This is a genomic window from Methylotenera versatilis 79 (genome assembly GCF_000384375.1).
Classification (GTDB): Bacteria; Pseudomonadota; Gammaproteobacteria; order Burkholderiales; family Methylophilaceae; genus Methylotenera_A; species Methylotenera_A versatilis_B.
The window spans coordinates 1,612,637-1,669,631 of record NZ_ARVX01000001.1 but is presented as its reverse complement, the minus strand read 5'-3'; the positions used below and the strand labels follow the sequence as shown (position 1 = coordinate 1,669,631).

General features: G+C 42.5%; 64 protein-coding genes (2 of these 64 cut by a window edge). 24 read left to right on the top strand and 40 right to left on the bottom strand.

From position 1 onward, the window contains the following. The 5 genes from METVE_RS0108275 to tadA all read left to right on the top strand — a co-directional run. Window positions 1-46: the 3' end of a phosphate-starvation-inducible PsiE family protein gene (locus METVE_RS0108275; RefSeq protein ID WP_020168003.1), read on the top strand. It extends 410 nt beyond the left edge of the window; 46 of the gene's 456 nt are visible here — the last part of the coding sequence; the start codon falls outside the window, past its left edge; its stop codon occupies window positions 44-46. A 43-nt stretch (window positions 47-89) separates the two neighbouring features. Then, a complete protein-coding gene (locus METVE_RS0108270; RefSeq protein WP_020168002.1) occupies window positions 90-992 on the top strand; it encodes an AAA family ATPase in 903 nt (300 codons plus the stop codon). Window positions 993-1,074: 82 nt separating this feature from the next. Beyond that, window positions 1,075-2,043, top strand: a complete 969-nt coding sequence (locus METVE_RS0108265) for a DUF58 domain-containing protein (RefSeq protein WP_020168001.1) — start codon at window positions 1,075-1,077, stop codon at window positions 2,041-2,043. Window positions 2,044-2,066: 23 nt separating this feature from the next. Further along, entirely contained in the window at window positions 2,067-4,019 is a 1,953-nt protein-coding gene (locus tag METVE_RS0108260) for a transglutaminase TgpA family protein (protein ID WP_020168000.1), read from the top strand. 4 nt (window positions 4,020-4,023) lie between these two features. Then, on the top strand, window positions 4,024-4,506 hold the full coding sequence (gene tadA / locus METVE_RS0108255) for a tRNA adenosine(34) deaminase TadA (protein ID WP_020167999.1): 483 nt from the start codon (window positions 4,024-4,026) through the stop codon (window positions 4,504-4,506). Between the two features lie 87 nt (window positions 4,507-4,593). Here the strand turns inward: tadA and METVE_RS0108250 are convergent, their stop codons facing one another. Beyond that, window positions 4,594-5,292 carry a Bax inhibitor-1 family protein gene (locus tag METVE_RS0108250; RefSeq protein ID WP_020167998.1) on the bottom strand — a complete coding sequence of 233 codons (699 nt, stop codon included), beginning with the start codon at window positions 5,290-5,292 and terminating at the stop codon, window positions 4,594-4,596. Window positions 5,293-5,681: 389 nt separating this feature from the next. Here METVE_RS0108250 and METVE_RS0108245 point away from each other — a divergent pair, with 389 nt between their 5' ends. Then, window positions 5,682-6,305 (top strand): hypothetical protein, encoded by a 624-nt coding sequence (locus tag METVE_RS0108245; RefSeq protein ID WP_020167997.1) that lies wholly within the window; start codon window positions 5,682-5,684, stop codon window positions 6,303-6,305. A gap of 40 nt (window positions 6,306-6,345) precedes the next feature. On the opposite strand, the gene nagZ is transcribed toward METVE_RS0108245, so the two are convergent. From nagZ to METVE_RS0108210, 7 genes are all read right to left on the bottom strand, one after another. Beyond that, window positions 6,346-7,392, bottom strand: a complete 1,047-nt coding sequence (nagZ, locus tag METVE_RS0108240) for a beta-N-acetylhexosaminidase (protein ID WP_020167996.1) — start codon at window positions 7,390-7,392, stop codon at window positions 6,346-6,348. A 43-nt stretch (window positions 7,393-7,435) separates the two neighbouring features. After that, window positions 7,436-8,584, bottom strand: coding sequence for a methyltransferase (locus METVE_RS0108235; protein WP_020167995.1), 1,149 nt, complete (start codon window positions 8,582-8,584; stop codon window positions 7,436-7,438). Between the two features lie 33 nt (window positions 8,585-8,617). Continuing rightward, window positions 8,618-9,310 carry a queuosine precursor transporter gene (locus METVE_RS0108230; RefSeq protein ID WP_026362075.1) on the bottom strand — a complete coding sequence of 231 codons (693 nt, stop codon included), beginning with the start codon at window positions 9,308-9,310 and terminating at the stop codon, window positions 8,618-8,620. Window positions 9,311-9,371: 61 nt separating this feature from the next. Continuing rightward, the gene (locus METVE_RS0108225) at window positions 9,372-10,160 is read right to left on the bottom strand and encodes an ABC transporter permease (RefSeq protein WP_020167993.1); all 789 of its coding nucleotides are present in this window, start codon (window positions 10,158-10,160) and stop codon (window positions 9,372-9,374) included. A gap of 2 nt (window positions 10,161-10,162) precedes the next feature. After that, window positions 10,163-11,074, bottom strand: a complete 912-nt coding sequence (gene nikB, locus METVE_RS0108220) for a nickel ABC transporter permease (RefSeq protein ID WP_020167992.1) — start codon at window positions 11,072-11,074, stop codon at window positions 10,163-10,165. After that, on the bottom strand, window positions 11,067-11,549 hold the full coding sequence (locus tag METVE_RS0108215) for a L,D-transpeptidase (protein ID WP_020167991.1): 483 nt from the start codon (window positions 11,547-11,549) through the stop codon (window positions 11,067-11,069). Before METVE_RS0108215 ends, nikB begins: the two co-directional genes overlap by 8 nt. Further along, complete coding sequence (locus METVE_RS0108210; protein WP_232496478.1) at window positions 11,539-13,032, bottom strand: ABC transporter substrate-binding protein; 1,494 nt, start codon at window positions 13,030-13,032, stop codon at window positions 11,539-11,541. Before METVE_RS0108210 ends, METVE_RS0108215 begins: the two co-directional genes overlap by 11 nt. Window positions 13,033-13,254: 222 nt before the next feature. Here METVE_RS0108210 and METVE_RS0108205 point away from each other — a divergent pair, with 222 nt between their 5' ends. The 3 genes from METVE_RS0108205 to METVE_RS0108195 all read left to right on the top strand — a co-directional run bounded on the left by METVE_RS0108205 (window position 13,255) and on the right by METVE_RS0108195 (window position 15,958). Beyond that, a complete protein-coding gene (locus METVE_RS0108205; protein ID WP_020167989.1) occupies window positions 13,255-14,007 on the top strand; it encodes a hypothetical protein in 753 nt (250 codons plus the stop codon). A 70-nt stretch (window positions 14,008-14,077) separates the two neighbouring features. After that, window positions 14,078-15,583 carry an ammonium transporter gene (locus METVE_RS0108200; protein WP_020167988.1) on the top strand — a complete coding sequence of 502 codons (1,506 nt, stop codon included), beginning with the start codon at window positions 14,078-14,080 and terminating at the stop codon, window positions 15,581-15,583. Then, the gene (locus METVE_RS0108195; RefSeq protein WP_020167987.1) at window positions 15,584-15,958 is read left to right on the top strand and encodes a hypothetical protein; all 375 of its coding nucleotides are present in this window, start codon (window positions 15,584-15,586) and stop codon (window positions 15,956-15,958) included. It begins immediately after the preceding gene. 189 nt (window positions 15,959-16,147) lie between these two features. Here METVE_RS0108195 and rlmD read toward each other — a convergent pair whose 3' ends face one another. The 9 genes from rlmD to METVE_RS0108150 form a co-directional block, all read right to left on the bottom strand. Next, a complete protein-coding gene (gene rlmD, locus METVE_RS0108190) occupies window positions 16,148-17,554 on the bottom strand; it encodes a 23S rRNA (uracil(1939)-C(5))-methyltransferase RlmD (protein WP_026362074.1) in 1,407 nt (468 codons plus the stop codon). Between the two features lie 123 nt (window positions 17,555-17,677). Beyond that, window positions 17,678-18,466 carry a 3'-5' exonuclease gene (locus tag METVE_RS0108185; RefSeq protein WP_020167985.1) on the bottom strand — a complete coding sequence of 263 codons (789 nt, stop codon included), beginning with the start codon at window positions 18,464-18,466 and terminating at the stop codon, window positions 17,678-17,680. A gap of 37 nt (window positions 18,467-18,503) precedes the next feature. Further along, window positions 18,504-18,929, bottom strand: a complete 426-nt coding sequence (locus METVE_RS0108180; RefSeq protein ID WP_020167984.1) for a DUF4124 domain-containing protein — start codon at window positions 18,927-18,929, stop codon at window positions 18,504-18,506. Between the two features lie 50 nt (window positions 18,930-18,979). Next, window positions 18,980-19,399 (bottom strand): YdbL family protein, encoded by a 420-nt coding sequence (locus tag METVE_RS0108175; RefSeq protein WP_020167983.1) that lies wholly within the window; start codon window positions 19,397-19,399, stop codon window positions 18,980-18,982. A gap of 52 nt (window positions 19,400-19,451) precedes the next feature. Then, a complete protein-coding gene (locus tag METVE_RS12590) occupies window positions 19,452-19,646 on the bottom strand; it encodes a hypothetical protein (RefSeq protein WP_020167982.1) in 195 nt (64 codons plus the stop codon). Window positions 19,647-19,760: 114 nt separating this feature from the next. Continuing rightward, window positions 19,761-21,746 (bottom strand): hypothetical protein, encoded by a 1,986-nt coding sequence (locus METVE_RS0108165; protein WP_232496448.1) that lies wholly within the window; start codon window positions 21,744-21,746, stop codon window positions 19,761-19,763. Further along, window positions 21,685-22,587 (bottom strand): cysteine synthase CysM, encoded by a 903-nt coding sequence (cysM, locus tag METVE_RS0108160; RefSeq protein ID WP_020167980.1) that lies wholly within the window; start codon window positions 22,585-22,587, stop codon window positions 21,685-21,687. Before cysM ends, METVE_RS0108165 begins: the two co-directional genes overlap by 62 nt. Window positions 22,588-22,640: 53 nt before the next feature. Further along, complete coding sequence (locus METVE_RS0108155) at window positions 22,641-22,877, bottom strand: hypothetical protein (protein WP_020167979.1); 237 nt, start codon at window positions 22,875-22,877, stop codon at window positions 22,641-22,643. 8 nt (window positions 22,878-22,885) lie between these two features. Beyond that, window positions 22,886-23,395 (bottom strand): disulfide bond formation protein B, encoded by a 510-nt coding sequence (locus METVE_RS0108150; protein ID WP_020167978.1) that lies wholly within the window; start codon window positions 23,393-23,395, stop codon window positions 22,886-22,888. 52 nt (window positions 23,396-23,447) lie between these two features. Between METVE_RS0108150 and xseA the strand changes: the two genes are divergently transcribed. The 4 genes from xseA to dapD all read left to right on the top strand — a co-directional run bounded on the left by xseA (window position 23,448) and on the right by dapD (window position 28,737). Continuing rightward, complete coding sequence (gene xseA, locus METVE_RS0108145; RefSeq protein ID WP_020167977.1) at window positions 23,448-24,728, top strand: exodeoxyribonuclease VII large subunit; 1,281 nt, start codon at window positions 23,448-23,450, stop codon at window positions 24,726-24,728. 89 nt (window positions 24,729-24,817) lie between these two features. Further along, window positions 24,818-26,701: a potassium transporter Kup gene (locus METVE_RS0108140; protein ID WP_020167976.1), complete on the top strand. Its 1,884-nt coding sequence runs from the start codon at window positions 24,818-24,820 to the stop codon at window positions 26,699-26,701. Between the two features lie 190 nt (window positions 26,702-26,891). After that, entirely contained in the window at window positions 26,892-27,710 is an 819-nt protein-coding gene (locus tag METVE_RS0108135) for a M48 family metallopeptidase (protein ID WP_020167975.1), read from the top strand. Between the two features lie 199 nt (window positions 27,711-27,909). Beyond that, a complete protein-coding gene (dapD, locus tag METVE_RS0108130; protein WP_020167974.1) occupies window positions 27,910-28,737 on the top strand; it encodes a 2,3,4,5-tetrahydropyridine-2,6-dicarboxylate N-succinyltransferase in 828 nt (275 codons plus the stop codon). A gap of 112 nt (window positions 28,738-28,849) precedes the next feature. Here dapD and METVE_RS0108125 read toward each other — a convergent pair whose 3' ends face one another. The 14 genes from METVE_RS0108125 to METVE_RS0108055 form a co-directional block, all read right to left on the bottom strand. Further along, complete coding sequence (locus METVE_RS0108125; protein WP_020167973.1) at window positions 28,850-29,392, bottom strand: hypothetical protein; 543 nt, start codon at window positions 29,390-29,392, stop codon at window positions 28,850-28,852. A gap of 83 nt (window positions 29,393-29,475) precedes the next feature. Next, a complete protein-coding gene (locus tag METVE_RS0108120; protein ID WP_020167972.1) occupies window positions 29,476-30,198 on the bottom strand; it encodes a hypothetical protein in 723 nt (240 codons plus the stop codon). 38 nt (window positions 30,199-30,236) lie between these two features. Continuing rightward, on the bottom strand, window positions 30,237-30,602 hold the full coding sequence (locus METVE_RS0108115) for a thioredoxin family protein (protein ID WP_026362073.1): 366 nt from the start codon (window positions 30,600-30,602) through the stop codon (window positions 30,237-30,239). Window positions 30,603-30,787: 185 nt separating this feature from the next. Next, window positions 30,788-31,315 (bottom strand): SRPBCC family protein, encoded by a 528-nt coding sequence (locus METVE_RS0108110; RefSeq protein ID WP_020167970.1) that lies wholly within the window; start codon window positions 31,313-31,315, stop codon window positions 30,788-30,790. Then, complete coding sequence (locus METVE_RS0108105; protein ID WP_020167969.1) at window positions 31,312-32,328, bottom strand: vWA domain-containing protein; 1,017 nt, start codon at window positions 32,326-32,328, stop codon at window positions 31,312-31,314. Before METVE_RS0108105 ends, METVE_RS0108110 begins: the two co-directional genes overlap by 4 nt. Further along, the gene (locus METVE_RS0108100) at window positions 32,325-32,885 is read right to left on the bottom strand and encodes a hypothetical protein (RefSeq protein ID WP_232496447.1); all 561 of its coding nucleotides are present in this window, start codon (window positions 32,883-32,885) and stop codon (window positions 32,325-32,327) included. The genes METVE_RS0108105 and METVE_RS0108100 overlap by 4 nt, the downstream gene beginning before the upstream one ends. Next, a complete protein-coding gene (locus METVE_RS0108095; RefSeq protein ID WP_020167967.1) occupies window positions 32,864-33,886 on the bottom strand; it encodes a vWA domain-containing protein in 1,023 nt (340 codons plus the stop codon). Before METVE_RS0108095 ends, METVE_RS0108100 begins: the two co-directional genes overlap by 22 nt. Beyond that, window positions 33,879-34,859 (bottom strand): hypothetical protein, encoded by a 981-nt coding sequence (locus METVE_RS0108090; RefSeq protein WP_232496446.1) that lies wholly within the window; start codon window positions 34,857-34,859, stop codon window positions 33,879-33,881. The genes METVE_RS0108095 and METVE_RS0108090 overlap by 8 nt, the downstream gene beginning before the upstream one ends. Window positions 34,860-34,892: 33 nt before the next feature. Further along, window positions 34,893-35,771: a DUF58 domain-containing protein gene (locus METVE_RS0108085; protein ID WP_020167965.1), complete on the bottom strand. Its 879-nt coding sequence runs from the start codon at window positions 35,769-35,771 to the stop codon at window positions 34,893-34,895. A 29-nt stretch (window positions 35,772-35,800) separates the two neighbouring features. Next, window positions 35,801-36,826: an AAA family ATPase gene (locus METVE_RS0108080; RefSeq protein WP_020167964.1), complete on the bottom strand. Its 1,026-nt coding sequence runs from the start codon at window positions 36,824-36,826 to the stop codon at window positions 35,801-35,803. Window positions 36,827-36,957: 131 nt separating this feature from the next. After that, entirely contained in the window at window positions 36,958-37,233 is a 276-nt protein-coding gene (locus tag METVE_RS0108075) for a methanol dehydrogenase (RefSeq protein ID WP_020167963.1), read from the bottom strand. A gap of 95 nt (window positions 37,234-37,328) precedes the next feature. Further along, on the bottom strand, window positions 37,329-37,907 hold the full coding sequence (gene moxG, locus METVE_RS0108070; RefSeq protein ID WP_020167962.1) for a cytochrome c(L), periplasmic: 579 nt from the start codon (window positions 37,905-37,907) through the stop codon (window positions 37,329-37,331). After that, window positions 37,907-38,767, bottom strand: coding sequence for a methanol oxidation system protein MoxJ (gene moxJ, locus METVE_RS0108065; RefSeq protein WP_020167961.1), 861 nt, complete (start codon window positions 38,765-38,767; stop codon window positions 37,907-37,909). The genes moxG and moxJ overlap by 1 nt, the downstream gene beginning before the upstream one ends. 238 nt (window positions 38,768-39,005) lie before the next feature. Further along, on the bottom strand, window positions 39,006-40,811 hold the full coding sequence (locus METVE_RS0108055; RefSeq protein WP_020167959.1) for a methanol/ethanol family PQQ-dependent dehydrogenase: 1,806 nt from the start codon (window positions 40,809-40,811) through the stop codon (window positions 39,006-39,008). A 193-nt stretch (window positions 40,812-41,004) separates the two neighbouring features. Between METVE_RS0108055 and METVE_RS0108050 the strand changes: the two genes are divergently transcribed. The 8 genes from METVE_RS0108050 (at window position 41,005) to METVE_RS0108015 (ending at window position 48,577) form a co-directional block, all read left to right on the top strand. Continuing rightward, window positions 41,005-42,000, top strand: coding sequence for a sensor histidine kinase (locus METVE_RS0108050; RefSeq protein WP_232496445.1), 996 nt, complete (start codon window positions 41,005-41,007; stop codon window positions 41,998-42,000). A 72-nt stretch (window positions 42,001-42,072) separates the two neighbouring features. Continuing rightward, window positions 42,073-42,711: a response regulator gene (locus METVE_RS0108045; protein WP_026362071.1), complete on the top strand. Its 639-nt coding sequence runs from the start codon at window positions 42,073-42,075 to the stop codon at window positions 42,709-42,711. 70 nt (window positions 42,712-42,781) lie between these two features. Next, window positions 42,782-43,153 carry a hypothetical protein gene (locus METVE_RS0108040; protein WP_020167956.1) on the top strand — a complete coding sequence of 124 codons (372 nt, stop codon included), beginning with the start codon at window positions 42,782-42,784 and terminating at the stop codon, window positions 43,151-43,153. A gap of 395 nt (window positions 43,154-43,548) precedes the next feature. After that, on the top strand, window positions 43,549-45,684 hold the full coding sequence (locus tag METVE_RS0108035; protein ID WP_020167955.1) for a bifunctional diguanylate cyclase/phosphodiesterase: 2,136 nt from the start codon (window positions 43,549-43,551) through the stop codon (window positions 45,682-45,684). A gap of 103 nt (window positions 45,685-45,787) precedes the next feature. Further along, on the top strand, window positions 45,788-46,138 hold the full coding sequence (locus METVE_RS0108030; RefSeq protein ID WP_020167954.1) for an arsenate reductase: 351 nt from the start codon (window positions 45,788-45,790) through the stop codon (window positions 46,136-46,138). 113 nt (window positions 46,139-46,251) lie between these two features. Then, a complete protein-coding gene (dapE, locus tag METVE_RS0108025) occupies window positions 46,252-47,421 on the top strand; it encodes a succinyl-diaminopimelate desuccinylase (protein ID WP_020167953.1) in 1,170 nt (389 codons plus the stop codon). Between the two features lie 41 nt (window positions 47,422-47,462). Beyond that, window positions 47,463-48,386, top strand: a complete 924-nt coding sequence (gene prmB, locus METVE_RS0108020) for a 50S ribosomal protein L3 N(5)-glutamine methyltransferase (protein ID WP_020167952.1) — start codon at window positions 47,463-47,465, stop codon at window positions 48,384-48,386. After that, entirely contained in the window at window positions 48,383-48,577 is a 195-nt protein-coding gene (locus METVE_RS0108015) for a hypothetical protein (protein ID WP_020167951.1), read from the top strand. Before prmB ends, METVE_RS0108015 begins: the two co-directional genes overlap by 4 nt. A gap of 13 nt (window positions 48,578-48,590) precedes the next feature. Here METVE_RS0108015 and METVE_RS0108010 read toward each other — a convergent pair whose 3' ends face one another. The 9 genes from METVE_RS0108010 to METVE_RS0107970 all read right to left on the bottom strand — a co-directional run bounded on the left by METVE_RS0108010 (window position 48,591) and on the right by METVE_RS0107970 (window position 55,833). Next, a complete protein-coding gene (locus tag METVE_RS0108010) occupies window positions 48,591-49,286 on the bottom strand; it encodes a hypothetical protein (RefSeq protein ID WP_232496469.1) in 696 nt (231 codons plus the stop codon). 41 nt (window positions 49,287-49,327) lie between these two features. Further along, window positions 49,328-50,425, bottom strand: a complete 1,098-nt coding sequence (locus METVE_RS0108005; RefSeq protein ID WP_020167949.1) for a pseudouridine synthase — start codon at window positions 50,423-50,425, stop codon at window positions 49,328-49,330. Window positions 50,426-50,558: 133 nt separating this feature from the next. After that, on the bottom strand, window positions 50,559-51,122 hold the full coding sequence (gene scpB / locus METVE_RS0108000) for an SMC-Scp complex subunit ScpB (RefSeq protein WP_020167948.1): 564 nt from the start codon (window positions 51,120-51,122) through the stop codon (window positions 50,559-50,561). A 13-nt stretch (window positions 51,123-51,135) separates the two neighbouring features. Beyond that, window positions 51,136-51,924, bottom strand: coding sequence for a segregation and condensation protein A (locus METVE_RS0107995; protein ID WP_020167947.1), 789 nt, complete (start codon window positions 51,922-51,924; stop codon window positions 51,136-51,138). Window positions 51,925-51,931: 7 nt separating this feature from the next. Further along, the gene (locus METVE_RS0107990; protein WP_020167946.1) at window positions 51,932-52,264 is read right to left on the bottom strand and encodes a DMT family transporter; all 333 of its coding nucleotides are present in this window, start codon (window positions 52,262-52,264) and stop codon (window positions 51,932-51,934) included. A 54-nt stretch (window positions 52,265-52,318) separates the two neighbouring features. Next, window positions 52,319-53,521 (bottom strand): tryptophan--tRNA ligase, encoded by a 1,203-nt coding sequence (locus METVE_RS0107985; protein ID WP_020167945.1) that lies wholly within the window; start codon window positions 53,519-53,521, stop codon window positions 52,319-52,321. 47 nt (window positions 53,522-53,568) lie between these two features. Continuing rightward, window positions 53,569-54,237, bottom strand: a complete 669-nt coding sequence (locus METVE_RS0107980; RefSeq protein ID WP_020167944.1) for a site-2 protease family protein — start codon at window positions 54,235-54,237, stop codon at window positions 53,569-53,571. Between the two features lie 36 nt (window positions 54,238-54,273). Continuing rightward, window positions 54,274-54,906 (bottom strand): L-threonylcarbamoyladenylate synthase, encoded by a 633-nt coding sequence (locus METVE_RS0107975; RefSeq protein ID WP_020167943.1) that lies wholly within the window; start codon window positions 54,904-54,906, stop codon window positions 54,274-54,276. 75 nt (window positions 54,907-54,981) lie between these two features. Next, complete coding sequence (locus tag METVE_RS0107970; RefSeq protein ID WP_020167942.1) at window positions 54,982-55,833, bottom strand: 3',5'-nucleoside bisphosphate phosphatase; 852 nt, start codon at window positions 55,831-55,833, stop codon at window positions 54,982-54,984. A 154-nt stretch (window positions 55,834-55,987) separates the two neighbouring features. On the opposite strand from METVE_RS0107970, the gene METVE_RS0107965 reads away from it, so the two are divergent. The 3 genes in view from METVE_RS0107965 to METVE_RS0107955 are tightly spaced (at most 16 nt apart) and all read left to right on the top strand, a layout consistent with a single transcriptional unit that may run on beyond the window. Then, window positions 55,988-56,536, top strand: coding sequence for a septation protein A (locus tag METVE_RS0107965; RefSeq protein ID WP_020167941.1), 549 nt, complete (start codon window positions 55,988-55,990; stop codon window positions 56,534-56,536). Window position 56,537: 1 nt separating this feature from the next. After that, window positions 56,538-56,837, top strand: a complete 300-nt coding sequence (locus METVE_RS0107960; RefSeq protein ID WP_020167940.1) for a YciI family protein — start codon at window positions 56,538-56,540, stop codon at window positions 56,835-56,837. 16 nt (window positions 56,838-56,853) lie between these two features. Then, on the top strand, window positions 56,854-56,995 hold the 5' portion of the coding sequence (locus METVE_RS0107955; protein WP_020167939.1) for a BolA family protein. It continues 125 nt past the right edge of the window; the window shows 142 of its 267 coding nt (coding positions 1-142); it begins with the start codon at window positions 56,854-56,856; its stop codon lies off the right edge, out of view.

The window sequence follows — 56,995 nt, the reverse complement described above, 5'->3', positions numbered from 1 at the left end:
GATTTACATCATGATTATGTGGGGCCAAAGGCAACAACAAGAATAGATTACCCTCATACTTAACACTCAAAATCACTTAAAAAAATAATATGCAAAACGCCACCAATAGCATCACCAACGCCATCATCGCAAAAACCAGCGAAGTCATTCTGGGTAAAGAACAGCAAATCAAATTAGCACTCGCCTGTATATTGGCGCGTGGTCATCTGTTGATCGAAGACTTGCCGGGTATGGGAAAAACTACACTTGCGCATACATTGGCGCAGGTGCTTGGTTTGGGGTTTGGGCGTACACAATTTACCAGCGATTTGTTGCCAGTCGATATTATCGGTGTCTCGGTTTTTGATCGCAACACCTCTAATTTTCAGTTTCATGCTGGCCCGATTTTTACCAATGTGTTGCTGGCAGACGAGATTAATCGCGCCACACCTAAAACACAAAGTGCATTGTTGGAAGCAATGGAAGAGCACCAAGTGACAGTGGATGGCAACACGCATATTTTGCCTAATCCTTTTTTTGTGATTGCGACGCAAAATCCAAAACATCATATCGGCACCTTTGCGCTGCCAGAATCACAACTCGACCGTTTTTTGATGCGCATCACGTTAGGTTATCCTGATAGTCAATCCGAACGCAGCTTGCTTAAAAATCAAGGTGGGCGCGCTAATTCACACAATATTCAAGCAGTCTGTGATGCTGAAGCATTATTAAAACTGCAGCAAAATGTCAACCTTGTACATGTGTCAGACGCGCTTTTGGATTATTTACAAGCGTTAATCCAATTCACACGCACGCAATTTAGCACTGGCTTATCGCCTAGAGCCGGCTTGGGTTTGCGCCAGTGTGCACAAGCTTGGGCAATGTGCGAAGGTCGCGACTTTGTCATTCCAGAAGATATTCAGGCGGTATTACCAAGCGTAGTTGGGCATCGTATAGCGATAGATGGTAATGCCCATGTTGCTAAGCAAATACTGGACGGCGTGGCGATTTAGCGTGCTTACTATTCATTTCTTAGTATTCACTTTTTAATCCACCCATTTCCAATCAAAAAATTTAGCAGACAGATTTAAACCTATGCCCGCAAAGATTTGGCCGCTGATTTTTTGGAAACTCAACTGGTGGCAGCAATGGTTTCGTGTATCCAAAAGCACGCAAAACATTGCCACACTTAACCCGCGCCAAATCTACATTTTGCCTACACGCTGGGGTTTGCTATATGCGGTGATGCTAATCGGACTACTGATTGGTTCGATTAACTATTCACTTAGCTTGGGCTTTTATGTCACTTTTTTACTCGCATCTTTGGGCAATATCGCCATGTTGCATACTTGGCGAAATTTAGTGCATCTGCAAGTTGCGGTACTAAAAGCCAGCCCCGTTTTTGTGGGTGATGATGCAGAAATCACGCTAAAAGTAAGTGATATAAAAAATCGCCCACGTTACTCGGTTGCTGCTTATTTTGCAGAAAATGCGCAGCAGTCCGTCGTTCACAATATTGCCGCTAATGATGCACAATTATTCCAAGTGCCACTCAACACATCAACTCGCGGTTTACACACATTGCCGCGCCTCACACTTAACACGCAATTTCCACTCAATTTATTACATGCTTGGGCTGTTATTGAAAATCCGTTTCAAGTATTGATTTACGCGAAACCCAGTGATTTAGCTGTTCCGCAAGCATTAACTATTGATGCGAATGTGCAAGGTAGTAGTCAGTTTAATAAAGGCGATGAGGATTTTAATGGTCATAAAAACTATCAACTTGGCGATTCGCCCAGCCGTATCGATTGGAAAGCTTCCAGCCGCAGTATTGGCATGTTTACCAAGCTTTATAGCGGCACTGGTAGCAGCGCATTGTGGTTAGATTGGGAAGCGACCGATGGCGAATTAGAAACGCGTATCTCGCAATTAACGCGCTGGGTGATGGATGCGCATGCCAGCCAGCAAATGTATGGCGTAAAACTACCTAATATTACTTTGCCGCCCAGCAACACTGAATCACATTATCACCAAGCGCTAACTGCGCTAGCTTTGCTGTAATTGATGACTTTGATTTATAAGCCATGATTCGTTATTTAAATACACAACAATTAACATGGCTGCTGACGTCACTGGCGGTCGTGCTTGCGACGCACTCGCCCAATCTACCAATTTGGGTTATCGCAACAAGCGTGTTTTTTGGCGCTTGGCGCTACTTAATCAATAAAAATCAATGGTCACTACCAAAATTTTGGCAGTTATTACCAATTACCATATTGATCTGTCTTGGTATTATTTTCAGCTTTAAAGGCTTTTTTGGTCGCGATGCATCGTTAAGTTTGTTGGTGGTGATGTGCTCGCTCAAGTTTTTAGAAACCAAAACTTTGCGCGATTACATGCTGGTGATCGTGTTGGGTTATTTCTTGGTCGGCAATTTATTTTTGTTCAACCAAAATATTGTCACTTTTTTGCTTAGCATTCCGCCGCTGATTTTGCTTACCGCAACCTTAATCAATACCAGCTTGCATAACAGTCAGCCAATCCAGTTTTCACTTAAATTAGCGGGTCAATTGTTACTGCAAGCTATTCCTGTAATGTTGATCTTATTTGTATTGTTTCCACGTATTCCAGGGCCAATATGGGGTTTGCCGCAAGATGCGAATAGCGGCATGTCTGGTTTGGGCGATAGTTTGAGCTTTGGCAATATCAGCAATCTGACCCAAAACAGCTCAATTGCATTTCGTGTGCAATTTAAAGACGCAATACCTGCCAACAATCAGCTGTATTGGCGTGGCCCAGTGTTGTGGCATCAAGAAAATGAAAACTGGACCATGAGCAGCCCTAAGATTGATTTGTCATTGGAAAAGTTAACCACACAAGGCACGCCGACTCATTACACCATCACGCTTGAGCCGCATAATCGCTTATGGCTGTTGATGCTGGATATGCCAACTATGATTCCGCGCGATGCAAAACTGAGCCATGATTACTCAGCGATAGCCGAAAAGCCCGTGCGCACGCGTATTCGTTATGACGCGATATCGTTTAATGAATATCAACTCGGTATGGATTTAAATGAACGCGAAAAGATATTAAGTCTACAAATCAATGCAGGTGAAAATCCCAAAACCATTCAACTCGCCAAAACTTGGGCAAATTTGAATACGCAAGACAAAGTGAATCGTGCTCTAGATTTATATCGCCAGCAAGATTTTTATTACACACTAAGGCCGCCGCGCTTAGGTAAAAACCCAGTCGATGATTTTTTGTTTAATACAAAACGCGGATTTTGCGAGCATTACGCCACCAGCTTTGTTTATTTGATGCGAGCAGCTGGCGTGCCAGCACGTATCGTTACCGGCTATCAAGGTGGTGAATTCAACCCAAACGGTGACTATTTAATCGTGCGTCAATCTGATGCGCATGCATGGGCAGAAGTTTGGTTAGTCGATAAAGGCTGGGTGCGAATCGACCCGACCGCAGCCGTATCGCCCGAGCGCATAGAATTTGGCATTAGCGAAGCGTTAAGTAATTCGGATGAATTACCGTTAATGGCGCGTAAAGATTACCCTTGGTTAAAAAAAGCTTATCTCAGCTGGGATGGCGTAAATAACGGTTGGAACCAGTGGGTACTGGGTTATGACGATAAAAAACAGCTCGATTTCCTAAAAAAACTCAGTGGAAAAAACCTTAACTTACAAGATATGCTGATTTGGATGATGGGCATTATCGCTTTAATAATGGCGGCTACAACCTATTTTTTATTGAAACAAAATAACGTTAAATTAAAACCCGCACAGCGTTTATATGCACAATATTTAAATCAATTGAAACGTGTTGGATTAACACCGTATCCAGCTGAGGCGGCGCTGGATTTTGCGCAACGCGCGGCAACCGATTTGACTAACCATAAACAATTAATCATTGAAATTGCTCAACGGTATAATGTTTTAATGTATAGCGCTTCGCCAAAACCTGAATTACTGAGTGAACTGGCACAATGTGTTAAACAACTACAGATTAAAAAACGATCATAGCCTAATGACAAGCGACTTAATAAATAACGACGTTGAATTTATGCAGATTGCGCTAAGTTTGGCGCAACAAGCGGCATTAATGGGTGAAGTACCAGTAGGTGCAATTGTGGTTAAAGACGGCGTTATTATTGGGCGCGGCAATAACGCACCGATTGGCTTGCATGATCCAACCGCGCATGCTGAAATCATGGCGATGCGCGAGGCAGCAACTTATTTGGGTAATTATCGCTTAGTTGATTGCACCTTATATGTGACGCTTGAGCCCTGCGCGATGTGTAGCGGCGCCATGCAACATGCCCGTATTGCAAAGTTAGTTTACGGTGCTAATGACCCAAAAACCGGCGCTTGCGGCAGCGTGGTTAACCTGATGACTGAACCAAAATTGAATCACCACACAGAAGTACTTGGCGGAATTTTAGCTGTAGAATGCGGTGCGGTGCTGTCTGATTTTTTCAAGCAACGCAGGCTAAACAAAAAGCTATTGTAAAAATAAATCCTGAACGACAGACAATAAAAAACCCGAACCATCAAACAAAAAACCCGCCGAAGCGGGTTTTTTACTTACTCATAATACTTAATCATTGCTACCCATTAAGCCCATCAATAGATGTAACAGGCTAGTAAACAAGTTATAAATACTCATATACAAACCTAATGTTGCCATCACATAATTGGTTTCGCCACCAGTTACAATGCGGCTTACATCATACAAAATAAATCCAGAGAATAACAGCACACCAACGCCAGATAAGGCTAATTGCATGGCTGGAATTTGTAAGAAGATATTAGCAAGCGACGCTACGATTAACAAAACAATACCGACCAATAAGAATTTACCCATAAAGCTAAAGTCTTTTTTAGTGGTCGTTGCGATACCTGCCATCGTCATCAAAATAACGCCTGTACCACCAGCCGCTAAACCAACAATTTGTCCGCCATTATTTAGGTTAAGCGCATGCTGTAGAATTGGGCCTAACATTAGGCCTAATAGAAACGTTAAGCCTAGTAATAAAACAACACCTATGCTGCTATTGCGATTTGCGTTAATCGCTGCAAATAAGCCATAAATCACAGCCATTGCGCCGATTGCAAATATAAACGGATGCGCCGCCGCATAAGCAAAATTCATTTTCATGCCAACCAACGCGCCAATTACCGTTGGAATCATGGTTAAGCCAAGTAAGGCATAAGTATTACGTAATACCTTATTTTGTGTGGCTAGCTTTTGATCAAGAGCGCCTTCACGGCCTAATACTTGCATATCATCTAACATATTTGTTTCCTTATAAAAGTTGCCAAAAGGCAATACACCTAAGATAACGATTATTAACTAAAGTTTCAAGTGACAAATTGTTAAATAAATCATTTCAGCAGGTTTAGTAAGTCAGTAAATTAAAGCTCAATTGGATTTTTTAATTCACCGATAAGTCAAAGTAATATAAAATATACCTATATACATTTAGATACTATTAACTAAGCACAATATTCCATAAAACACAATACGTACTAATGCGTATATTGAAAACTCTCAATTAGTGTTTAACTTCTTCCTAAGAATATTTAATTTACAGCTAAGTTAGTTAGCGCACAGATTGCAACTGCTTTGCACGCATAGTATACAAATACCTGATAACGAATTATCTACTTTCTGAAAGGTTTATCATGAACAAAAACAAACTAGCTACTATTGCAACAATTACGTTTGCAACATCATTACTATTAACATCTGGCGTTACTCAAGCAAGTGGTCTGAGCATCTTAGGAAGCTCGCCGCTGACATTTACTGGTTATAACGGTCAACCATCCACTGCTACAGGCGTATACACAAGTGGCTTCTTAGGTACTCTTGCAGCAAGTAGCGCTGGTACTATTACTTTTACTTATTTAGGTAATGAGAGCGGCTACAGCAACTCATTTTCATTCTCTGGTATTACTTTTACTGAAGCGAATTCTGTTGGCACTACCGCTTCTGCATCTGTTAATGCAGGTACGCTTGATTTCAGTTTTAGCGATAGTCAAGGCGCGTCAGCTAGTAATGGCACAACAGCAACTCCAGTACTCGGCTTTGCGATTTTAAATGGTAACTTAACGCCTATCAGTGGTCCAAATTACGGCCCATTTGATTATGTGTTAGGTTTTAATGATAGCTCTGCTGGTGATGCAGATTACGATGACTTCGTGGTTGGTGTAAATTTCACGCCGATTAGCGCTGTTCCACTACCAGCCTCACTGCCTTTGCTAGCAGCAGCATTAGGTTTCTTTACTTTTGCTCGCCGCAAAATATAAGCACTTTATTTCATGAAATAAAGTTAGCAGCGTTATTGGATTAGGTAAACAATTCACCTTCTTGTTTACCTACCAAGCCAACACGTTTCACCGCTGCTACAAATTCAGCACTTTCATGGAGGTCATTAGTATCAGCAGGATGATGGCCGCCATGCATGCGTGCAAGCCTTAATATACTTAACGCAGACATTTTCCATTCCAGTTTTTCAAGCAGTTCATCCGCCAAGTCAGGGCGATTACACAGCAACACCATATCGCAACCCGCATTCAGCGCAGCTAGGCTACGCGTCGTTACATCGCCGCCTACGCTAGCACCTTCCATGCTTAAGTCATCGCTAAAAATCACGCCATTAAAACCCAGCCGTTCACGCAATACCTTTTGTAACCACTTTGATGAAAAGCCAGCCGGCTTGTCATCCACCTTAGGGTAAATCACATGCGCCGGCATAATCGCTGCCAAACCTTCATCAATCATTTGTTTGAAAGGTTGCATATCATTAGCGGCAATTTCATCAAAGCTGCGTTCATCAATTGGAATGCTCACATGCGAATCGGCCACCACAAAGCCATGACCAGGAAAATGCTTGCCGACTGCCGACATACCGCCTTTTTTCAGGCCTTGCATCAAACTAAACGCCAATTCATTAATAGCCGTTGCGTCCTGATGAAACGCCCTGTCGCCAATCACCAAGCTATCGCCGTAATCCATATCTAGCACGGGTGTAAAACTGAAATCAATACCATGTGCGCGTAATTCTGCCGCCAAAATCCAACCAGTTTCAATAGCTAACTCACGTGCTTTTTTAGGGTTTTTATCCCAAATCTTGCCAAACTCGCGCATGGGTGGGATTTTAGTAAACCCGCCTCTAAACCTCTGTACACGGCCACCTTCATGGTCTACCGCAATCAGCAAAGGCGGCTGACGCACCGCATGAATACTCGCAGTCAGTGCTTTAAGTTGTGTGCAGCTTTCAAAATTACGCGCAAATAAAATCACTCCGCCCACAAGCGGATGTTGTAATCGTTTAATGTCGTCAGCACTTAACTCAGTGCCAACCACATCCAGCATAACGGGACCTAAACTCATTTAATATCTCAAACTATCTAATAGAATAATTTTAACGAATGGTTTATTTTAATCGATACAAAGAGGTGATCTCTTTTACTCGCGCAGCATACAGCGGATCAGATTGATCGCTGGATTTAGCATGTTTAGGTGCAATATCCAGTTTTTCTACGACACTTAATCCAGCATCTGCAATCCACTTTTGCAACTCTTCATTTGTACGCAAACCTAAATGTTCCGCTAGGTCCGACAAAATCAGCCACGCTTCACCGTCATCATTCAAATGCGCTTTTACGCCGTTTAAAAAACCTTTTAACATCGCACTATTGGTATCATAAATCGCATGTTCAATTAGCGCATTAGCTTTGGCTGGCAGCCACGGCGGGTTACAAACGATTAAATCGGCTTTTTTGTGTCCACTTGGAAATAAATTTGCCTGTTCAATCGTAATGTATTGTTTTAAATTCAGTTTTTCTACATTATCAGCCGCGCAATTCAGTGCGCGCATGCTGTTATCGGTCGCGATCACGGCTTTGATGCCGCGTGTGACTAAAATTGCGGCAATCACGCCAGTACCTGTACCAATATCAAATGCGGTTTTAGCATTGCCAAGTGACGTCGTGTTAATCAAATCCAAATACTCACCACGAATCGGGGAATACACACCGTAATGTGCGTGGATATTGGCTTGCAGCGCATCGACAAATACGCCTTTTTTGCGCCATTCTTGTGCACCGTTCATACCTAACAATTCGCGTAGCGATAACACCATTTTCATTGGTACTTTGTCTAGCTTTGCATTAACAATTAATGCGCCGGCAACCGCTTCTTTTACGTCAGGTGCGCGTTTTAAATCGCAACTACCGTGATTTAACTCGATTAAGATTTTGTTAGTAATATTGGCACGCTGAATTTGCCGCGCTCTATGTTGATGAAAAGCTTCCAACATGGTCGCCGCTGGTTTAATCGGTTTGCGATCTACGCGTTTTGTGACGGCTTGCAATAATTGTTTAGCATTCTGAAAATCGCCTTTATACAAAAATCCTGTGCCTTCACAAGCCAATCTATAGGCTTCATCCGCTTTCATGGTGTCATCTGCCACCACAATATTTTTAGGTGGCGCGGCATTCGCCTCGCTTTGCCAAACCGCTTGTTGCGGCTTGCCTTTTTCTTGCCAAGTAATAGTTAAATTACTGCTTAAATTCTCAGTCAATACGTACTCAATTATAGTTAATGGTTAAAATGCTTAAAATTTAAAAGGGTTAAAGTTAGTATTTTTATCGTAGTAATCTTCATTTTCAGCGCGTTTTAAAAACGCCACAATTTTATAAACAGCGGGTGTAAAAACCACTTCCACACCAATTTTAGCGATAATCTGTGCGCCAATCACTAATGGAATCTTATCGTTAGGGATAATACCCGTATTCCAAAATGCCAGCGGTACAAACATCACTGTATCAATGGTTTCGCCAAAAATAGTGCTGGTAATTGTGCGCTGCCACAGATGCTTACCTGCAGAAACCAACTTCATCTTCGCCATTATAAAGCTATTCACAAATTCACCCACTGCAAACGCAATTAATCCCGCCAAAGAAATACGCCAAGTGCTGCCAAAAGCCACTTCATATTCATGCTGATTGTTCCAAAATGGCGCGGGTGGCAGAGCAACAATCATCCAAGCCATCAAGCTTGCAAATGCCAAACCTGCAAAACCTGCCCAAATTACTCGGCGTGAGGCAGAATAGCCATAGACTTCGGTGAGAATATCGCCAAAGATAAACGAAATCGGGAAAAATAAAACGCCTGCGCCAAAAGTGAGTGTGCCAAGCAATGGCGCATCAATCTGTGTGACTTTGGCAGGCCCAATCAAGTTGGAACACACCAGTACGCACACGAAAGCAGCCATCATGAAATCGTAGTATTTGTATTGCTTTCGCACGTTAAGTCCCTAGAAATAAGCCCTCACGAATACAGTAGTTAACGCTAATTTACTAACAAGATTATTCTACGCGAACGTCCAGCTTGTCACGCAGGTAATCACCGCCTAAGTTAATCGCTAATATCAGACTCATCAGACTGAGGCCTACTACCAACACATAATGCGGCGCCACTAACATATAACGCACGCCATCGCGCAACATCGCACCCCACGAAGCATTTGGCGCTTGAATGCCTAAACCTAAAAATGACAAACTCGCTTCTGCAATCATCACGCTGGCTAGGCTATAAGTCGCTTCTACAACCAATATTGAACTTAACAATGGCAGAACATGTTTCAGCAGCAAGCGCGGCACCGTTGCGCCCAGTGATTCTGCAGCAAGCACATGCTGGCGATTGCGTAAACTTAACGCTTGTCCACGCGTCAATCTAGCATAACTCACCCAACCGGTGATGCACAATGCCAGTATTAAATTACCCAAACCTGCTCCCAATACAGCGGCGAATGCGATTGCCAATAGAATGCCGGGGAAAGCTAAAAAAATGTCCGTTATTTTCATCAAAATACGGTCGATTTTTCCACCGTAAAATCCTGCGATTAACCCTATAAACACACCGATTATCATCGTAATCACCGTTACGATAATTGCCACAAAGAATGAGACTTGCACGCCAGTTAAGATACGCGCCAAAATATCACGGCCCAAATCGTCTGCGCCTAGTAAATGCTGCCAACTTGGGCCCGACAATATGGCGTCTAATTCAATGTGATTGCCTTGTAGCCCGAAAATATAGCCTGCCAATACGGCCAGAACCCAAAACAACAATATGCTGATGGCAAATATTTTCACGCTTACGCCCCAAACTTCACTCTTGGGTCTGCCAAGCGGTATAAAACATCGGTAAACAAATTCACCACAACATAGCTTAACGCCACTACCAGCACACAGGCTTGCGTCACTGGGTAATCGCGTTTTTCAATACTTTCCACCAGCAAGCGCCCTATGCCATCCCAACTAAAAATTGTTTCGGTGATGACTGTACCCGCCAACAAACTGCCCATTTGTAAACCCACAATCGTGATGATTGGTAACAAAGCTGCACGCAATGCGTGGCGGATAATCACGGTATTTTCGTTTAAACCCTTTGCACGTGCGGTACGAATAAAATCGTCATTCAACACCTCCAGCAAACTGGTACGTGTCATGCGCGTTAGGATCGCGCTTAAACCAAATCCTAAAGTCATCGCGGGCAAGATGATTGAAGTGCTGTCATCCATGCCACTAACAGGCAACCAACCCAGCCAAACAGCAAATAACAACATTAATAACGGCCCTAACCAAAACGCGGGCATGGCGGATAAGCGCACTGAAACGATTGTGACGACAAAATCTTGCCAATGATTGGCCTTTAAAGCGGCAAACACACCTAACGGAATGCCAATAGTTAACCCAATAAAAAGTGATAAAACCGCAAGCCTAAGCGTTGCGGGATAGTGCGTTTTAATCAACTCAATAATCGGCGTTTTGGTGTGGATTGAAAAACCTAAATCACCTTGTGATAGCTTAATTAAATAGCTACCAAATTGTTGCGTAAGTGGTTTATTTAAGCCTAAATCTGTACGTAAAGCGGCTCTGTCTGTCACACTTGCCGATTCACCCAACATCACTTCTACCGGATCGCCAGGGACAAGGTGAATCAATAAAAACGTCAGCAGTAATACGCCGAAAACGACGGTAACAAAGTCAACGAAATGCTTAATCATTGTGAATCAAAACAGGAGTGCCTGGCTCTACCGAATCAAATAATTCCACCATATCGTTATTACGCATGCGCACGCAGCCGTGTGAACCAATTTTGCCCATTTCAGTACTATCTGGTGATCCATGAATATAGATATAGCGCTGCATGGTATCGACATTTCCCAGCCGATTAAAGCCTACTTCCAACCCACTTAACCACAAAATTCGCGTCAAAATCCAATCACGATTCGGAAATGCTGCCATTAATTCTGGCGTACAAATTTCACCCGTTGGCCTGCGCCCAACAAATACCGTATTGGGCGCGGCATTTGCACCTATTTTTGCGCGGACAATATGATGGCCCAATGGCGTGCAGCCGCTACTTTTCTCACAGCCAACGCCATTGGCCGCAGTCGACACACTGTAATTGGCTTTTATGCCGCCGAAATCATCGAACAGCGTTAAGCTTTGGTTTTTAATAGAGATTTCAATGCGCATATTGTTTATTGTAGCTGAGCTTTTGTTGCTGGGTTTGCAATGATTGCCTGGTAATCGTGATTAAATCATCCCAATTACCGTCAGGCTTAGGGGCGTAATTTTGAATACCTTTACGCATTGCAGCAAACTGACCTTCATACCACAAGGGAATATAAGGCAGTTGCTTATAGATACGCTGCGTTGCGACTGGCCAATCTTCATTTGCGAGTAATGCATCTAATTCTGCATCGGCATAATGTCCACGGTTAAAACCATTGGGTGGAAAACTTTGCGAACCTAGTGCTTTTACATAGATATCGGGTGTTTTAATGCCTACCCAAGTAAGGCCGAATAATTGAAAATTGCCTTGTTTCACATCTTCAAAAAACGTACCCCAATCCAAGCTTTTGATTTCCAATTGAATGCCAGCTGGCTGCATTTGCGCTTGCATGATTGTGGCAAAACGCACACGCTGTGCATCGGTGGAGGTTTTGTATACCAGCTTTAGCGGCAATTGAACGCCTGCTTCAACCAGTAATTTTCTGGATAATGCAGGATTATAAGCATAAGGCTGTAAAGCTTCACTGGCTACATTGGTGTAATGCTCTGGTGGCAAAATCACCCCCGCAACGCGCGTATTGGAAACCATGACCTTTTGAATAATCGCATCAGAATCAATGGCATGTGCGATAGCTTGCCTGACCTTAATATTTTTTAAAACCGGGTCTTGCATATTTAAGCCAAGGTAAGAGAAATTAGCGCCAGCTACAGTTTTGATAACCACTTTTGGTTTGGTTTGCAGATACTTCACTAATTCTGGCGGCAAATCACCTTGCAATAAATCTACTTCACCGCGTAGCAGTTTTAGCACACGCACAGTTGGATCTTTCACCTCAATCAAGCTAATTTGCTGATTATCTTTTACGCGGCTTAAAGTGAGTTTGTTTTGCCATGAAACAAACTTTAGCGCGCCATTACCAACTGGATGATGCGAAAAATCATGTTTTTTAGTGATTAAGTCTTGCGGCAAAATACCGATAATCAACTTGGCTGGAAAGTTCTTATCTGCTTGATTTAAGTTAAATAAAATCGTTTCACTATTTAAGACCTGTATATCTTTAATATTCGAAAACTCTGCCGCCTGCGCTGAATCTTTTAACATGATTAAAGAATCGTAAGTGGCTTTAACATCCTGCGCGGTTAACATCTTTTGGTGATGAAATATTGCGCGTTTTTGATTTAAGACGAATCGATATTGGGTTGGATTAATCTGTATCCAAGTGGCTAAATTGGGAACTGGTTTAGCGTTTACATCAAAATCCACCAAGCTTTGGTAAATTAATCGGTTGACGCGCGCGGATGCGGCATCGGTTGCATAGCGTGGATCAAGATTAAGTGGCGCTTGCGCAATGGCGAAGTTGATTGCCGTGTTTGACGAACGCTGATCACTACATGCGCCAACTAAAATTAACAAAAAAACGACCGAAAGTCTCAACCCCATCATGTCGCTCATTTTACGCGATTGCTCACTGGTGCAATATGCCCTTGTTCAACTTTATTGTGAATGACTAACTATTTAGCATGCGTCATTAACACTTAAATAATGACGAAATAAACCCAGCGATTAATAACTTTAAAAATGGCATTGTACTTGCTTAGTACACTTGTGGATTTTAATTCCAATTATAAGAAGACATATTGATATTCTGAAAGCAAGCACCTAGCTATGTTGAAAAAATCTGACGTTGATTTACCTCACTCCCAACAAACACAGCAAGAGGCGATTTATGCTGGACTCATGCATATTTTTAGCGAAGCTGAAGCAACCATCGCGCTTAAAAAATTGAATAGCTATATCAGCGAAACAGGCTCGGTTTTCAATGGCCTCAATAATTTTGCCCGCGATATCTGTATTGATTTTGATAAAAAAGATCAGCAACGCGATTTAATTCGCGTATTAAACCGCGCTTTGATTATTAAAGACAAACCGATAACAGGACAATTAGCGACTCATGGGCATAAAAAACCAGCGTCAAAAACTATCCTTAATCAGCCTGTAGCCCAGCTAATAATGGATGATTTTATTAACTTAGCAGAACCTGTTGCTTATGTTAACCAACCAATAAGCACACCCGATTTTGAAACATTTAAGATTTTATTTACTAATATAATCAATGAGGTAGAGACAAATAAGCCATCTATCAGTATTACATTAAAACATTTTTTGAATGAATTAACCCAAAGTATGCCTTGGTCGGATGCGCAACAAGAGCAGCTACAGACATTGATTGATACTGGCAGCACGAATCAAGTACGCAGTTATGGAGCTGACCAGCTAAAAACATATTTAGCACACGTGCGAACGTGGATGGACGATGAAATTGGCACGACAGACGCCATGCTTATTTTTAATCAAGCACTTAAAGATACTGAAAAAATGCCTGTGAGTTCAAAATATTCACCTAAGAATTTAATGTAATTTGACTGTAATTCAATCATTAAATGTTTTCACTTGCTTAAATTGACTGACCTAAATTAAGGAATAGTAAATGCGTACTCTAAGAGCAAATTCTTATGCTGTGATGTTGTTTGTTATGCTTTGTGCAATTTCTTCGGTAGCCTTTTCTGCCGCTGATGACATTTCTAATGGATCGGCTTTACAGTCGCCTGTAACCGAACAGCCAGCAAGTACAGATGCAGCTACTGCTGCAACAGATCAACTAACCACAGAACCGATAGAGAATATTCCAGCAGAAATACCTGTTGTTTTACCTGCCTCAGTGCCACCTCCCCCTATAATCGAACCAGCGCCAACTAAGCCTTTTTTAACAGGTTTTGATGCCATCAGCTCTGGTGATACTGCCTGGATGCTATCTGCAACCGCTTTAGTATTACTGATGACTATTCCTGGTTTGGTGCTGTTTTATACGGGAATGGTGCGTAGAAAAAACGTATTGTCGACCGCTTTGCAAAGCTTTGCCATTTGCTGTTTAGTGACGGTTATTTGGATTGCAATCGGTTACAGCATTGCGTTTACACCAGGAGATACGCCCTATTTGGGCAGTTTTGATCGAGTGATGTTATCGGGTTTAAGCTATATCAAAGCCAGTAGCCAGTTAACAGTTAGCCATCTTGCACCCAGCATTCCAGAGTCAGTATTCGTGGTATTTCAAATGACTTTTGCGATTATTACGCCTGCACTCATCGTTGGCGCATTTGCAGAGCGGATGCGGTTTAGCGCGATGTTATTGTTTATCACATTATGGTCAATTTTAGTTTATGCCCCAGTTGCACATTGGGTGTGGGAACCCACTGGTTTTTTTGCCTCTAAAGGTGTGCTTGATTTTGCAGGCGGCACAGTCGTGCATATCAATGCAGGCGCTGCTGGGCTGGTGTGCGCTTACATGCTTGGCCCTAGAACAGGTTATGGCAAAGTGCCGTTTATGCCTTATAACTTAGTTTATACGTTAACTGGCGCAGCGTTACTTTGGGTTGGTTGGTTTGGTTTTAATGCGGGTTCTGCTGTATCTGCAGATGGTCGTGCTGGCATGGCAATGCTAGTGACTCAAGCAGCCGCAGCAATGGCAGCACTTACTTGGGTAGGTATCGAGTATTACATGAAGTCACGCATTACGATGCTAGGCTTTGCATCAGGTGCGGTGGCTGGCCTTGTTGCTATTACACCAGCATCGGGCTTTGTTAACGTAGGTGGCGCACTGACTATTGGCCTAGCCGCCGGGGTATTGTGCTATTTAGGCGCAACTAGCTTAAAACGATTTTTAGGTGCAGATGATGCCTTAGATGTATTTGGTATTCACGGCATTGGCGGCTTGGTGGGGGCGATTCTGACTGGCGTGCTTGCCGATAAAACGATTAGCGGGTTAGATGCAAATGTATGGATGCAAACGCTAGCGGCTTTCGGCACGCTTATTTATAGCGGCATTGTAACGCTGATTATTTTAGTCATTGTAAATATATTCATTAGCTTGCGTGTAGATGCAGAGCAAGAGCACGATGGCTTGGACTTAACGCAGCATGCAGAAAGAGTAATGTAAATGGCTAACTCTGACAAAGTATCTTTAGCGGCACTTATTAGCGTCATACTTAGGCGCAAAATTAATCGTACGATAGATGTAGTATGGTTAATTTCAAATGAAGTGTATGCACGAGAAATCATTCAGCTGTGTCATGCGCAAGGTTTAACTGAATTATCCGAATATGCAGACCACCTAAACAAAGTCATGTTTGGAGTTGATGTACCAGCTGCATCTAATTTAGTAAACAATACTGCAGCACAACCTGCAAAAGAAGTGACAGAGCAAAATACTTTACTACGCGATTCGGATAGTTATTTTGATGAAACCGAAGAAGATGTAGACGAAAGCATCAATAAAGTATCATCCAATAAATATGTGGGCGGCTTGCGATAAAGCTATCCATCTTGAGTAGAAACAAGACCTATTCTTTATAACGATTAAGGCTAAAACAAGCATTTATTAGCTATAAATAAGGGTTAACTTTCTAATTACTCAGTCACATTTTGGTGCAAATTCTACCAATTAGCTTATTCATGGTGCATCAGTAATTCGCGGCACAATTATTTAAGGTGCATAAGTAATTCATGGCGTACAAACAAATAGCGCTATTGATTCCACATGCGCTGTGTGTGAGAACATATTAATCACACCTGCCGATTTAAGAATATAACCTTTTTCGTTGATTAGCACGCAAGCATCGCGTGCCAAAGTTGCAGGATTACATGAAACATAAACAATCGTTTGCGGTTTATTGCTGCCATCCAGCGACTTAATCAACTCAAACGCACCATCACGCGGCGGATCAACTAGCCATTTGTCAAAACGCCCTAAACCTGTTAATGCCTCTGGCGTCATTTTAAATAAATCTGCCACGCCGAATGTTGCGTTTTGAATATGGTTAAGTGCAGCGCTTTCATTTGCACGTTCAACCAAGTTTGCCAAACCTTCTAAACCCAACACAGATGCGCCACTGCGTGCGATTGGCAAAGTAAAATTGCCAATGCCACAAAAGAAATCGGCAATTTTTTCACCTTTTTGTGGTGTTAACAACTGCATCGCACGGCGAATCATCACTTGGTTGATTTGCGGATTCACTTGCGTAAACTCATTTGGCTTAAATGGATAAATCAAGTCAAACTCAGGCAGGCTATATTGCAACTGAGGGATTGGCGATTCCGCAGTACTCAATGGCCAAAACGGTTTAATCGTGTCAGGGCCTTTGGTTTGCGTCCACACTTGCACATGATGTTCATCTGCAAAAGCTTTGAATAATGTTTCATCAGCAGGAGTTAACACATCCATAATGCGGAAAATCAGCACGATAACTTTTTGATTGCTATTATCCGTTTCTAGCGAATGCTTAGTGTCAGCCTCTCCGACAGCCAACTCAATTTGCGGTAATTTATCGCGTATGCTTAACTGCTCAATCATTTGTTGCAACGGAATAATTAATGCCGAAACCTCTGGCACCAAGACTTCGCAGCTATTCATATCGGCCACATAACGCGTGCCTTTTTCATTAAAACCGACTAACACGCGCTGCTTTTTCTCTACATATTTCACACTTAAGCGCGCCTTATGGCGATAACCCCAAGTTGGACCGTATAAAGGCGGCAGCATATTCTCAGGCTTCACTTTGCCAATATGCCATAAGTCATTTTCCAGCAAACGCTGTTTGGCTGCCACTTGGGCATTAATCTCCAAATGCTGCAATTTGCATCCGCCACACAAACCAAAATGCGGACATTTTGGTATCACGCGCTGATTGCTTTGCTTGTTAACAGAAATGGTATTTGCGACTTCGTAACTCGGTTTGATGTGTTGCGATTGGTAAGTGACGCGTTCATTCGGCAACGCACCATCAATAAAAATAGTCTTGCCATCAACGTGCGCAACGCCACGACCTTCCTGGTCTAGCGATTCGATTACAGCTTGTAAAATAGGATTTTCTGCGGGATTTTTATAGGATTTTTGGCGATTTCTTCTCATAGGCGCCATTTTAACTTAATGGCTAGATTAGAGGAAATTGAACATGCAGACGATAACTGCGACGTATCAATATAAAAGATGCCAGAAAATGAAAAAGCGCGATTAAATGAAAAGTTTAGTCAGTTAAGTCTTCCAGGCAGCTAAAAACTCTGACCAATGCGGCACTTTATTTTCAGTTGCATAAGCTGTTAAGGTTTCGCGCACCAATTTTATTTCCGCCTCATATTCCGACTTGCTTAAATGGCCGCGCATCAGTTGAAAGCGCAAATAAACCAAATGCGTATTAGCAACATCCGTTTCGCAATAGTTGCGAATCTCTTCGATTTTTCCTGCCTTGAACGCGTCCCAAACCTTGCTGCCATCCATGCCCAATTTACCTGGAAAGCCACATAATTTAGCCAAATCATCCAATGGCGCGTTGGCGCGTGCATTGTAAAGCGCCAGCAAATCCATCAAATCCAAGTGTCGCGTGTGGTAGCGGCTAATGTAGTTGTTCCACTTAAAGTCTTTATTGTCGTCGCCCAAATCCCAATAGCGCGGTGCGACCACGTTGTTAATCATGGCGCGATAATGCAAAACGGGCAAATCAAAACCGCTGCCATTCCAAGAGATAATCTGTGGCATATATTTCTCAACGCCATCAAAAAATCGTTGGATGATCTCAGCTTCAGACGAATCTGCATCGCCCAATGTCCATACTTTAAAGTTGTTACCTTCACGCAACGCGCAAGAAATCGCACACACTTTATGCTGGTGCAAAGGCAAAAATTCACTGCCGTTATGCTGGCGGCGTTGATGCAAGGCAACATTGGCGACATCTTCATCTGAAACGTCTGCGGGCAGATCATACAAGGCACGCAAACCAGCTGTATCTGGAATGGTTTCGATATCAAAAACTAATGTTGGAATCATATTAAGCGAGTGTTGGAATCATATATAAATACTTTTTTTACCTGCTAGTGTTACAAGCCGGTTGCTGAACTGCGGTGCATCTTTTTACACCTTCTTCATTAATACCACCACGAACATTTCTGTATCGCGCAAAGCAATCTTGGCTTTCTTTATATTGCTGCATTTGCACTTCACAACTCTCATCCGTTAAATTGTTTGGTGCGGGTGCCTCTAATACAACAGGCTTTGCTTGCTCAGGATTATCCGCTTGATTCTTATTGGCATTATTCACTTTCGGCACAATTGGCGCGGCGATTACATTTTCCTTAATCTCAATCGTGTTTGCTTTATGTTTATACTTTGCGGGCACAGAATCACCATAGTTTTTGACGCCTTTATCATCTACCCATTCATACGTTTCTGCTTGGCTAACAACGGTGTAAACCAAGCTAAAAGCTAACAATAAAAACTGTTTGATATGCATTTTTATGCCTCGCACTTTGGTTAAAAGATTATGACGAAATTCCAGCTAGTTTATTTTTTCACCCAACCACCCGCACTTTGATAATACCAACCACTTTGCGCTTTATCTACCCAGCGGCTGGCAAAAGTGCTGCGAATCTCGCCCGCCCATTCTGGGTGACCATTGCCAGCGGCGATTTCTTTATACAAAGCATTGCGGTCACCATTTTCTGCGGCGACCAAACTGTTAATACCGCCACGATCTTTCAATGGCACAGCGGTTGTATCGCGCACCGCGATCAATCCATCCGCCGTTAAGCCAATCGCACCACTATTGTAATGCGGGTTTAATTGCGCATGGCGTGTTTGCATGCTGTTTTTAATCGCTGAAATAGCCGGCGTATTCACGTCTAAATCGGCAGCGGCGTTTACCCAGCTACTGCTCAAAAGTGTGATGCATATTAAGCTTAAAATACTGATGAATTTTTTCATATTATTTCCTTAAGATTTAGTACTTTCTTTCGCATTCAAATACTAGTAGCAACTATTTTTCAGGCAAGGCAGATGGCTTAACTGGCATTGTTTCACCTGGCTTAAGTTGCCACACGTCATCAATGATTTTATCCGCCGCTTTTTCTGCAGCAGCGGCAGGAAAATAAATATTAATAGTGACGCAGGCGGGAATTAATACGATTAACGCCGCGATAGTTAACATACTAGTCATGCCAATTTTCTTCATTGTTTTAACCTCAGTTTATTGCTCAATTTATTCTTAAAAACATACACTATTTATTGCTGAATATTTAACAATTTTTCTTGTTAATCATATGGTTAAATCAATTTTCAACAGTCGCTAATCAACGATTACTTTGGTATTAGTATCGGTAATACGTTTAATTCTACTCAATAAATCTTTCAAACTGACTTTTTGCGTGTAACCGTTTACGTTTACTGCTGGTATGCCTTGACCTTTAACGATGATGTACCCAGTTGGCGTTGACTCAACCCCGCCCATTTCACAAACATCTTGCCTTAATTTACAGCTTAAGCCTATTTTTTCGTAATTAAACTCTTTAAAGAAACGCAAAAAAGTGCGCTGCAAAGCCGCTGCGGTGCCTTCGCCGCCCAAAGCAGTAATATTTTCTACTGCGCGTTGCGATATTTTTTTAACTTGTTTGCCTTCACTGGTTTGAATCGACGCATCTAAATGTACCGGCTTCCAATTTTCTAGCAACATATTTTTCACGTCACCATCCAGCTTGCCTTCAATCGCGCCAAAACTAAACGTGCGCGTTAAATTGCCCATATCCAAATTACGCATCTGCAAATCTGCATGCAAGCGCGGCACAACGCCAAGCGGATCATCAATCTGTAAATTATCCATACTAATCACGCCGTTAAAAGCGTTAAATTTCATCGCGCCATCCATATTCAATTGCCTGTTGGCGTAAGTGACTAGCGGCACTTCACCAGAAATTTGCCCAGTCATCACCGGCCAATCAAGCGCTTTGCTGAACTCACTTAACGTAATGGGAATTAAATCCATGCGCAAATGCCAAGCCCAACCTTCCGCCAAACGCACCGCTGACACATCAGATAAATTCAACGCGCCATCTAAAATGGGTAAATTTAATTGCGGCGCGGTGAGTGAAAATCGATTGATTTCTGCGGTTAACTTGGTCTCGCGCAAAGGCAACTTCAACAGATATCCACTTTTGTAGCTTAACTGCAGATTTTTAGGCTCATCGTAATCCCAAGGAATATGCGCATTGACATCACTAAAAGAAAATTTGCCATTTTTGTCTTCCATATTCGCATCGCGCAGATTCAACTCAAAACTGGTTGGCGCCAGGTTTTTAATCTCAAACTGCCAATCGGCTTTGCCAGAAACATCCATATTGCCAAACGCCGATTTTTGCGCCATTGGCTTTAAAAAAACCGCATACAAGCCTGCGAAATCCACATCGTTCGCAGTTACTTGCACATCTTCTACAATCTTAGTTTTGGTATTAATTGTGGCAGTTGCGCGCATTTTGCCGACTTCATTCACCAACAAACTAGCGTTTTGAATAGTCAGAATATCTTGTTTAAACGTACCATTAATTTCAAACGCATTACCCGCTTTGCCAAAGTAAAACGGCTCCCAAAACAACTCACCCGCAGTCCAGCTAATTAAGCCATTCCACAACCAAGTTTGATTTGAATTATTTTTTTTAGCCGCCATCTTAATTTCGCCAGTGAGCTTTTCACCTGCATGCAAACCGGATTCATCACTAAAATCAGCACCGTTAAAAGCGATGTTTAGCGCAAAATCCGAAGGATAACTAACAAAGTTAACCGAAAAAGGTGCGTTAATTTCTTTAGATGAAAACTGACCATTCAAACATTTTGCTTGACCAATTTTCTCGTTTAAAAATTGACCACATTTCAAATCAAAATGCGCAAAGTCTTTTTCATTCGTGGGTTTTAGGTCGGCATTCAATAGTAGCGTTGGTTCTGTGCCTTTTAAATCGACTTGAAATTTGGCGTTTTCAAGCTGACCCGCAGGCGCATCAACCGCTTCTACCGTAATTTGAATGCTTGAAACTGCATAAGCTGGAATAGAAAAAAAAACAAAAAACAGAAGTATGCCGAATAAACGAACAATACAGATTTCTAAAGAGTGCAAATGACGATTTGATATGCCATAAAGCAAAAAATCGGCCGCAGCATATGATGGAATATGTAAGGACGTATTTTTTGCTTTACAACGCGGCACCATGACGAAATGTGCGTTTTTAGGCGGGGAAAACGCCTGCAGAAAGATAACGGTCGCCTCTATCGCACACAATGGAAACAATCACTGCGTTTGCCACTTCTTTTGAAATTTGTAGCGCAGTATAAAGCCCGCCGCCACTGGATACTCCAGCAAATATGCCTTCTTCTGCTGCTAGTTTTCGCGTGATATTTTCAGCATTTTTTTGGCTGACATAACGCAATTCATCCACACGTTTTGCATCAAAAATAGTCGGCATATATTCCACTGGCCATTTACGAATGCCTGGAATCTGCGCGCCATCTTCTGGTTGCACACCGATAATTTGAATATTGGGATTTTGCTCTTTTAAGTAACGCGAAACGCCCATAATCGTGCCAGTGGTACCCATGCTGGAGACAAAATGGGTGATTTTTCCTGCGGTATCGCGCCAGATTTCTGGCCCAGTCGTTTCATAATGCGCCAGCGGATTATCTTGATTGCCGAACTGATCCAGCACAATGCCCTCGCCTTCCAACTGCATTTTCATGGCGACATCGCGCGCCAATTCCATGCTGCCATCTTTGGGCGTTAATACCAGCTCTGCACCATAGGCTTTCATGCTTTGACGACGCTCAATCGTTTGATTATCAGGCATCACCAACACCATTTTATAGCCGCGCATGGCAGCTACCATTGCCAACGCGATGCCTGTGTTACCACTGGTTGCCTCAATTAACGTGTCGCCTGGCTTAATGTCGCCACGCGCTTCCGCGCGCATAATCATATTGTACGCAGGCCTATCTTTGACTGAACCAGCAGGATTATTACCTTCTAGTTTTAACAAAATAGTGTTGCTGGGGATTGGGTTCATGCGCTGTAACTTAACCAGCGGCGTGTTGCCGATAAAATTGTCTAACGTACTATCTAAGCTATTAATATTCATATGATTCAATCTGTTAACTTTTATTCAATCTTTTCATTTGGGTTTTGTTTGAATTATTGATTCTTTAAATTTTTCACAGTCATCGTTGTAAATGCCACCAATAAAATGATGATTGGCCCAGCAAACACGCCATAATAAATCATGTAAGCGATGCCTGATTGTGTGCCTGCATGTGCGAAAGCATGCCAAAAAATGAAGTCATTAAATAAGCCATATACAAATAATGCGGCCAAAAAAATGACAAATGCAGTTAACCCAGTTTTTAAGCCAACTTTCCAATAATTTAACATAGGTTGTTTTAGGCTTTTCTAGCGACTAGATAAATCGCATAAAGTGCAAAACTTAAAAATGAGATCAAACCTAATTGTGGCAAGGTTAAACCTAAGAAGGTCCAGTCGATTGCCGCGCAATCTCCGGTGCCACGGAACAATAATTTAAAGGCTTTTTGCAGCGGAAAATTATCGAACATATAATCAAAACCCACGCCGCAATCTGCAACCATACTTTCACGATTCGCCTGCAAATACCAATGCCGAATCGCCACGCCCGCGCCGCCTAACGCAGTTAACACTTGTAAAGCGGCAAATATTTTTTTAAGCATATTCGCAGGCGGAATAAATGCGGCAATTAAAAACAGCACGCCTAAACTCATGAATATAATGCGCTGCGAAATACATAATGGGCAAGGTTCTAAATGGTAAGTAGTTTGAATGACTAACGCTAATGCAACGATACAAAAGCACAAAATAAAGCCGAGCAAATAGCCATTTTTGCCTGTTAAAAAGGTGTTAAATATTTTTCGTATCATATTGAGTTAACCTATAATTCACTTAATAAATGATTGTAATTGATAAAGCCGCATGACTGAACCCACAAGCCACACCGATTCGCAAATATTACCTGCCAACATACTGACCGTAAGCGAGCTAAATCGTTTAGCGCGCGAGGTGTTGGAGCAATCTTTTCCGCTATTTTGGGTGTCTGGCGAAATATCTAATTTTACCCGCGCCGCTTCAGGCCATTGGTATTTTTCGTTGAAAGACCAAACCGCACAAGTTAAATGTGTGATGTTTAAAGGGCGCAATAGTTATGTCGATTTTACGCCGCGCGAAGGCGATAAAATCGAAGCGCGCGCCACCGTTACTCTGTATGAAGCGCGTGGCGATTTTCAGTTAACGGTTGAATTTGTGCAAAAAGCCGGTTTGGGTGCGCTGTTTGAAGCGTTTGAAAAACTCAAAGCCAAGCTCGCACATGAAGGTTTGTTTGATGCAGCATTTAAAAAGCCAATACCTTCCAATCCGCTGACGATTGGCATTGTGACTTCGCCCGATGCAGCCGCTTTGCGCGATGTATTAACTACGCTTAGACGCCGAAATCCCAATATCAAAGTCATTATTTACCCAACGCCCGTGCAAGGTAAAGGCGCTGCAGCGCTGATTGCTAAAGCAATTCGCACAGCCAGTGAACGTGCCGAAGTCGATACGCTGATTATTTGCCGTGGTGGCGGTAGTATGGAAGATTTGTGGCAATTTAACGAAGAAGTCGTTGCGCGTGCAATAGACGATTGTCCGATTCCAACCATTTCTGGCGTAGGCCACGAAACGGATTTTACTATTTGTGATTTTGTAGCAGATATGCGCGCCGCAACGCCTACAGCGGCGGCAGAATTGGCTTGTGCGGATATTAGAGTATTGCAGAATCAACTACTTAACCTACAAAATAGACTGAATAAACAGGTTAACTTTTTGCTCAATCAAACCGCACAAAAGCTGGATTTTTTAGCGCGCAGGCTGATTTCACCCAAACAACAAATTGAGAATCGCGCTACACAAATTAAACAATTGCAGCATCGTTTAAATTTATCCTTACAACAAAATCTGCAAAACTATCAGCACCGATTATTACGTTTATCGAGCAGCTTAGAGCAGCTAAGCCCAAATGCGGTATTGGCAAGAGGTTATGCGATTGTGCATAGTGAAGTAAGTCAAAATGATCTGCTCAATCCAAAGTCCGCCGAATTGATTATCGATGCTCAACAAATCACGCCAGAATCGCGTCTGAATATTACTTTTTACAAGGGCAGTGCAAAAGCCAAAGTCATTTCCATTGAAAAAGCCATTAGTAACAAAAAAGACCATTAACCTTAAAAAAGGTTTGAATTTGTGTTAATTAATATTGGTTTGCCCATTTAATTGGTTGATAATGCTAAATCGTAACAGTGCGCATTAACATGGATAATCAAACCCCTCGTAAAGCAACTCTACCAACCATGGCGCTTGCCGCTCTGGGCGTCGTATTCGGCGATATTGGCACAAGCCCTTTGTATACCATGAAAGAAGTTTTTTCCACTGGTCATCACTTGTTGCCGCTTAATCCATTAAATGTTTACGGCATTTTGTCGCTCATCACATGGGCCTTAATCTTAATCGTTTCGCTCAAATACGTCGCGTTTATTATGCGTGCTGATAACCGTGGCGAAGGCGGCATTATGGCTTTGCTGGCGCTGGCTTCCCGTAACGCGCATGGCAATAGTAGAAAACAACGTTACATTATGCTGCTGGGCATTTTAGGTGCCTGTATGTTTTATGCAGACGGCATGATTACGCCAGCTATTTCCGTATTATCCGCGGTTGAAGGTTTAGAGATTGCCGCGCCGAGTTTGCATACACTCATTGTGCCGATTACGTTGGTGGTGTTGTTCTTGTTATTTTGGGCGCAAAGCAAAGGCACTGCGATTGTTGGCGCGTTTTTTGGCCCAGTGATGGTGTTGTGGTTTGGCACTTTAGGTTTATTGGGCATCATCAACATTCTGCATGATCCAACTATATTGAACGCACTTAACCCGATTTATGCGATCAAATTTTTTACTACACAGCCGTGGGTCGCCTTTGTGGCACTGGGTGCAGTGGTGTTGGCAGTAACGGGCGCAGAAGCACTTTATGCGGATATGGGACATTTTGGCCGCTACCCGATTCGCCTAGCTTGGTTTGGATTTGTGTTGCCAGCTTTGCTATTGAATTACTTTGGACAAGGCGCGTTGATATTGCACAACGCCACATCGATTAAAAATCCCTTTTATTTATTAGCGCCAGAATGGGCTGTTATTCCGCTGATTATTTTGGCTACATTAGCGACTGTTATCGCGTCGCAAGCCGTCATCACTGGCGCATTTTCTGTATCGCGCCAAGCCTTACAATTAGGCTACTTACCGCGCATGCACATTCAACACACTTCTGAAAGCGAACAAGGCCAAGTCTACATGCCGCGCGTCAATTGGGGGTTGATGATCGGCGTAATGGCGCTGGTAGTTGGCTTTGGTAGCTCTGGCGATTTAGCCGCAGCTTATGGTATCGCGGTGACAGGTGATATGGTTATCACTACTTTATTAGCATCCATCGTATTCACAGAAATTTGGCGCTGGAGCAAATTAAAAACTGGCTTGCTCATTGTCTTATTCTTAACCATCGATTTAGCTTTTTTCGGCGCAAACGTATTAAAAGTAGCAGATGGCGGCTGGGTGCCTTTGGTTATCGGCGCGGTAATTTTTGTATTGATGCTCACTTGGAAAAATGGCCGATTTTTGGTTTATGAGCGCTTAAAATCCGAATCAATGGCGATTGAACCATTTATTGAAGCCGTTGGTGCACACCCGCCACAACGCGTGCCAGGCATTGCAGTGTTTATGACACCAAATCCAGAAGGTGTGCCGCATGCCATGTTGCATAACTTAAAACACAACAAAGTGCTGCATGAAAAAGTGATGATTTTAACCGTTAAGTTTTTAGATGTGCCGCATACTAATGACGAAGAACGCGTGACAGTGGAAGCGATGCTGCATGAGTTTTATCGCGTGACAGTGCGTTATGGTTTTAAAGATGAGCCTGATTTGCCGCGCGATTTAGTCTTATGCGCCGCTCGAGGCATTACAGTCGAGCCGATGGAAACATCCTTTTTTATCGGCAAAGAAATTCTGATTCCCTCTGAAAAAACGGGCATGGCGATTTGGCGTAAGAAAATCTTTATTGGCTTATTCCGCACCGCGGAAACGATTACCAATCAATTTAAATTGCCACCTAATCGCGTTGTTGAGTTGGGTGCTCAGGTTAAAATTTAAAGGCGCCGAATTTAAACGCTTAGATTTACAATACAGTTAATTTAAAAGATATTAAAATTAGGCGTTACTGATAGATATATTAAAAGTTTAGATTGATAAATTTATTCAACCATTTTCGTCATTGAACCGTTAATAGTGTGGTCTGAAACGTTAACCATTTGTTCGTTATTTTGATAAGAAAGAAACGCCAATGAAAAAAATTACAGCTATTGTATTCACCGCACTTTCCATGCAGCTTGCTGGATGTGCCACCACAACCAACAGCAGTGTTTCTGGCGTCAGTCGCTCGCAATTTATGTTATTGCCATCCAGCGAAGTCGACACAATGTCTGCGCAAGCTTACACACAAACGCTAAAAGAAGCGCAGACGAAAAAAACGCTCAATGCTAACCCAGCCATGTTGGCGCGCGTGCGCGGCATATCGAATAGATTGATTGCGCAAGTTGGCGTGTTTCGCCCAGATGCCGTTAATTGGAAATGGGAAGTGAACGTAGAGCAAAATGATGAACTGAATGCGTATTGCATGCCAGGTGGAAAAATCATGGTGTTATCTGGCTTGGTTGACAAATTAAAGGCAACCGATGACGAACTTGCTGCAGTGATTGGCCATGAGATCGCACACGCATTGCGCGAACACGGCCGCGAACGTATGTCGCAAGCTTATGTACAACAATTTGGTCTGCAAGCATTAGCGGCTTTTGCCACTGGCACAGCAGGCGCCGTCGCAACACAAGCCGCAGGCGCTGGTTCTCAATTGTTTTTCGCATTGCCGAATGGTCGTGAACAAGAACGTGAAGCGGATAAAATGGGCTTGGAATTAGCAGCCCGCGCAGGTTTCAACCCAGATGCAGCCGTGACTTTATGGCAGAAAATGGGTGCACAAAGCAAAAGCGCGCCACCTGAATTTTTCAGCACGCATCCGGCCAGTGAAAATCGCATTGCTGAATTAAAAGCCTTAGCGCCAAAAGTAAGACCGTTGTATGAAGCGGCTAAAAAGAAAAATGGTTAATTAAAAATTGAGCAAAAAAATAGGTTAACTCAATTAAAACGCGTTGTTTATCACAACGCGTTTTTTATTTAGCTAAATTAATTGATTGTTAAGTCACGTTTGCTGCAGGCCACTTTTATTTAAATCGCATTATTTTTGGCTAAATGTTGATATAGGTTAAAATAACGCCTTTGCTTAATTAACTACCTCTGAGAACAATATGGACCCACGTCAAAGTATTATCGAAGCTGCGTTTGAAGACCGCGCCAATATTAACCCTAGCAATGCAACGCCAGAACTAAAAGTACATGTTGAATCTGTGCTGAAAGATTTAGATGCAGGCACTTTGCGCGTGGCTAGCCGTATTGGCGATACACAAACTTGGGAAACACATCAATGGCTAAAAAAAGCCGTGTTGTTATCTTTTAGATTAGAAGACAACAAATTATTAGATGACGGTGTGACTAAATACTTTGACAAAGTGCCACCAAAATTTGCCGATTACACAGAAGAAGATTTCAAAGCAGGCGGCTTCCGCGTAGTGCCAAATGCAATCGTGCGTCGTGGCTCATTTATTGGTAAAAATGCGGTGTTAATGCCGTCATATGTCAACATTGGCGCTTATGTAGGTGAAGGCACAATGGTGGATACATGGGCAACTGTGGGTTCATGCGCACAAATCGGTAAAAACGTGCATTTATCTGGCGGCGTAGGTATTGGTGGCGTATTAGAGCCAGTACAAGCAGGCCCAACCATTATTGGTGACAATTGTTTTGTCGGCGCACGCAGTGAAGTGGTTGAAGGCGTAATCGTAGAAGATAACTGCGTCATCTCAATGGGCGTGTATATTGGCCAAAGTACTAAAATTTACGATCGCGAAACAGGCGAAGTATTTTATGGCCGCGTTCCTGCTGGCTCTGTAGTGGTTTCAGGCAACCTACCTTCTAAAGATGGCAGTTACAGCTTGTATTGTGCAGTGATTGTTAAAAAAGTAGATGCAAAAACATTAGGTAAAGTAGGCATTAACGAATTGTTACGTGGCATTTAATTAGCTACTTATTGAAGTATCGATAAATGAAACGCAACGCAAAGTTGCGTTTCATTAATTACCTAGTTAGTCATTAAAAACCAATATCACCAGATTTTTGTGAGTTATTTAGTTACTTTAACTCCTTCATTTTATTAATCGCATCTTGATGACTCAGCTGACTTTGGCGCAAGTTCACATACCATTGACAATAACTGCCATAATCGCCCTCAACGCCAACGCGTGCCACTTCTATCATCCCATCTAGTAAATTAATTACGCTTCCTTGCATATTATTTTGCACCAATAAATCCCGCGTTTGCACTGTGCGGTTGGCGATAATGCGTCTATCTTCTTTTAGCTGTTTGGCTAATAACTGAATACGTGTTTCATATTGCGCAATATTGGCTGGCGTTGGCTGATAATTGGCTTGGTTACGGCTATTTTGCAAACGATGGTCTTGCAAACTCAACCATGCCGCAGCAATTGGGTCATCATGCACCGCCAAAAATGGCATCAATCGTAGCGCATCTAATTCGTAATCTAGTTCAGATTTATTTTCGGCATTATTTTCAATTTGCGCTGCCGCGTCATCATTGGAACGTTCAACTTCCCGTTGCTCGCAAGCAGATAAAGTCGTGATTAATAAGACCAGTTTTAACAGTTTATTTTTCATAAATCCTCTGTTTAATACTGCATTTAATGAATATTGAATACGCTTTTAAATCAAACTTTAATGCCTGACTTTGTTTGCTTAATCTATTGTGGTTGCCACTCTGCTGCTTGCAGTGAGTTCTTATCCAACAGCTGAATCACTTGCTTTTTTTGTTTAGCTATTCGATTCGCATCCGTATCTACACGGCTGATTACTTCAATCAATTCATGGGTTAAGTCAGTAGGTTTTAAGTCAGCGGGCTTATCGCCATTTGGTAAAATAATTCCACTATTTAACTGGTTAAGTTTGATACTGGTTATTTCTATATTGCGCGCGGCATTGTATAAATTTTGTGGATTAATCTCGCCAGAAAAATCATATTCGGTTTTCCCACCGTAGGCTTTAGCGAGCATGGTCTGCAGCCCAGCGACCAACGCTAAAACGCGATCACCCGGAAAGTTTGCATCACTTGTAAGCTTAAGTGCATCAGTGCCTTGTAATCGCCTGACGCCATCGAATTTCCAGCCAAATGGACCTTCAAATGTCCATTGAACCATTTCTTCGGCGCTTACTTGCGTGCTTTTTTTAAGTTGTTTTGGATTGTATTGATATAACGTCAACATTAATTTTTGCAATGTTTCGCTATGCAAAGCCATTGATTGCTTTGCCATTTCTGCACTGTTAGCATTTTTTGTTCGAGCAGACTTCTTTTGAGCAGATTCGGCGTGAATGGCAGGCATAAATAATATTAAAACCAACAGTGAAAACAATAAAATAAAACCGCGAATTTTTAATAACTTTAACGGTTTTGCACTAAATTTATTCATTTCGCTAGTACGCCTTTATGAAGGGTTTAACGTCGACTTTAAGCGCTCAATTTGGCATCAAAATGTTTGTTAACTTCGGTGTTATCAAAAGCGCGCCACATTTGAATCATCTCGGTAAATTTTTTCTGTGTCATTTCACCCACTTGACCATCGATGATCACTTGATCACGAATGGCAAAAATACATGGTACTTGTTTCACATCAAAATAAGCAGCAATATCGGGATAATCATCCGTGTTCAGTTTGCCGAAAACGATATCTGGTGTTTGATTGGCGACGGTTGTGTAAACATCTAAAAATTTCATGCACGGCGCGCACCATTCCGCCCAAAAATCCACAATCACAAAAGCATTTGCTTCTATCACTTTTTTAAAATTAGCGGCAGTCAACTCAATCACAGGCATGGTCTTTCCTCTTTGTTTGTCAATTATTGGTTTGCGCACTTCAATAAATGTGCATGTGAATAAAATCATCCTTAACAAAATAAGCAACACCAAAGGCATTGCTTATAATGCTTTTTATAAAAGTTTAAATACTGAAATCAGTCGCTGCCACCAACTTTTAGTGGGCGACTGTTTTTCAGATTTTGCTACTTTTTTGCAGATACATGCTCCAAACCTTCTAATGCCGCTTTCACATAAGCATTCACGGCTTTTTGTGCGGATTCGTCATCTAAACCTTTTGGCGGTTCATTGGTTGTATCGGCGCGATAATAACGCGCAAGCCAACTGACGCGTGAGCCAGCACCTTCTGCGACGACTTTAATACGACCTGTAAGTGAGCTAACTGGTAACGCTTTAATATCCATATCGCCACCTAATCGATACGAAATGGTCATTTCTGCCGGCAAAATCTCATCGATTTCTTCATTAATCTTGCCGCCATTTTTTAATGTTAGTGTGCGTTTTAATGCAGTAGACGATTCACAATTACTCACTTCGCTATGCCAAGTCGCAATCGCACAAGCTTCGCTTAATTTTTTCCACACGACGGCGGGTGCTGCGTTAATCAACGCAGATTGATCAGTCTTTTGTGGTGTTGGGCCATGTGCGTAAGCTGGGAAAATTACTCCCGATAACAAAACTGCTGTTAAATAAAAACTACTAGTGAACTTCATTTATTTCTCCTGAATTTGAAGTATTGAAAAAATCGTTGTTTATACGAGTTAGGTAGAAAATATAAAGTGAGCAATAAAACGGCAAAAAATCCCAATACTGGACGTAAATCGGTATCGGCTTTCTGCCAGATCAGCATGTTTTTGGCATTCATTGAATCGGCGATACTATGCGTGGTTGTCAGCGCTTGATATTCAAGCCCAGTCGCTTTTGCCAACGTTTGCAGGTTAACTTCATCCAGCCCGGACAGATTCGCATTGGCAATCGCTTCTGAATTTGCTCCAAAACCCGCATTGCGACCATGTTGATTTTCAATTTGCTGATGCTCCATCTCCAACGCCGATTGCACGCGCGCCATGCCAAACGTGGCGTAACGTTGTACATCTTCTAACTCCCAATAGCCCGTGATATTGTCTTGATCGTCCAACTTAGGAATCGGGCTTTTTTCCACATTACCCGCACCTAAAATAGCGCCCTTCACTTCGCCGTGCTTACCTGCAAAAGCAGGCATATAAGCGGGATTTCCTGGCGGTGCTTGTTGACCATCAGTAATAAATAACACACGCATATTCGGATCTATTTTCTTGGTCTGCGCAATCGCATCAAACAAGCCGTGCGATATAAACGAATCTGCCGCCCAAGCCATGCGCCAGTCCAGTCCTGCCACGGTTTCATCTAATGCGCCGAAGTGACTACATACTTCCAATGGTCTTACGATATTGGTGACATTGCGTTCGGTAAATAAAGCTAGCGCAACTTTAGATCCGCAAGGCATGAGGCGCAACGCGGCGCGAATACCTTGTTTCGCATACGCCAAACGGCTCATCGAATTCGCATCCATTTTGTAATCGCGCACGTTCATGCTTTGGGTAATATCCAGCACAATCATCCAGTGATAAACCGGCTTTGGTAGTTGCATATGCGGCTTAAGCAAACAGCCCAATAAAACAAGCGCGGTGATTAACAATAACCAGCCGTTAACATCTAGCTTGCCTAAGTACTTTTTAGCAATCACGGCATGCCTCTAGGAAAGCCTGGAATACTTGGCCAACCATTCACCGCCAAACCTTCTTCAGGCTCCTCTTCTTTCACAACTTTTTTTGTCGCACTTTCAATGTTGGGCGCAAAACGTAAAGCCAGCTCAAAATTGTATTTCGCTTCCAACCAATCTGGGCGGTCACGCAAAGCACTGCGATAATGCTCTTTCGACATCGAAAGCAATGGCGTCACTTCATCCCACGCGCCTAAACCTTTCTCTTCCAACAAAGTTAACGCTTGTTTTTGATACAAATTTGCTGCGTTGTAGTGTGCAACAGCGTGCAAATTGCGTTGCTTACTGGCCGCGATTTTGGTGTAAAGCTGCCAAGCTTTTTGATAGTCTTTTTGCTGTGTCAGCTTCCACGCATCCAGCAACATGTCATCTGGATTACTTTTTCCGCTTAAAGCTTTTGATGCAAGTGATTGGTTATATTGATTATCTTGAAAGATTTGATAACCTTGCCAATTGATTCCAACACATAACGCGATTAAAGCTATCGCCACTACTGGCATCATTCTGAAGCGTAACGCCATTTTTTTACCTCCATAAAAGCCAGCACCAATAAACCCAATACGCTAATCAATGCGATGCTGTAAAAAATATGGCTTAAATCATGGCGTGGTGCAGCTTGTTTGTAATACACAGGCTTGTTTTTCAAGCGCGCGATTGTTTTCATCGCGCTTTGCACCGCCTGCGGATTTTCAGCTTCAAATGCCTGATAAGGCATGCCCAAGGTTTGAAAATAAGCATGTAGTTCATATTCTGGAAACGATTGCTCTTCACCTTCAGGCGGTCTGTCGCTTAAACTGGTGCCATTTTTTGAGCGTAAATAAATCCAATATAACGATGCCTGTTGTCGCTGAAACATATTGCGCAATAATTCGCGCGTTTTCACATCCAAATGTGCTGCGCCATCTGAAACCAGCAATATCACGCGCGAACCTGTCATCGGCTTGCCTTCAAAATAATCCAAGCCCATGCCTAAGCCGCGCGCCACTGCGGTAAAACCCATGCCGCCCGCTTCAGTTGCGTTGAGCGCAGCTTGTACCGCCTCTCTATCACCACTCAATGGCGCGACTAAAATGGGCGACGTACTAAACGAAACCATGCCGATTAAATCTTCACGGCTTTGCTTAATAAAGGTTTCCAGCACTCTGCGCGCTGCAGCCATTTTTGAAGCATCGGGTTTTAAATCTCCATCTTGGCTGGTCGGCTTATCGGTAAAATCGTCATTCATACTTGCACTTCGATCTAATACGATCATGACGTGCGCACCACGACCTAAACGTTCAATATTCAACTCACCCCAATAAGGCCCAGCCATGGCAAACGCCGTGCTGATAATCGCAACTGCGCCTAAAACGCGCCAAGTTCTGTGCAAATAAACAGATAGCGCATCGACTGGCAAACTGCTGATGGATGGATGCGAAAATACTTGGTAGCTTTTGCCAAACAGCGGCAACCACGCCAACAACATGAGAAATAATGGCCAGATTGTATTTACACCAAAATCAGACATGCCTATATCAAACATTAGCTGTGTTCTTTTTTGTTTTTAAAGTAGCTGCCGATTCAAGCTGCATTAAGTACTGGCTTAGCTTGCGCAATTGTTGCAAGGTTTGTGTCGATTGTTTGCCAGCAAAAAACACCCGTTCTGAGTCTGCAAAGAAATCTTCAATTTCTTTTTTGGCAGGTGTTAACCAAGCTTTGGCACTGAAAATTAGTGGCAGGTTTTCAGCAGAAACCGCAGAGCCGACAATGCCATCAAAGCCACGCCTTAAGGCACGGATTGCTACTGGTAAATGAATATCTTGATTTTGATTACTTAGCTGGCGAATTTCCCTGTAAGCCTTGCGGAAAGGTCTTAATCGCGTAAGCCGCCAATTAAACCAATCGAAATACCAAGCCATATAGGCCAAACAAGTAGCGGCACAGCTTGCCAATAGTGCCAATAATATATAGTGCTGTGTCAGATTCTTTTTTTCTGGTTTAACATCTGGGCGCAGATTTTTATAGGAGTCACCTGAAATCACGGTTGGAATGATTGGTGCGACCAAAATCTGCCCTGCAGCTATAGTAATCGCAAGCGGCTTTTTATCTTCGTGCGTAAATTTAAGGTTAAGCGGCATCAATGGGTAATAGCGAATTTCTGGCATTGACCTGAAATGCTGCCAGCGCAAATGTACGATATGCTGCGTTGTTTTGTGACTATCTTTCTCTTTCACATCAACGCTCACCAGCTCAACCGGAGAGGAATTTGCGCCAATAGTCGGCAACGAACCTTTATCAAACACATAGCCTAATGGCGTTTTAATCGTCAAGGTTTGCTCAGCAATATCGCCGATGGTATAGCCCAATTCACGCAACTGAGAACTGATTTGTAGCTTGGTTTGTGTTTGATTGCTGACTTTAATTACAGCGTCATCTGCAATGCTAAATTGTGCAAACATAATGCCAATAGTTAACACTAAAAACTGAGCAAAAAATCTTTTAAAAGAATTAGTCATATTCAAGCTATTCATTTTTAAGCCACCCATCTTTCACCCTAACCCAAGTAAATGTTGACTTAACTGTGTGGCGTTAAAGCTTTTTCCTACAAAAAAAGGTTTGCGCACGCCTGATTTTCTGCATAATTGAATCAATGCACTGCGTCTTAACGAGTAGCTATCTCTAATTTTTTGCAATAATTTTGGGCGTAAAAATAATGATGCATCAGCACCCGTTTCCATATCTCGTACCCTCGACCAACCCCATGCTGGAATGTTTTCATATTCAGCAGCGTCCCACAGCACAATCGGTACAACATCGTGAATAGCCATACTTTGCAAAGTTGTTTTTAGCGTTTCCATATCTAGATGAAAATCAGATATCAAAAAAACCAGTGACTTTTTACTGCTTAATTGCGCAGCCAATTTAGGCAATGCGCTGGCGGAAGCCTGTGGTTTAAGCTGTGCGGAATGGATTTTTTGATAAACCTGTTGCGCCATACCACGCCTGCTAGATACTGATTCAGACAAATCAGGTCTTAATGCATCGTCAGCAGTCAACAAACCAAAAGCATCGCCTTGGCGTGCAGCAGACCATGCAATCGCGCTGGCAATTTCTGCAACCATTTGCCATTTCTCCGCATCGCCAGCAAAAGCCATGGATGAAGATGCATCAATCATGGCGCACACCGTAATTGCGTTACGTTCATTAAAAATGCGCACCATCAGTGTCTGCGGCACCATCATTAAACTTCTGCATACATCGATACGCTTTGGGTCTGGATGACTTAAGAAATGGCTAAAACCCCTGAAGTCTGCATTGCCGCCTAACGTCTTGCTGGCATGGGCCCCCGGGCGTACACCATGCGTACGCCAATCAAGACGATAGTGGAATTCTTGGGGAATAAAATGGCTCAATACAAGCTCAACCATATGATTTAAATAAGAAACTTAAAAAACACTCAAGGCGCAGATATTTTATTCAGCACACCATGTATCAACTGCGGCGCAATCTCGTCGCGTCTAAGCTCATAAGCTGGCGTAAAAAATATGCGATGCGCAGCACTGTCATGAAACACTGCACGAATATCATCAGGCGTTAAATAGTCGCGCCCTTCAAGCCAAGCACGACAACGTGCAGCACGCATCAGCATGCCCATTCCTCTGGGACTGGCACCGCCGGCGATTAAACGTGCCGTATCTACATCTTCAATCTCTAAACCAATTTCAGTTGGATTACGTAGCGCACTCCACAGATTCAAAGCGTAATCTTGCAAAGGCAATTCTGCGCGAATACTATTTTGTACTGCGGTCGCTAAATCATTGAGCTCGTCATAAGCAACGACACTCGTCGGTAAACTGTTGATGAGTTCATCGGTATTTTGAAAGCGCATATTGAACATTAAATCGCGCTGCAATTCGCGTTCATTCGGCGCATCGATACTAATTTCCATAAAGAAACGATCGCGCGCGGCGGCCGGCAATTCAAATGTTTCTTCACGCTCTAGGCGATTTCGGTCTGCAAATACCGTTAAGTGTGGAAACGTGTATTCCCGATTAAACGCATTAACACTGCGTTCTGCCATTAACCTGAGCAAAAGTGAATGCGCTTGTGGGCGCGCACGATTGATTTCATTAAAGAAAAATACGGCCAGTTTTTCTTCCGATTGCAACAAAGGGCCCGGCGCAACGGCAGGTTGACCTTGTTCGTTGATGTATGCGTGATATAAAAAATCGGAAGGCATTAGATCGACCGCGCCTTCAATACGCTGATAAGCGCCGCCTAACAATCGGGCAGCAGCTCTTAATAATGTAGTTTTGCCAACACCGACATCGCCTTCAAGCAAGACATGCCCACGCGAAAAAATTGCGATTGTCAGTGACCTGACCGGTTGAGCTTGTCCAATGACGGCTGAATTCAGTAATTGCTCAAAGTGCAGCGCTTTTTCACGCCCAGCATTTAAATCAATGTTATTTTTTTGCGTCATGGAAATCAAAAATCCTAGTGAGTATGCGAAGCCTCTAAGCTTTCAAACTAAAGCAGCCTGTTAATTAGGTTTATCGTTTATTTAAAAAGAAAGGTCGATGCAGAAAGCACCGACCTTGTTACTACAATGAATTACTCAAGATCAAAAACAAACTTGCCCGTTGCTTTCGCATTAGCAATGCGTTTTGCGTTACGTGCGTCCATTGCTTTGATTGAGGCTTCTTGTTTACCCACTTCTTTTGGATCATGTTTTGGATCGTATTTAGAGCCAGCAATTTTTTCTGGGTAGCCAGGTTTAGCTTCCCAGCAGTTGCCTGGCTCTTTACAATTACCACCATCGTATGCAAAAGCAGCGCCAGAAACGCCCATCACACCTGCTACTGCCAACACTGTTAAAATAGCTTTCATTCAAATCTCCTTATTTATAAACTTGGTTGCTGGTGATACTAAACATCGACTGAACGCTACCAGTGCGCGATTCAGAAGAACTCCCTTTAAACTTTCTAGTCTTTTTTCAGCCATTTGGCTTTTTTAGGGTCGCCGCTGTAAATACTGCGTACCCAACTCATCACCTGTAACATTTCATCCTGCGAAATCAAGCCTCTTTGCGGGCCCATCATGCCTTGGCCACCACCGTATAAAGTCTCAAATAAACCTTTATCGGTCACATTATTGGGATATGTCCAATAATCATCCGCTAGCGCTGGCCCTAATTTTCCCTCCGCCAAATGGCCGTGACAGCCAGAACAAGCGGTTGCAAAGATGGTGTAACCACGATTAATCACTTCTTTATCACCGTTATAAGGATTACGGCCAGTAATCTTAAATTTCTTTACCGCTGGACTATCTGGACCTTTGCCATCATTAAAATCTAATGGATCGCCAGAAATCGTTCCACGAAACTCTAATGGCGTACCGGTGACTTCTTCTATTTCTGCCGCTTTTGCAGTCACTGTTGTTGAAGCTTTATCCGCTTCTGCCGCTGGCGTTTGTGTTGCAGCATTACAGCCTGACAAATAGCTCATCATTAATAATGCAGCCAACAATGACGACACATTTGCACTTTTAAAACCGTTAAACATTACGCACCTTCCTTAGTATTAGTCACTGCCATTAAAGGAATGCCTTCCTGTTTTAAAATGGCGTCAATTTCAGATTTCTTTTCATGAATCACGCGGTTCAACGCATCTTTAAGCGCGCTATCGTCTTTGCGCACACCCATGACGATTTGATAATGCATGGGTACTTTTTCACCGTTAGATTTCACAGCGTCATCGTTCACAATTTGCATTTTGAGCGGCGTTTTTGATGCGCGTACATAACGTGCAGCTTCTGGGGCCCACAACATAGCGGAATGGATATATTTAGTTTCAACATCTTTTACCAAACGATCTGGATACACCTTAACGAATTTATTACGGGTAGATTGATAGTGTTGAAGCTCGGCAAAATAGTCGAACATGTCGTCAAAACGATTGATTTGCAGCAACATCACTTTGCCTGGACTATCGGGCAAAACGCCAATGCGGAAGTTGCGCTCTTTGAGCAAATCATCATTCCAGGAAGAAATATCAATGCCGCGATCTTCTTTAGTGATAAAGACATAACCCGTTTTGTAATAAGGGTCTGTCTTTAACATGCGTGGATCCGTTTCATCTGCGCCCAACACCACGTCACATTTTTTCTTATCCAGATAATCACGCACCACATAACGCGGATCATTCCAAAAAACAAAGTTAACTTTGCGATTCATGGCTTTGCCTACAACTTCAGCCAGCGCATTCTCAAAACCTTCTTTATTTTTGTTCGAAAAAGGCATCTCATCTTGACCTGCACATACATTCAAATCTTCTGCTTGTGCGCTAATTGAACCAGCGCTTAGCAAACCGAATAAAGCTGCGCTTAATCCTAATTTGCATAATTGATATTTATTACTGTGCATATTTAAATTACTTCCTTTCAAACTTTCAAATGAGCTTCGAACTTTCACGGGGTGTTTCCAAATAAACGTTCAGCGTTTTTAATTAAATCGTTTTTAATCAAAACGTCTTTTAAAAATCTTTCAAAAAAATGTCTATTTGCAAAAACCTTGCACGCCTACTTTTTGCAGAAACCAGAGCAGCTTTTGCTGCCCTGGCTATCTGTTTTACGCTTTAAAACTTTGCTGTTATAACCTTAAATTACAGGCTGAACACCATTAAACCGCCACCCATGTTTGTGTGGTGTTGCAGTTCTTTAAACGCACCAACTGCACCTAAACCTGCGCTTGGGTCAGTCAAGTCGAACACTAGACCAACACCAGGCCAACCACCTACGCCATACATACTTGCAACGTATTGTTTGCCTTTGAAAGCGTATGTCATTGGAGATCCGATACCGCCCGAAGGCATTTTGAATTTCCACAACTCATTACCGTTGTTTTTATCCAAAGCTTTGATATGGCCATCTAAAGTGTTGTACCAAACTAAGCCACCTTTGGTGTAAAGCGTACCGCCCCAAGCTGCGAATTTCTCCCATTTGGACCATTTAACTTTACCTGTAACAGTGTCAAACGCACGCACTGTACCCATTTCTTTCTTAGTTGGTCCGCTTGGGCCAGGATACATCGCGAGTGTTGCGCCCACGAAGAATTGACCTGCACGGTATGGCAACATGAACGGCTCCCAATCCATACAAATGTGGTTTAAGCCAGCATATAAAGTACGGCTTTCAGGATCGTATGAGTCAACACCTTGGTTATGGAAGCCCATCGCTGAAGGACAAATGTTGGTACCTTTATGGTCCATACGTGTTGAGAACTCTGGATCACGTACTGGTAAACCAGTTTTTAGATCCACTTTTTTGAACACGTTAACTGCTGGATCTACTTTGTCTGCCAAGATCAATGCACCAGTGTCACGATTAAGCGTATACATGATGCCGTTACGGTCAATGTGCGTTAATAGCGGCGTCATTTTGCCTTTAACTGGTTGATCAGTTAGCACCATTTGGTTCACACCAGCAAAATCCCACTCATCATGTGGTGTTTTTTGGTAGCCCCATTTAGCTTCGCCTGTATCAACATCACGTGCCCAAATAGTCATCGTCCATTTGTTGTCACCAGGACGCATTGTTTCATTCCAAGGTGCAGGATTGCCTGAACCGTAATAGAACAAGTTTAATTTTGGATCATATGCATACCAACCCCAGTTAGTGCCGCCGCCGATTTTCCAAGCGTCGCCTTCCCAAGTTTTAGTACCTAAGCCAAATTGACCGTAGTGTGGATTGTCTTTGTTGAAGTCTTTTGCAAGCTTGATCTCATTGTCTGGACCTGTTGCAAACGTACGCCATTTCAATGCACCTGTTTTTAAATCAACCGCGTTTACAGCACCACGAACACCCAGCTCAGCACCAGAACAGCCGATCAACACAGTGTCTTTAACTACATACGGTGCTTGAGTTAATGTCATGCCGACTTTAGGATCGCACAGCTCAACTTTCCAGTTTTCTTTACCTGTTTTAGCATCTAACGCCATCAAGATACCGTCTGCTTGCTTTTTAATGATTTGACCAGCGCCATAAGCCACACCACGATCCACAATATCGCAACACATCACGGCTTTTGTCGAAGCATCTTGTTTTGGCTTATGCGCCCAAACAATCACGCCAGGATCATTTAAATTAACGGCATAAGTATTGTTTGGAAATGCAGAGTGAATGTACATCATGTCACCGATGACTAGCGGCGCACCTTCATGACCGTGCAAAACGCCAGTTGAGAATGACCAAGCGGCTTTTACATTCTTCACATTGCCTTTATTGATTTGGTTTAATTCACTGTTATGTTGACTGGTGTAATTACCTGTTTGTGTCGCCCATTGGTTTGGGTCTTGTACTCTTTTATCTAAATCAGCATCAGCATATGCAGTTTGTACGACTGCAAGTGCAAGAAGCGCGCCGATTGCGGCACTAACACTGGCGTTAGCCTGTTTGCGTTCCATATCCATAGTCTCCCATTGGTAGTTAATACTAAAAAGCCACAATCAAGATCAATTTGGCTGAACGCATTCTGCACTTTCACTCTTTGCTGAATAAGATGAATCTTTCCCGTTTTTATATGAAAGTTCTCACGGGTGGATTACCCATAATCTTGCACATACTTAAAGCTAAGCATGAGTGATGGGAAAGTTTCCCCTATTCATGCGATTTCTTTTACTGCAAGATACCGCGATGAAAATTTTTGATTTACTGGGTTTCTTTAGTCTGGGTCGCTTTAGTGTTGTTAAACGTGATGCCTTATGGCTTACGCTTATCATTCTTTTCACTTACGCATTCATTATTAGTATCGATTTAGCAGAAACAGTGACTGCGAAATTTGCAAAATATGAAAACCTGCAACTAGATGAATTACCATTTTTATTATTGTTAATGGCATTTGGACTAACTTGGTTCACGTATCGCAGAGTGCGCGAGCGTGACCAGGAGATTGTTTTGCGCATGCAGGCGGAGGACAAAATAATGCGTTTACTCACCGAAAATAAGGCGCTGACGCAACATTTAATTAAGGTGCAAGAAGCGGAACGCCAGCAGCTTGCCATCGATTTACATGATGATATTGGTCAGTATTTATTGGCCATTCGGCTGGATGCTTCTGCGCTTAATCTATCCATGAACAATGCGCCCGTTTCTACAACGGTTAACCTGCACGCCAGACGAATTTTGTCGAATGCACAACATATTCAAGAGATGACGCGCACCTTGATGCGCCGTTTAAGGCCAGCGCCAACGGACACCAAAGGCTTATTTGATAGTATTCAGCAGTTAACGTTGGAATGGCATCAACAGCATCCGCATATTGAGCTGGATAGTAATATTGACCGGCTTTCAGTCGTATTCACGCAGCAAATGAGCATCACGATTTACCGTTTAATTCAAGAAACACTGACGAATATCTCTAAATATGCCAACGCGACCAGTGTGTGGATTACGCTGACTTTACAGCGCAGTGAGGCTAAGCGTTATATCCATTTAGAGATTAAAGATAATGGCAACGGTTATGCCAGTGATACCGCTCAAGGCATGGGCATGATTGGTATGAGAGAGCGTGTAACTTCACTGATGGGCGAGTTTCACATTACCAGCCACGTCAATCATGGCGTGACAGTGGTTGCAAAAATTCCATTAATGTCGCTTTAACAGCGTATGCCCATCATGTATTCAAATAGCCAATCTTTTAACGCATCACGAGAAAACAAGCTGCAAACAAAAATGAACAAATCCATACTAATTGTTGATGATCATGTTGTGGTCAGACAAGGCTTAAAAAGCCTGCTGACACAATGGGGCTATAAAGTCGTCGCCGAAGCCACTAGTGGTGAAAACGCTATTTCTCTTTGGCAAGATCATCAACCACATTTGATTTTGATGGACTTAGACATGCCAGGACTTGGCGGTTTGGAGGCGATGCAACGTATTTTACTGCGTGATAAAAATGCAAAGATTTTGGTTTACAGCATGCATGAAGGTAACGCGTTTGCCATACGCGCCATTCAAGCTGGCGCTAAAGGTTATGTCGTCAAAACCGATGACGTCAGCATCTTGCTGGAAGCCGTGGACAAAGTATTACGTGGCGGCAAATATATCGGGCAAAAGTTAGCGCAGCATTTGGCGATGGAATTAATCACCGAACTAGATAACCCGCTTGGCAAGTTAACGCCCAGAGAGTTTGAAGTATTCAGGCAATTGGCCAATGGCAATGCATTAGGCTTTATTTCAGATAGTTTAAATATCAGTTACAAAACCGTCGCCAATATCCAAACCCAAGTGAAACAAAAGCTGAATGTGAAAACCACCGCAAACTTGGTGCATTTGGCGATTCAGCTCGGCATTACGCAAAACAAATCTTAATGCATCACTTTTATACATAACTTAACAACTCATTTACCTTTTAACAAACCATTCACATAAGGACTGCAAAATGAAACATTTCCAACTTATATTTATCTCGATTGCACTATTTTTTGCTTCAAATGCACTGCAAGCGAAAGATAGCCCAGCCAAAACCACTTATAAAGAGATGGATTTCATTCAATTGGTAAATGGCAAAAGCCGGGAAGATGTGGCAAAAATCCTTGGCAATCCGGCTAGAAAGACCACGCCAGTGATGCCAACCAACGCCGCGCAGATTGTGCAAGAAAATGCGAAAATCGATACACCGCGCAAAAAAGATTCGATTGAAATGTGGCACTACAATAACTTGGTCACGTACAATTCAAAAAATACTTACAAGCGCACAGAGCTAACGTTTATCAATGATAAGTGCTCAAATATCACTTACATCAATAACTAGCATTAACAGCCAGTTATCAACAATTAATAAACCTTAATAATTAAAACCAATATTAGTTAATACTTAATTTTACTCAATTAAATTTTAACTAGATTTAAGTGTTAACTAAGAAAAACCATCCAAAACCAGTATGAACATAAGCGCTGTTTTCTCGTCATTTTTTTAGAAAAAATAACTGTTTTAAAAAAAATTGTCCAAATTTAATGCGTTAAGTTAACCATATTACAACTTTAATAAAATCACCAAACCATACTGTTTATGCGCCTTTGCATACAGTATGGTTTTTTTGCATGATAGATTTCAACCGTAAAATTAGCCAACAAATATTCTGTGGCATAACAATTGCTTATCTTTAACAAAACAGTATCAATTACCAACAGGATAAGACGATAACAATGAATCTTAATTATAATATTTGGCTGATAGTGCTCTCGCTTACCGCGAGTAGCTTTGCCATGTATATTATTTTTGGATTTATCGATCACCTTTACCGCACCACCACGCGTTATAGAAACATTTTATTTAGCGTTTATTCAGTGGCAGTGGGCACAGGTTTGTGGGCGATTCATTTTATCAATCTATTAATATTTCACGGCAACTCATCTTTTACCATCTTCTCAGTAGACATGTTCGCCGCGTGGTTAGTCGCTTTAATCATCAGCTTTACTTTATGTTATGTGGCCAGCAAAAAAGTAATTGTGCTCGGTAAACTTATATTAGGCGGCGGCATTATTGGCGTAGGTAGTTATGCGATGTTTTATTTAGCGCTCAATGGCTTAAATGAAATGAATAAAGTTTCTAATGGCGCTGCATTCATCACTTTTGAGCCGCTATCCCTATTAGTAGCCATCTCAGTCGCTTTCATTGCAGCAGTCATTTCGTTGGCATCCACCTCTTGGATGAAAGATTATGCGGGCGAAAACAAAGTATTAATCAAACTGATTTTTTCATTCCTCACTGGCATCACCATCTTAGCGATACATGCCACGTTTAACACATCAATCAATGTGCATACACATATAACACAAGCTGGCGTAACTTCCGATAAAACCATGTTAGCTTTGGTGATTACACTGGGTTTAGTTTGCTTATTTTTGCTGGCATTCGTTGTGGCGCTGTATTACGAAAAGTTTGGCGTCAGCACTTTTCAAATCAGCATAATGGATAAAAAAACTATTCCAGACACTGCGAATACTGGCTATAAAGATCCGTTAACACACCTGCCAAACAGACGCGCGTTTCAACGCGAATTAGAAACAGCGGTTAAGCGCAGCACACGCGCCAGCAATACCATTGCCTTAGCCTATATTGATTTAGATCACTTTAAGCCAATCAATGATAATTATGGTCATCATGTGGGCGATGCAGTTTTATTAATGGTCGCACAACGCTTAGATGCCGCAGTTAGGGCTTGCGATACAGTTGCGCGTATTGGTGGCGATGAGTTTGTAGCGTTAATTGATGAGATCAAAACGGATGAGGATATTATTCCGATTGTCGAACGTATCGTGCAATCGATTAAAGAGCCATTTTTAGTCGGCGATCAACAGATCGAGATTTCTTGCTCTGTTGGCATTGCCGTGTATCCACGCGATGGTGATATCGACAAACTGATGGTTTGTGCAGATGCCGCCATGTATAAAGCCAAAGAAAGTGGTAAAAATCAATTCAGATTTTTTGACTCTGAAATTGAATCGGCATCAGACCAAATGCTGGAAATGCAACGTGATTTACGTTTGGCGATTGAAAACAATGAATTTAGCTTAGTGTTTCAACCAAAAGTACATTGCAAAACCCAATCACCCATTGGTGCGGAAGCATTAATTCGTTGGAATCACCCGACTAAAGGTGTGCTTTTACCAACTGCTTTTATTCCTGCAGCCGAACGTTTTGGCCTTATCAACCAAATTAATGATTGGGTAGTAGAAGAAGGTTGTCGTGCGATTCATCGTGCAAAAGAGGACGGAATTGATTTAAATGTGTCAATCAACCTTGCACGCCAACAATTTAGAAACCCGAATCTAGTCGAAGAAATATTGCAATTGCGCAAACGCTATAGCATTCCTGCCGATAACTTGATGTTTGAAATCAAAGAAACGACCGCTATTCGTAATGAAGAGCAATTTAAACACTTGTTACGTCAATTTAAAGCGGCCGATATCAAAGTCGCGCTGGACGATTTTGGCTCTCATCAATTTAGCTTAAGCTATTTACAGCATTTAAATATTGATGAAATTAAGCTTGATAAAGTTTTTATCGCGCAAATTAACGAAAACAAAGCATCACGTGCAGTAGTCGATGCGGTGATTCGATTAGCACATGCATTAGATTTAAATGTGGTGGCCGAAGGCGTAGAAACCAAAGCGCAACGTGACGCTTTAGTGGATTTGAATTGCAATCACATGCAAGGATATTTCTTCTCTAAACCACTTTCTGAAGAGAAATTACTGAAATTGTTCAAACAATTAAACGTCAATTTTGAATCAACTGGTCAATTTTCAATCTCAGATTATCAATCAGAAGCAGCATAAAATCGCATAAGCACGGGTTAAGCACAGCTAATTGTCATCAATAGTGCTGGCTAGATGTTAAAATAAGGCTTAATTTAGTTAAACTTTATGCAAAAACATCATCATGAAACTTTATGGCATCCCAAACTGCAACACAGTCAAAAAAGCCCGCGATTGGCTTGCTGCACACGATATTGCAGTCGAATTTCATGACTTTAAAAAACAAGGCGTTTCCGAAGCAGATTTAAATAACTGGCTGAAACAAATACCACAAGAAAAACTGATTAATCGCGCCGGCCTTACCTGGCGTGGTTTAGACCAAGACACCAAAAACAGCATTACAGATAACACTTCTGCGATCGCTTTAATGCAATCCAAAACCAGCTTGATTAAGCGTCCACTTTTGATTCAAAACGATGTCATCTTGTGCACAGGTTTTGATGAGGCTCGTTATGCAGAAATTTTTAATATCTAATTTTCGTAACTGAATTTATTGCATCAAAAAAAGTGTTAAGTCGCTATTATTTAGTCACGTTATTTGCTATTAAATCAATGTACTGAACAAAAATGAAATGAAAGTTTTAAACCATGAATAAAGCTTCTCCATCTACCACGCTTGAGCTTGCGATTGATTTGCTCAAACGCCAATCCAACACGCCTGAAGATGCCGGCTGCCAAGAAACCATGATTGCGCGGCTTGAACCTTTAGGTTTCAAAATCGAACGCATGCGTTTTGGTGATGTTGATAATTTTTATGCGCGTCGCGGCACAGCGTCGCCTTTACTGGTTTTTGCTGGCCATACCGATGTCGTGCCAACTGGCCCAATCGACAAGTGGCATACGCCGCCTTTTGAGCCAACGATTGTCGATGGTATGTTATATGCGCGTGGTGCGGCGGATATGAAAACTTCGCTGGCCGCATTTATCACTAGCATTGAAGAGTTCGTCGCAGAAAATCCAGATCACAAAGGTTCTATTGGTTTACTGATTACTTCGGATGAAGAAGGTATTGCAGTAAACGGTACGATTAAAGTGATCGAAGTATTAAAAAATCGTGGCGAATTGATTGATTACTGTATCGTTGGCGAGCCGACCAGCAATAAAGTCGTCGGTGATATGATTAAAAATGGCAGACGCGGCTCATTATCCGGGAAGCTGACTGTTAAAGGCATACAAGGCCATATTGCCTATCCGCATCTGGTTAAGAATCCCATCCATCTGGTCGCACCCGCGATTAAAGACATGGTAGAAACGGTCTGGGACAAGGGTAACGAATATTTCCCGCCAACCTCTTGGCAGATTTCAAATATGAATGGTGGCACAGGCGCTACCAATGTTGTGCCAGGCGAAGTTGAGATTTTATTTAACTTTAGATTTTGCCCAGAATTAGCTGGTACTGATGGTATTAAAAACGGCAGTACCGACGCCAATTTAAGACAACGTGTGCATGCTATTTTAGATAAACATACGCTTGATTACGATCTGGAATGGGAGTATTCACCGCCTTACATCACGCCACGCGGTAATTTGGTTGAGACGATTTCTGAAGCGATTGTTGAAAGTTACGGTGTTTCGCCTGAGTTATCCACCACGGGCGGCACGTCTGACGGACGCTTTATTGCTGATATTTGCAAACAAGTGATTGAGTTTGGCCCGTTAAATAAAACTATTCATAAGTTGAATGAGTGTGTTGGCGTGGCAGATATTGAACCGCTAAAACAAACATACAAGCTAACGCTTGAAAAATTAATTAAATAATATTAATTCAATCATAAAACTGATTAAGTAGAAAAAATCCAATGACGCATTTCCCAAGATTAACAGAAGAGTTATTTACGATTCGCGACTGGTTACGCTTTACGGTGAGCCAGTTTGAAAAAGCTGAAGTTTTCTTTGGTCATGGCACCGATAATAGTTATGACGAGGCAGTTTGGCTGGTGATGAGCGCGCTGCATCTACCGCACGACACACTGAATAATTTTTTAGATGCGGTAATTACCGAACAAGAGCGCAAACACTTAGCGCATTTAATTGAGCAACGCATTACCAAGCGTACGCCAACTGCATACTTAGTGCGTGAGGCTTGGCTGCGAGGCTTTAAGTTTTATGTCGATGAGCGTGTCATTGTGCCGCGTAGTTTTATTGCCGAATTGTTAGACTTTAACGAGGAAGGCGAGCATGGCTTGCAGCCGTGGATTGAGCATCCTGAACTCATTAACTCTGCCGCGGATATTTGTACTGGCAGCGGCTGCTTAGGCATTTTGCTGGCTAACGCTTTTCCTGATGCAACAATTGATGTGGTAGATATTTCAACCGACGCGATTGCGGTGGCTAATATCAACATCTCTAATTACGGATTACAAGATCAAATCACCGCGATTCAATCGGATATGTTTACCGCATTACAAGGTAAAACTTACGATTTAATTATCAGCAATCCACCTTACGTTGATGCGCCTAGCATGGCGGCCTTGCCGCTTGAATATCAAAATGAACCGCAATTAGCGTTGGGTAGCGGCGCAGATGGCTTAGACCACACTCACACGATTTTGCGCGAGGCAGCCAATTACTTAAATGATGATGGACTATTAATCGTAGAGATTGGTCACAACCGCGACGCATTGCTTGATGCCTACCCAGATTTAGCTTTTACATGGTTAACGGTCGAATCAGGCAATCAATATGTGTTTTTGCTAACTAAAGAGCAGTTAACTACTATATGAAAAATTTGCGCCCCATTGTTGCAATAGTATTATCAACCGCTCTATTCGCTTGCGTAAAATCCATTCCAACACAGCCAGTCGCTGACGACAAACAAGTGATGTGCACGCAAGATGTCACACAATGCCCAGATGGTAGCTGGGTCGGAAGAACAGGCAATACGTGTGCATTTGTCTGCCCAGCACAAAAATAACTAAGCCTACTTATTAAAACTGCACTGACGGCAATCCGTAAACATTCAAGCCGATTGAATAGAAATTATGATCTTGATCCACGGCTAAATCTCTGCCGCCAGTAATATTCAGATTGAGCTTGTTGGGAATTAGCGCAATATTAAGTCCAGTATGAATGATGGGGCGAACAACATCATCACCAAACGCTTCCGCAAAAACTGAAACACGATTTACCAAACTATACTCAGCTCCCAAACCCCAAGTTGTTCGATTAAAACTAGAAGCACGATTTTTAATCCATCCTAGATTGGCATGAACAATCAAGGTATCATCTGCAAATGACATGCTATACGGCACATAGATAAAGTCCGCACCTGCATCACCATGTCTTGGACGAATGATGCCAAACGCCACACCCGCTCCCCAGCTATTGGTTTGCAATTCACGAAACAGCGTTTTACCTTGCAGCATGTAACTATCCACGTTGTTATTTGCGTGAGTTTGCAACTGATTAATACCAAGAGTTACTTCAAAATTGCCCGTGGGATTACAAGCAGGCAACGCCCATAAATCGCGATCATGATTCGCATTAAATTGCATCCATGTTTCGATTTGACAAGTTTGAGGTGTGGTTAACGCTGCATCATCGGTGAAAAATGGGCGCCCTGCCCAAGCAGCATGAGAGACTAAACACAATAAACAGACTACGAACCGAATCAAATAAATCACCATGATGATTGAATGAAAGCCTGACTAAGCTAATTCCTACTTTAGCGTGTGGATTTTTTTGTGCTTGCTTGTGGGATGTCGCTAGTTTGGCGCACGCGTCTGTTAGCCGTTCTTCTCGGTGCAGATTTTTTAGCCTCTGTATTTTTAGCCACACGCCCACGCTGAACAGGTTTACCATCTTCACCGATTTCACGCACTGGTCTATCCAAAGCGCTCATTCTTTGTTTGCGTACTTTTGGCACAAATACAGCGGTAGCTTTGTCTTTTTCACGCTGATTTAATTGTCTTAATGGCGCTCTTGGCACTTCTAATCCCGCCCATTCCAACAACTCCACTACTGTTTTTTGTTCCAGTTTTAACATAGTGCCGCGTTTTACCCTTGGTGGTAGATTCACTGGTCCAAAACGTACACGCATCAAGCGGCTAACCGGCAATTGAAACGCTTCGAACAAACGGCGCACTTCGCGGTTTCTGCCCTCACGAATAATCACTTGGTACCAATGATTTGCGCCTTCACCGCCTTGTGCACTAATGCTGTCAAAACTCGCAGGGCCATCTTCAAGCTCAATCCCTTGGGTGAGCATGGTCATTTGCTCATCTGTTAACTCACCAAAAATTCGCACGGCATATTCACGCTCTACTTCATAACGCGGATGCATAAAACGATTGGCCAAATCACCAGAGTTTGTGAATATCAACAAACCACTGGTGTTCATATCCAATCGACCGATCGCTATCCATTTACCTTGTTTGATTTTTGGCAGCTTATCAAAAACCGTTGCACGCCCTTCTGGATCATCTTGACTGACGATTTCACCTTCCGGCTTGTGGTAAATTAATACTTGCGGCAACTCTGCTTCAAATGATAAACGTACAGGTCGGCTATCAATACGCACCACATCATACTGGGTAACGCCTGCCCCCACTTTGGCAACTTCGCCATTAATCGTCACACGGCCGCTGGCAATCAGCTCTTCCATATCGCGGCGCGAACCTAAACCTTGCGTGGCTAACAATTTATGTAAGCGCTGTGTTGGCTCTGGTGCTGCGTTAGAATCGTTTTCTAATTTAGTAAAATTAGTTTTAGGACGGCGAATTTGCGCTTGCGGGTCGCGTTGTTGCTTGAAAGGACGTGCCATGATGAGCTTACTTTTATTTGCTAAGCCATGATTTTACAGTAGTTATTGCTAAATCCAGCATAAATTAGCGAGGATGGCGATTATTACTTAACCATTTATTTTGAGTAATTTTTGATGGTTAACTTTTTGGCACTTAACCTTCTAACGGTATTTCGCTTTGTGCAAAATCTTCAAATGGCGGCAACTCACTTAAAGAGCGCAAATTCAGGTCATCCAAAAAGTGTTTGGTGGTTGCATAAAGTGATGGCCGGCCTGGCACTTCACGCTGCCCAACCACATCAATCCAATCGCGCTCTTGTAATTGGCGCATCACATTTGGGTTAACCGCCACACCGCGAATCTGCTCAATATCACCACGCGTCACAGGCTGTTTGTACGCAATAATAGCTAATGTTTCCATCACCGCGCGTGAATATTTTGACTGTTTTTCAGGGTTAAGTCGCGCGATAAATTCGCTGTATTGTGGCTTGGCTTGAAAGCGATAGCCAGTTGCTACTTGCACTAAATCTAGCGTTTTAGCTGCGTTTTCCTGCGCCCAATCTTGCTTTAATTCATCTAACAACATGCGCAAAGTAGTGCGTTCCATGCGCCCTAAAAACAATTTCAGCAAATCATCCAAGCTCAACGGCTGTCCAGCAGTTAGCAACGCAGCTTCTAACACTTGCTTCATTTCGATGATATTTTCAGGTTCTTTCATACAATCGCCAATATCAATCTGTTGAGCTATTTGCCTGCAGGTAAATCGGCGAAAACGCTTCTTGTTGCGTGATGCGGATTAAGCCTTCTTTTGCCAATTCTAAAATCGCCAAAAAATGCACCACTAACTTGGCTAAACCTTCTATCGCCATATCAAATAGTGCAGAAAATTCCACCATGCCATCAGCTTTTAATCGCCGTAAAATAATGCTCATGTGCTCTCGCACTGAAAGTTCAGATTTGCCGATTTTATGATGCGTGGTCAATTTGGCACGCTTTAACACGTTGCGCCATGCATCTACCAGTTCATCCAAGCTAACTTCTGGCGGTTTAATATCGGCAATATGTTGATAGTAAGCAGCCGCAACGCTAATATCCACACCCACTTGCGGCATCGCATCCAAACGTTGTGCCGCCAACTTAATCGCTTCATATTCCATCAAACGCCGCACTAGTTCTGCGCGCGGATCATCTTCCTCAGCCACTTCTTCAGGTTTTGGCAACAACATGCGCGATTTAATCTCAATTAACATCGCCGACATTAGCAAATAATCCGCCGCTAATTCCAGCTTAATCACTTTCATTTTTTCCACATACACCATATATTGCGCAGTCAATTGCGCCATGGGAATATCCAGAATATCTAAATTATGTTTGCGGATTAGATAAAGCAATAAATCCAGCGGACCTTCGAACGCTTCTAAATACACTTCCAGCGCATCTGGCGGAATGTATAAATCCTGCGGTAACTCAGCTAATTTTTCACCGTGAACACGTATGTTTAAAGTGAGCTGTGTTTGCATTTGCTAGTTAATGCCCGACAGATTTTGAGAACAGGTTAATCACGATTACGCCTGAAATAATCAGGCCCATACCAATCATAGATGGCAAATCTAACACCTGCTTATAAACCAGCCAACCGATAATCGAAACCAGCACAATGCCCATACCAGACCAAATCGCATACATAATGCCGACTGGCAACACGCGCATACTGATTGCCATAAAATAAAATGCGATACCGTAGCCAATCACCACAATAATAGATGGCACCAAACGCGTAAATTCATTTGAGGCTTTAAGTGCAGTTGTAGCGGTAACTTCACCACATATGGCGATTGCTAATGCTAACCAGTGATTCAAAATAAATAATCTTTCAAAAGTTGGATGAATCTTGTAACAACTAACAACTGAAAATCAACTGTAATTCAAACCCATCGCATCACGCACATCACGCATGGTCTCACGCGCCAATTTACGCGCTTTTTCACAGCCTTCTGCAACGATATTTTTAACTAAAGTTAAATCTTCTGCATATTCTGCTGCGCGTTCTTGAATGGGTTTCAGTTCTTTCAACACGCTTTCTATCACAGGTGTTTTACATTCTATACAACCAATAGCGGCCGTTTTGCAGCCATTTTGCACCCAATCTTGCGTGGATTTATCCGAATAAATTTCGTGTAACTGCCAGACTGGGCATTTGGCGGGATCGCCTGGATCGGTGCGGCGAATACGCGCTGGATCAGTAGGCATGGTTTTGATTTTTTTGGCAACAACGTCTTTATCTTCGCGCAATGAAATAGTGTTGTTATACGATTTAGACATTTTCTGGCCATCTAAACCCGGCATTTTAGAAGCTGGCATCAGCTTGTAATCTGGCTCGATCAAAATCATTTTTCCGCCGCCTTCAAGGTAACCAAGCAATCGTTCCTTATCGCCCATGCTCATACCTTGTTGCTCTTCAATCAAGGCGCGTGCAGATTCTAACGCTTCCTCATCGCCGGCTTGCTGATACGCACTACGCATTTCTTCATACAAGGCGCTTCTTTTGCTGCCTAATTTTTTAATGGCAGCTTTGGCTTTTTCTTCAAAACCCGTTTCTTTGCCATAGATATGATTAAAGCGGCGCGCGATTTCACGCGTGAATTCAATATGCGGAATCTGGTCTTCACCGACTGGCACCTGAGTGGCTTTGTAGATGAGAATATCGGCACTTTGCAGCAATGGATAACCTAAAAAACCGTATGTAGATAGATCTTTGCTGGCTAATTTCTCTTGCTGGTCTTTATAAGTGGGCACACGCTCTAACCAACTTAACGGTGTAATCATGCTCAATAATGTGTGTAATTCGGCATGTTCTGGCACGCGCGATTGGATGAATATAGTCGCATTTGCTGGGTCAACACCCGCTGCCAGCCAATCGATGACCATTTCCCAAACTGATTCTTCGATGATTTCTGGCGTATCGTAATGCGTGGTTAATGCATGCCAATCGGCCACAAAAAACAAGCATTCGTGTTCATGCTGTAGTTTAATCCAATTTTTAAGCACACCGTTATAGTGACCTAAATGTAAGTTCCCCGTAGGGCGCATGCCCGATAAAACGCGTTCTAACGCCATAGTTAACCCTGTAAATAACTTATTATAATTATCTGAAACTAATCAAACTAAAAAAACACCGCTGAAATACCCTGCAAAGTGAACATCACAAACGGCCACATAATTTTATCAAGAATATGCGTCACCAATAAAACTATTAAAATAATAAAGCCATAACGCTCAATTTGCGCATATTTAATCGCCAGATTATTCGGTAATAAACTCACCGCAATGCGCCCGCCATCTAGCGGCGGTATGGGCAACAAATTTAGCACCATTAAAATGGTATTGACTAATATGCCTGCTGCGCCCATTAATGCAAATGGCAATGCCGCATATTCTGGTAAAAAATGAGCGAATTGAATTGCAATTGCCCATAAAATCGCCATCCCTAAATTAGCACCCGGCCCAGCAGCCGCTACCCACAACATATCGCGTTTAGGATTACGCAGCTTCATAAAGTTAACTGGCACAGGTTTGGCCCAGCCAAAAAATATACCGCCAACCAGCATGGTGATACTCGGCACAATAACTGTGCCAACCAAATCGATATGGCGAATCGGGTTTAGCGAAATGCGACCTAAGTTATGCGCTGTCATATCGCCATAATAGCGCGCCGCGTAGCCATGCGCGGCTTCATGCACAGTAATGGCTAAAATCATGGGAATAGCGGTAACGGCAATGCGTTGAATGGTGGTGAGTGATTGCAGCGCGTTTAAAAGATTAAAAAAATCCATATTTCTTTCTGAGTATTAATACATTGCTTAATATGATTAACTTGCTTGCAAACCAAACGGCGCGGCATCGGCCACACCTTGGCGAATTAATGCGGGTTCTGCATTGGTTAAGTCGACAACCGTCGTCAAACCAGCAAAACTCACCGCAGAATCAATCACCAAGTCTACTTGGCTTTCTAAGCGTTCGCGTATTTCCCACGCTTCATTCAGCGGTGCATCGTCGTTTGGCAACTGCAAAGTCATGCTTAACATCGGTTCTGCCAGCTCATCTAACAGCGCTTGCACAACTAAATGGTCTGGCACGCGAATGCCAACCGTGCTGCGTTTTGCGTGTTGCAAACGGCGCGGCACTTCTCTGGTGGCTTTAAGTACAAACGTGTAAGCCGCCGGCGTATTGGCTTTAAGCAACCTAAATTGGCTATTATCCACTTGCGCATACACACTTAACTCACTGAGATTGCGGCAAACCAAGGTAAATAAATGGTCTGCATTTAGCCCACGAATTTGGCGAATTCTATCTTGCGCATCTTTAAAACCCATCATGCAACCCAGCGCGTAGCTAGAATCAGTCGGGTAAGCAATCACACCGCCAGCGCGCAAAATCTCAACCGCATGTTTTATCAGACGTGCTTGCGGATTATCGGCATTAATGACAAAGAATTGCGCCATATTGAAGAGTTAAGTTAACTTATTTTTTTGAATGAAATATGAATAAAAAGCAATTTGAATGGTTAGTTTAAAAAGCTAATTTAAATACTGTGCTTCTGGCCAATCCGCCCAAACAGGGTCGCAACCAGCAGGCAAATCGGGCACGCAACCCATCGCCATATAAGACAATCCTGGCCCGTGATAATCTGAACCTAATGAAGCTTTTAAGCTGAATCGATGCGCGATTTTGGCAAATTGTTGATATTGCGGCGGATTATGGCTGCCAGTGACCACTTCAATCGCCGCGCCACCGTAGCCTCTAAATTCGTGCATCAGCAACATCATATTAATTGTGCCCAAATCATAACGACCTGGATGCGCGATGACAGCTTGACCGCCAGCATTGGTAATCAAATTCACCGCCGATTCAAGATCCATCCATTGATGATCGACAAAACCAGGTTTGCCTTTGACTAGAAACTTTTTAAACACAGCTTTGGCATCTTTAGCATGGCCATTTTTGACCAAAAACTGCGCAAAATGGCTACGCGTCATAATGCTTTGTTTGGATATTTCTTTTGCGCCTTCATACGCATTTGCAATACCTACTTTCGCCAAACCTTCTGACATTTGCCTGGCGCGCTCATCGCGCCCGATGCGCACCGCAGCAAGCGCATTTTTCAAAGTCTCATTTTCCGCATCAAACCTTAAACCCACAATATGCAAAGTGCGTCTTTTCCAAGTGACCGAAATCTCCACACCATTCACAAAATGAATGCCATGCTGTTCAGCCGCAGCACGCGCAATCGCCAAGCCAGTAATATCGTCATGGTCGGTTAGCGCCATCACTTTAATGCCACTTTTTGCCGCCAACGCAACGATATCTTGCGGCGCTAATAAGCCATCTGAAATAGTGGAATGACAATGTAAGTCTATCTGTGCAGGCATAAATTATTTTTAGACAATCGAATGTTTTGCAAACAAGTCTAAATCATAGCAAAATACAACCTTTACAGATAGTTAAGCTTTTATTTAAGCCTAGCCATTTATCTGTAATAGGCCGTATTTAGCCAAAATAACGCACGTTTAACTGAAAGAATGCATGAAATTTTTATTTGATTTAATCCCTGTGATTTTATTTTTTATCGGCTTTAAGTTATACGATATTTTTACCGCAACGGCGATTGCAATTGGCGCCACCGTTGCGCTGATTATTTATGCCAAAGTGCGTCATGGAAAAGTAGAAAAAATGTTGCTGGTGAATGGCGCGATTATCAGCGTATTGGGCGGCGTGACTTTATTACTGCACGATAAAACTTTTATCATGTGGAAGCCGACTGTGTTGTATTGGCTGCTGGCGGCGGTTTTATTGATTGCGAATCTATTTTTTAAGAAAAACTTTATTCAACAAATGATGGGGAAAATGCTCAATGCACCTGTATCTGTTTGGAATAAACTCAATTTAGCTTGGGTGATTTTTTTGGTGATTTTAGGTTTTGTAAATCTTTATATTGCGTTTAATTATTCAGAAAATACATGGGTTAACTTTAAATTGTTTGGTGTGACCAGCATCATGTTTATCTTTATCATCGCGCAAACCCTATTGCTTAAACAATATTTGATTGAGCCTGTTGATGAGAAAAAGGAATAGTATGCTGTACGCGATTGTTACAGAAGACACGCCCAATAGTCTGGAAAAGCGCATCGCGCATCGTCCAGCGCATTTTGCCCGCATCACAGAATTGCATAACCAAGGTCGCTTAGTCTTAGCTGGCCCATTGCCAGCCATTGATAGCATAGACCCAGGCCCAGCCGGTTTTACTGGCAGCTTGATTGTGGCGGAGTTTAGCGATTTAGATACTGCGAAAGCATGGGCAAATGATGACCCATTTGTACATGCTGGCGTTTATGCGAACGTGATTGTGAAACCTTTTAGACAATCGCTACCCTAAGTTAAAGTAAAACGATATGAAATTAACTGAAGTTATTCAAAATAGACTTGCCCAACTGAACCCCGTTAGCGTGGAGTTAAAAGACGATAGCGCTTTACACGCAGGGCATGCGGGCAATACTGGCGGCGGACATTTCAGCTTAAAAATAGTAAGCTCGC

Excerpts from the sequence above, each read along its gene's own strand:
- METVE_RS0108270 (WP_020168002.1), top strand. The coding sequence starts at position 90 with ATGCAAAACGCCACCAATAGCATCACCAACGCCATCATCGCAAAAACC.
- METVE_RS0108265 (WP_020168001.1), top strand. The coding sequence starts at position 1,075 with ATGCCCGCAAAGATTTGGCCGCTGATTTTTTGGAAACTCAACTGGTGG.
- METVE_RS0108260 (WP_020168000.1), top strand. The coding sequence starts at position 2,067 with ATGATTCGTTATTTAAATACACAACAATTAACATGGCTGCTGACGTCA.
- tadA (WP_020167999.1), top strand. The coding sequence starts at position 4,024 with ATGACAAGCGACTTAATAAATAACGACGTTGAATTTATGCAGATTGCG.
- METVE_RS0108250 (WP_020167998.1), bottom strand. The coding sequence starts at position 5,292 with ATGTTAGATGATATGCAAGTATTAGGCCGTGAAGGCGCTCTTGATCAA.
- METVE_RS0108245 (WP_020167997.1), top strand. The coding sequence starts at position 5,682 with ATGAACAAAAACAAACTAGCTACTATTGCAACAATTACGTTTGCAACA.
- nagZ (WP_020167996.1), bottom strand. The coding sequence starts at position 7,392 with ATGAGTTTAGGTCCCGTTATGCTGGATGTGGTTGGCACTGAGTTAAGT.
- nikB (WP_020167992.1), bottom strand. The coding sequence starts at position 11,074 with ATGATTAAGCATTTCGTTGACTTTGTTACCGTCGTTTTCGGCGTATTA.
- METVE_RS0108215 (WP_020167991.1), bottom strand. The coding sequence starts at position 11,549 with ATGCGCATTGAAATCTCTATTAAAAACCAAAGCTTAACGCTGTTCGAT.
- METVE_RS0108210 (WP_232496478.1), bottom strand. The coding sequence starts at position 13,032 with ATGATGGGGTTGAGACTTTCGGTCGTTTTTTTGTTAATTTTAGTTGGC.
- METVE_RS0108205 (WP_020167989.1), top strand. The coding sequence starts at position 13,255 with ATGTTGAAAAAATCTGACGTTGATTTACCTCACTCCCAACAAACACAG.
- METVE_RS0108200 (WP_020167988.1), top strand. The coding sequence starts at position 14,078 with ATGCGTACTCTAAGAGCAAATTCTTATGCTGTGATGTTGTTTGTTATG.
- METVE_RS0108195 (WP_020167987.1), top strand. The coding sequence starts at position 15,584 with ATGGCTAACTCTGACAAAGTATCTTTAGCGGCACTTATTAGCGTCATA.
- rlmD (WP_026362074.1), bottom strand. The coding sequence starts at position 17,554 with ATGAGAAGAAATCGCCAAAAATCCTATAAAAATCCCGCAGAAAATCCT.
- METVE_RS0108185 (WP_020167985.1), bottom strand. The coding sequence starts at position 18,466 with ATGATTCCAACATTAGTTTTTGATATCGAAACCATTCCAGATACAGCT.
- METVE_RS0108180 (WP_020167984.1), bottom strand. The coding sequence starts at position 18,929 with ATGCATATCAAACAGTTTTTATTGTTAGCTTTTAGCTTGGTTTACACC.
- METVE_RS0108175 (WP_020167983.1), bottom strand. The coding sequence starts at position 19,399 with ATGAAAAAATTCATCAGTATTTTAAGCTTAATATGCATCACACTTTTG.
- METVE_RS12590 (WP_020167982.1), bottom strand. The coding sequence starts at position 19,646 with ATGAAGAAAATTGGCATGACTAGTATGTTAACTATCGCGGCGTTAATC.
- cysM (WP_020167980.1), bottom strand. The coding sequence starts at position 22,587 with ATGAATATTAATAGCTTAGATAGTACGTTAGACAATTTTATCGGCAAC.
- METVE_RS0108155 (WP_020167979.1), bottom strand. The coding sequence starts at position 22,877 with ATGTTAAATTATTGGAAAGTTGGCTTAAAAACTGGGTTAACTGCATTT.
- METVE_RS0108150 (WP_020167978.1), bottom strand. The coding sequence starts at position 23,395 with ATGATACGAAAAATATTTAACACCTTTTTAACAGGCAAAAATGGCTAT.
- xseA (WP_020167977.1), top strand. The coding sequence starts at position 23,448 with ATGACTGAACCCACAAGCCACACCGATTCGCAAATATTACCTGCCAAC.
- METVE_RS0108140 (WP_020167976.1), top strand. The coding sequence starts at position 24,818 with ATGGATAATCAAACCCCTCGTAAAGCAACTCTACCAACCATGGCGCTT.
- METVE_RS0108135 (WP_020167975.1), top strand. The coding sequence starts at position 26,892 with ATGAAAAAAATTACAGCTATTGTATTCACCGCACTTTCCATGCAGCTT.
- dapD (WP_020167974.1), top strand. The coding sequence starts at position 27,910 with ATGGACCCACGTCAAAGTATTATCGAAGCTGCGTTTGAAGACCGCGCC.
- METVE_RS0108125 (WP_020167973.1), bottom strand. The coding sequence starts at position 29,392 with ATGAAAAATAAACTGTTAAAACTGGTCTTATTAATCACGACTTTATCT.
- METVE_RS0108120 (WP_020167972.1), bottom strand. The coding sequence starts at position 30,198 with ATGAATAAATTTAGTGCAAAACCGTTAAAGTTATTAAAAATTCGCGGT.
- METVE_RS0108115 (WP_026362073.1), bottom strand. The coding sequence starts at position 30,602 with ATGCCTGTGATTGAGTTGACTGCCGCTAATTTTAAAAAAGTGATAGAA.
- METVE_RS0108110 (WP_020167970.1), bottom strand. The coding sequence starts at position 31,315 with ATGAAGTTCACTAGTAGTTTTTATTTAACAGCAGTTTTGTTATCGGGA.
- METVE_RS0108100 (WP_232496447.1), bottom strand. The coding sequence starts at position 32,885 with ATGGCGTTACGCTTCAGAATGATGCCAGTAGTGGCGATAGCTTTAATC.
- METVE_RS0108095 (WP_020167967.1), bottom strand. The coding sequence starts at position 33,886 with ATGTTTGATATAGGCATGTCTGATTTTGGTGTAAATACAATCTGGCCA.
- METVE_RS0108090 (WP_232496446.1), bottom strand. The coding sequence starts at position 34,859 with ATGACTAATTCTTTTAAAAGATTTTTTGCTCAGTTTTTAGTGTTAACT.
- METVE_RS0108085 (WP_020167965.1), bottom strand. The coding sequence starts at position 35,771 with ATGGTTGAGCTTGTATTGAGCCATTTTATTCCCCAAGAATTCCACTAT.
- METVE_RS0108080 (WP_020167964.1), bottom strand. The coding sequence starts at position 36,826 with ATGACGCAAAAAAATAACATTGATTTAAATGCTGGGCGTGAAAAAGCG.
- METVE_RS0108075 (WP_020167963.1), bottom strand. The coding sequence starts at position 37,233 with ATGAAAGCTATTTTAACAGTGTTGGCAGTAGCAGGTGTGATGGGCGTT.
- moxG (WP_020167962.1), bottom strand. The coding sequence starts at position 37,907 with ATGTTTAACGGTTTTAAAAGTGCAAATGTGTCGTCATTGTTGGCTGCA.
- moxJ (WP_020167961.1), bottom strand. The coding sequence starts at position 38,767 with ATGCACAGTAATAAATATCAATTATGCAAATTAGGATTAAGCGCAGCT.
- METVE_RS0108055 (WP_020167959.1), bottom strand. The coding sequence starts at position 40,811 with ATGGATATGGAACGCAAACAGGCTAACGCCAGTGTTAGTGCCGCAATC.
- METVE_RS0108050 (WP_232496445.1), top strand. The coding sequence starts at position 41,005 with ATGCGATTTCTTTTACTGCAAGATACCGCGATGAAAATTTTTGATTTA.
- METVE_RS0108045 (WP_026362071.1), top strand. The coding sequence starts at position 42,073 with ATGAACAAATCCATACTAATTGTTGATGATCATGTTGTGGTCAGACAA.
- METVE_RS0108040 (WP_020167956.1), top strand. The coding sequence starts at position 42,782 with ATGAAACATTTCCAACTTATATTTATCTCGATTGCACTATTTTTTGCT.
- METVE_RS0108035 (WP_020167955.1), top strand. The coding sequence starts at position 43,549 with ATGAATCTTAATTATAATATTTGGCTGATAGTGCTCTCGCTTACCGCG.
- METVE_RS0108030 (WP_020167954.1), top strand. The coding sequence starts at position 45,788 with ATGAAACTTTATGGCATCCCAAACTGCAACACAGTCAAAAAAGCCCGC.
- dapE (WP_020167953.1), top strand. The coding sequence starts at position 46,252 with ATGAATAAAGCTTCTCCATCTACCACGCTTGAGCTTGCGATTGATTTG.
- prmB (WP_020167952.1), top strand. The coding sequence starts at position 47,463 with ATGACGCATTTCCCAAGATTAACAGAAGAGTTATTTACGATTCGCGAC.
- METVE_RS0108015 (WP_020167951.1), top strand. The coding sequence starts at position 48,383 with ATGAAAAATTTGCGCCCCATTGTTGCAATAGTATTATCAACCGCTCTA.
- METVE_RS0108005 (WP_020167949.1), bottom strand. The coding sequence starts at position 50,425 with ATGGCACGTCCTTTCAAGCAACAACGCGACCCGCAAGCGCAAATTCGC.
- scpB (WP_020167948.1), bottom strand. The coding sequence starts at position 51,122 with ATGAAAGAACCTGAAAATATCATCGAAATGAAGCAAGTGTTAGAAGCT.
- METVE_RS0107995 (WP_020167947.1), bottom strand. The coding sequence starts at position 51,924 with ATGCAAACACAGCTCACTTTAAACATACGTGTTCACGGTGAAAAATTA.
- METVE_RS0107985 (WP_020167945.1), bottom strand. The coding sequence starts at position 53,521 with ATGGCGTTAGAACGCGTTTTATCGGGCATGCGCCCTACGGGGAACTTA.
- METVE_RS0107980 (WP_020167944.1), bottom strand. The coding sequence starts at position 54,237 with ATGGATTTTTTTAATCTTTTAAACGCGCTGCAATCACTCACCACCATT.
- METVE_RS0107975 (WP_020167943.1), bottom strand. The coding sequence starts at position 54,906 with ATGGCGCAATTCTTTGTCATTAATGCCGATAATCCGCAAGCACGTCTG.
- METVE_RS0107970 (WP_020167942.1), bottom strand. The coding sequence starts at position 55,833 with ATGCCTGCACAGATAGACTTACATTGTCATTCCACTATTTCAGATGGC.
- METVE_RS0107965 (WP_020167941.1), top strand. The coding sequence starts at position 55,988 with ATGAAATTTTTATTTGATTTAATCCCTGTGATTTTATTTTTTATCGGC.
- METVE_RS0107960 (WP_020167940.1), top strand. The coding sequence starts at position 56,538 with ATGCTGTACGCGATTGTTACAGAAGACACGCCCAATAGTCTGGAAAAG.